Origin of the sequence: Sediminihaliea albiluteola (assembly GCF_014077625.1) — a bacterium.
GTDB lineage: Bacteria > Pseudomonadota > Gammaproteobacteria > Pseudomonadales > Halieaceae > Sediminihaliea > Sediminihaliea albiluteola.
Window position 1 is genome coordinate 1 of the sequence record NZ_JACFXU010000011.1, and the last position, 57,671, is coordinate 57,671.

Sequence of the window (57,671 nt, forward strand, 5' to 3'; positions counted from 1 at the left end):
GGCAACGTGCGCTACCAGCTCAAGACGCCGTACCGGGACGGCACCACGCACGTCATTTTCGAACCATTGGATTTCATTGCAAGGCTGGCCGCCCTGGTACCGAAGCCCAGAGTCAACCTAACCCGCTTCCACGGGGTGTTCGCACCCAACAGTCGGCACCGGGCGTTGGTCACGCCGGCAAAACGGGGCAGGGGCAACAAGGTCAGGGTGGCTGATGAACCGGCAACACCAGCACAACGGCGAGCGTCGATGACATGGGCGCAACGGCTCAAGCGTGTTTTCAATATCGACATCGAGACCTGCAGCGGCTGCGGCGGCGCCATGAAAGTCATCGCCTGCATTGAAGACCCTATAGTGAGATCCGCCGTGCTGGTTGTCGGAAAAGGAGCCGCTAGTGGGAAAGAGGAGGGTAAATTTTCAGCGTTGCTGGCTCCCCGTCAGCCGGATTGGGTTGCATCGCAGGGGTGTCGAAAGAGTCAACTGCGGTCCAAAGCTGTTGGACTTGGGTGAAAAGGGCGTTTATTCTTCCTATACGTCCACTGCCATGGTCCAGCTCCACGATTGCTGTCATCCAACCGGAGAACCGATATGAAGATTCAAGCAGCCGTAACCCGCGCCCAAGGGGAGGAGTTCGCCCTTGAGGAAGTGTCTCTGTCAGCACCAAAAGCGAATGAGGTTTTGATCAAGGTTGTGGCCACAGGTGTCTGTCATACCGACGCCGTCGCTCGGGATTTGGGCATCTCGCCCTATCCAATCGTGTTGGGGCATGAAGGCTCAGGTGTTGTCGAACAGATCGGCGAGAACGTTACCAGTCTTGCACCCGGCGATCATGTGGTGATGTCTTTTGCCCATTGCGGACAATGTGAAAACTGCCTCACCGGGCATCCAACGGTCTGCTCGCGGTTCAACGAACTCAACTTCGGTGGACGGATGGAAGATGACACTTATCGTTTACACCAGGGCGATACGGAACTGGGGACTTTCTTCGGCCAGTCTTCCTTCGGCACTTACGTGGTGGCTCATGAACGCAACGTAGTGAAAGTCGACAAAGATGTGGATCTGGCTTTGCTGGGCCCACTGGGTTGCGGTATCCAGACGGGTGCCGGCACGGTACTCAATCGCTTGAAGCCGGCGTTCGGTACGTCCATTGCCATCTACGGCTGTGGTGCCGTGGGTCTCAGCGCAATCATGGCGGCCAGGATCGCCGGATGTCAGCAGATTTTCGCCATTGATGTACACGATAGCCGTCTGCAGTTGGCCAAAGAGCTTGGCGCAACCCATGCGCTGAACGGTAAGCAGGTGGATGTAGTCAAAGAGATCCGCGACGCCTCGGGTGGCGGCACTCATTACGCGGTGGAGAGCACTGGTGTCCCGCCGGTAGTACGCCAGTGCCTTCATGCGCTGCGCCCATTGGGACAAGCCGCCATCGTTGGCGTAACGCCGGAAATGAATATCGACGTTCATAACGATCTGATGGCTGAAGGCAAGAGCATGATCGGTGTGATCGAAGGTGATTCCGTCCCGCGGGTATTCATTCCCAAGCTGGTGGAATTTTATAAGGCAGGGAAATTCCCCTTTGATAAATTGGTCAAATTCTACAACTTCGATCAGATAAACCAGGCCTTTGAAGATTCCGCCAACGGAAGTGCCGTCAAACCCATCCTCAAGCTGGCCTGAGGTTGCTGTCAGTCAGGGCAGCAATATTGAGCGGTTTGCTTCTCCGGGAGCACGAACCGCTCCGGATCCTGACCAATCTTATTTCAAAGTCACGGATTGGCTGGAGCCGGACTTGTCACCCATTCTCATAAGTTGCGTCAAATCTGGCGTGTGAAACGTTATTAGAAAGCGATGATAAAGCCCTGCGCGTTCGAGAATCGGCTGGGCTCGCGCTGGCCTCTGCTTCCGCCACTGCGAACAACATAAGTTAATAGAGAGAAGTGTCATGAGTACTAAACCCGTCTATCAAAATCTTGAATTGCAGCCCATTGCTGGTCAGTGGCGGCTGGGAAGCGCCCAACGTCATCTGGAGGTCACTGACCCCTTCACCGGCGAAAGCCTCCTTAGGCTGCCCATGGCGAGCCGTGAGGATCTGGACGAGGCCTACCGTGCGGCCGAGAAGGCTCAGGTTGATTGGGCCGCGATGGGACCGGCGGCCCGTGGCAATATCCTGCGCCGGGCCGTGGAAATCTTCGATGAACGCAAAGACGAAATCATTGACTGGCTGATTCGTGAATCCGGTAGCACGCGCATCAAGGCCAATATCGAATGGGGTTCCGCCCGCGGCATTACGCTGGAATCTGCCAGCTTGGCGGCGCGCGTCCACGGCCGCATTCTGCCCTCGGATGTGCCCGGTAAAGAAAGTCGTGTCCATCGCGGCCCGCTAGGTGTGGTCGGCGTTATCAGCCCCTGGAATTTCCCCCTGCATCTGAGTGCCCGTTCAGTGTCGCCGGCTCTCGCGCTCGGTAATGCCGTGGTGGTCAAACCGGCCAGCGACACCCCAATCACAGGCGGCTTGCTGTTGGCGCGCATCTTTGAAGAAGCCGGACTTCCAGCGGGCTTGCTGAGTGTCTTGGTTGGCGCCGGCTCCGAGATCGGCGACGCCTTTGTCGAACACCCGGTGCCCTCCTTCATTTCTTTCACCGGTTCCACGGAGGTCGGCCGCAACATTGGCCGTATTGCCAGCGGCGGTGAACACCTCAAACGCGTCGCGCTGGAACTGGGCGGCAACAGCCCGTTTGTGGTGCTCGCCGATGCGGATGTTGAAGCCGCGGTGAACGCGGCGGTGTTTGGCAAGTTCTTGCATCAGGGACAGATCTGCATGGCCATCAACCGCATTATTGTAGAAGCGCCCTTGCTGGACGAATTCACGGAGCGCTTCGTGGAGCGTGTCAAAGGTTTGGCGTATGGCGACCCGAGCAAGGCCGAAACGGTGGTCGGTCCGGTGATCAATGCCAAGCAAATTGCCGGTCTTAAAAACAAGATCAGCCAGGCACAACAGGAAGGAGCCGTTTTACTCGTCGGCGGCGATACCCAAGGCAACGTCATGCCGCCGCACGTATTCGGCAAGGTGACCGATGACATGGAAATCGCACGCGAGGAGATCTTCGGTCCGTTGGTGGGCATTCAAAGCGCCCGCGATGCGGAGCATGCCCTGGAGCTGGCCAACAGCAGCGAGTACGGATTATCCAGCGCCGTGTTCACCCGCGACGCCGCCCGCGGCGTAGAGTTTGCGCAACGGATTCGCGCGGGTATGACTCACGTTAACGACATGCCGGTGAACGACGAACCGAACGCGCCCTTTGGCGGTGAGAAAAACTCCGGCCTTGGCCGCTTCAACGGCGACTGGGCCATTGAGGAATTTACGACGGATCATTGGATCACTGTGCAGCATGCGCCACGTGGCTATCCATTCTGATGAAGCGTCCTAATGAATTTTTTATGTACCCGTGGGGATGCAGGATTCCGGCACATGCTTTTTGATGTTCGCCGATCCACTTACTTGGAGAATTAAAAATGTCTTACCCCTTGAGCGGCAACACTGCAAAGCGGATGCTGATAGCGAGCATCTTCCCCTTTGCGTTATTGGCGGCATCGGCGCAGGCCCAAAACACAGATCACGATAAAGGCCCGTGGCAAAGTCGATGGAGCAGCGGCGAAGAACTGTACGAAAAAGTCTGTAGCCAATGTCACGATCCCAAGGTTGGCGTGGGTACGGCGATCCAGGGTCGCGTGCTGCCGGTCGAGTATGTGAAGTTCATCGTCCGCAATGGCTTCAACGCCATGCCGTCTTTCCAGGCCTCTTATATCGACGATGAATCCATCGCCATGGTGGCGGAATACCTGTCGAGCCTGCCCGCTCCGGCAGCTCAGCCTTGAGGAATCTGTCATGAGTGTAAATCGTCGTTCCGTGCTTAAAGGTATGGCTCTGACCAGTATCGCGGGTGTGACCGCGACGGGCTTGGGAAGCGCGCTTGCCGCCGGGCCCGCCTCCACCGTAACGGCTCAGCCGCTACTGGCTCTGGTCAACGAAGGCCCAGCCGAATCGCTTTTCCTGTATGGCGCCATGGCTGCCAGGGATTCGCAATCCCAGCTGCAGGTACAAAGAGTCGACCGCGATCCTGGCTTCATGCTGGAGTTTGAACGGGAGCTGCGCCGTGGTGTGCCAATGAACGTCATCGGCCTGCTGGATAACGCCTCGGCAGCCCTGGTGCTGGATATGGCCCGCAGTGGCGGCGCACGTATTCAGTGGCTCGGTCAGCACAGCGCCGACGCCGGCTTCAGCCGCCATCACCTGCTCAGGACTGAGATTGCTGAAGGTTGCGCGCAACAGCTCAGCCATCAGCTGCAGGCCTGCGGAGCAGGCTTTAGCGTGACCGAGGAGCGCCAGAATAGCGCCGTGACCTCTCGTCAATTAGTGGCGTCTTCCAACCAGACCAGTCACTCCGCGCAATGGGCCAGCAGCATTGGTTATTTGCTGGCTTCTCTCGGCGCGCCGACAACGCTGAACATCCCGGCGTCACCCAACACGAGCTTGCCCGTCACCGGCAGCTTCGTTTCTTTCTCGATCAAGGCCTGAAGGAGTTTGAGCAATGGCTGAACAAAATAATGCGGTACTGCCTAAAGGCGTGGTCCAGCAAGAATTCAACAAGGCTGTCGAGAAGTTTCGAACCTTGCTGGGAGAAGACAACGTACTGGTCAACGCTGACCAATTAGTGCCTTACAACAAAATCATGATGTCCGCCGAGAATGCAGACCATGCGCCTTCGGCGGCGCTGACCGCGACCACCGTTGAGCAGATACAGGGCATCCTCAAAGTCTGTAACGAGCACAAGATCCCCATCTGGACCATCTCCACCGGCCGCAACTTCGGTTACGGTTCCGCGGCGCCGGTTCAGCGCGGCCAAGTCATTCTCGACCTGAAGAAGATGAACAAGATCCTCGAGATCGACCCGGTGATGTGCTACGCGCTGGTGGAGCCAGGCGTAACCTACGGACAGCTCTACGATTACATTGAAGAAAATAACCTGCCGCTCATGCTGTCATTCTCCGCGCCGTCCGCCATCGCTGGACCTCTGGGCAACACCATGGACCGCGGCGTGGGCTACACCCCTTACGGCGAGCATTTCATGATGCAGTGCGGCATGGAAGTGGTGATGGCCAACGGTGACGTCTACCGCACCGGCATGGGCGGAGTAGAAGGCAGCAACACCTGGCAAATCTTCAAGTGGGGTTATGGCCCTACTCTTGATGGCATGTTCACTCAGGCCAACTACGGCATTACCACCAAGATGGGTTTTTGGCTGATGCCGAAGCCACCCGTCTACAAGCCCTTCGAAGTGATCTTTGAGAACGAAGACGACATCACCGAGATCGTGGAAATGCTGCGTCCGCTGCGCATCTCAGGGACCATTCCCAACTCAGTAGTGGTTGCCAACATTCTATGGGAAGCCGGCAGCGGCAACGTGCGTCGCTCTGACTACACCACTGAGCCGGGCCATACCCCTGATTCGGTCCTGAAGAAAATACAGAAAGACACCGGCATGGGTGCGTGGAACCTCTACGCCGCTCTCTACGGCACCAAGGAACAGGTAGACGTGAACTGGAAGATCGTCACCGATGCTTTCAAGAAACTCGGCAAAGGCCGTATCGTCACGCAAGAAGAAGCCGGTGATACGCAACCGTTCAAATATCGCGCTGAGCTGATGTCCGGTGTGCCCAACCTGCAGGAATTTGGCCTGTACAACTGGCGTGGCGGCGGTGGCTCCATGTGGTTCGCGCCAGTGAGCGCGGCCCGCGGCGACGAATGCAAGAAGCAGGCACGGCTGGCCAAACGCATCCTGCACAAATACGGCCTGGACTATGTGGCTGAGTTCATTGTTGCCCCGCGCGACATGCACCACGTCATCGACGTTCTGTACGATCGCAGTAATGCGGAGGAGAAAAAACGCGCGGATGAATGTTTCGGCGAACTGCTGGACGAGTTCGAAAAGGAAGGTTACGCCGTGTACCGCGTCAACACGCGCTTTCAGGAACGCGTCGCTCGCAGCTACGGACCGGTCAAGCGCGACCTGGAGCATGCGATTAAACGCGCTCTGGATCCGAACAATATTCTGGCTCCAGGCCGTTCCGGTATTGACCTCGATACCTATAAAAAAGTCTGACTGGACGCTAAGCAACTGGACATTGAATTTACATTACAAGGGTGGTCTGCTGACCGCCCTACCCCATTTCCCCCACCCGCCAATTATTATCAAATCTCATACGCTCTCTCTATGCTTAACCTAAGCGTGTGACCTCAGGATCAAATACTCTCGCCGACATAAAAACCAGAACGTTAAATGTTTTCACACCACAACAAATCGTCATTCAAAAGCGAGTCGCTACCAATTCATAAACCTTGCTGAAGTTTTTTTGAGCATCAATGCACACGGAGATCTTCAGTGATTTTTAATGCTGTTAGGTTTTTTCAGCTCGCCGGTAAGACCAGCGCGATTACTGAAGCAACCGCAAGAAATTTTAATGATCCTTGGAAAGGATGCATCGGAATGATGTGAAACAGTGGCTCCACGGGTGACTACAGTGGGGATTCATCGGGCAACGCGGGCGAGATCGTGACTGGCAACAGCGGGTCGATTCGCTCTCCTGTCGATACCACGCATGCACCGACCGTGGTTGAGCAGCCCCCGCCCACTGTGATCGAGCAGCCCGCGCCGGTGATCGTGCAGAGCCCGCAGTAATGCTCAAGGAGATCATCAGGGCGAACGTGCCGATCCTGGTGGGGGTCGCCTTGAGCCTCCTGGCGTTCTTTGCCGCCTGGAACTGGATCAGCTCTAAGACAGAGCCTGCCTGCGGATCGAGTGGGAAAAGCGATGGAGTTTCTTATTAACTCATATGATCTCACCCATAGCACGCTAATGACTCGCGTCATATTCAAGGGGGGAGGAAAAAAGCCGGTTTTGACTGGATACCAATCAGGGACTTTATATATCTCATCGTTGCCGGTAGAAAAAAACATATTTCAGGGCATTTTGAAGCAGAAGCTACCAATAATTTTAAGCTCATTAAGAAATATCGGGGTACATCAAGTTATATTAACCGGCAGTGCAACGAAGATATGTTCTGAAGATGAGGTGGTTGATTATATTTTTATCGATCCGCCGTTCGGGGCGAATATCATGTACTCAGAACTTAATTTTCTTTCTGAGTCGTGGGCTCGTGTTTTTACAAATGAAGAGCCTGAAGCTATTGAGAACAGCGTAAAAAATAAAACTCTATCAGACTACCGATTATTAATGGGGCTTTGCTTTAAAGAGGCTTATCGCGTCCTCAAAAAGGGGCGCTGGATGACAGTCGAGTTTTCCAATACAAAGGCATCTGTATGGAACAGCATACAAGCAGCTTTGACTGAGGCAGGTTTCATTGTGGCGAATGTATCTGCTCTCGATAAGAAGCAGGGCAGCTTTAAGGCTGTAACGACCCCTACAGCGGTCAAACAAGACCTTGTCATTTCGGCATACAAACCCAATGGCGGCTTTGAAGAGCGCTTCCAAAAAGAGGCGCAAACTGAAGAAGGCGTCTGGGATTTTGTTCGCACGCACCTGAAGTATCTGCCGGTCACCAAGCGTCAGGGGCCATTGATGCTTTTCGTTCCCGAGCGCGATCCGCGCATCCTGTTCGACCAGATGATTGCGTTCTACGTCCGCAAGGGTTACCCCGTGCCGATCTCCAGCCATGAGTTCCAGATTGGGCTGTCGCAGCGTTTCATCGAGCGCGACGGCATGTACTTCCTGCCAGATCAGGTGGCCGAATACGACCGCAAGAAAATGACCTCGGGCGAACTCAAGCAGATGGCCATGTTCGTCTCCGACGAGGCGTCCGCCATCCAATGGCTCCGTCAGCTCATCAAGGAAAAGCCGCAGACTTTCTCCGACATCAACCCGCAGTTCATGCAGCAGCTCGGCGGCTGGAGCAAGAACGAGGCCCAGCTCGACCTGCGCGATCTGCTGAATCAGAACTTCCTCTGCTACGACGGCAAAGGACCGGTGCCCGAACAGATCCATGCCTACCTCTCCACCAACTGGAAAGAGCTGCGCAACCTGCCCAAGGATGATCCGACCCTGGTCGCCAAAGCCCGCGACCGCTGGTACGTGCCCGATCCCAACAAGGCGGGCGACCTGGAGAAGCTGCGCGAGAAGGCGCTGCTCAAAGAGTTCGATGAGTACAAAGCGGCGAAAAAGAAACTCAAGGTCTTCCGCATAGAGGCTGTCCGCGCCGGATTCAAGAAAGCCTGGCAGGAGCGTGATTACGCCGTCATCGTCGCCGTGGCCGTGGCCGACAAGATCCCCAACAACGTCCTGGAAGAAGATCCCAAACTGCTCATGTGGTACGACCAGGCGGTAACTCGCATGGCTGATGAATAGGGCGGCTTCAATGAAAAAGGTACTTTATACATCGAAGAGAGATGTTTTTAGCACTTGGTTGAATGATTTCTACGTGCAGAAAAGGTCCAGATACATCTGGGCACAAATTTGTTATGACTGGAACACTGCCGAACTGCTACATGTTGTTTTTGAAAAGAACTCAGAAAATCAGGCATATATCCAATGGCCGGTGCAAGTGCCGGGAGTTCCTGTGACTAACATAGATTTTACGACTGATTTTCCAACCTTGGAAAACGGAGATCCATGGGATTACCTATCATGGCACAAAAGTGCATTAGGTTGTGACCTCATGAGCGAGCCGAGAGAAAAGCCTGAATCCTTTTGGGACTGGAGACTGAAAACTCGACCGCAAGGGAATGTGCCGCGTGGTAAAGCCAAGTAACCTTGTTCGATGCGTGCACAAGAAATAAATCGCGGGATGCCGTGGGTGGAAAAGCGAAGCGCCTGTGTCTTAAAGAAAACCGGATTGGAAAAGCTGGCTAAACGCCTTAACCTTGCCAAGAGGGCACTTTGCAGTGCTTTAATCTCGAAGTAGATGTGGTTGGCGAGTGTTATCGTTATCTGTTGAGGTGAGTTTTCCAGAACCAGTGGCTTGGACTTGGCTGTGATCTCCCAAGGAGGGCGGTTGTCGGCGACCCCTTGTTCATAACGCAGACTGTTATTGGAGGAAAGCTGCGAAAGTAGCTTGCTAATCTCTTGTTTGGAAAGCTTTTTATCTGAGAAAGATGTTGCCACTGATCGTCAATGATATTTAATTCTGTATCGACAAATGAACTGTTGCCCGAGCGCCTGGCTTCATGCTGTAGCGGTAAAGCGATCAAGTTGCCGAACCCTCCTTCCGGCAGAATATCCTGATTGGGAAACAGTCTGTCGTAAGAGTCGAAGGATAGATTTGGGTAAATCTCCATGGCGGCATCGAGAAGTCCAAAACCCAGTAAGCGCGCTTCATTGGCCGGAATTCGATCTTTGAAAAATACCCATAGGTGGGCGCCATTGCCCGAACGTGAGATTTCTATAGTATGAGGTACGCTGTATCTCTCACAGGCTCGGGCCATCGCTTTTACTTCTTCTTGCCAGTTCCCTTTGTCGAAATCGGCGGCCAGCAAATAACAGGTATTGTCCTGGAGCAACAGGTAGAGGCCCACGACCTGTAGCCCTGCTAAGTGACGATAGATGACCCGATCGTTTAACACGCTAAACTGGCGATGATTGCATTCCTGGCATTTAATCCGCGGCTTGTTGCAGATTCCCTTTGCCCACTCGTTGTTACAGGCAACGGAGTAGCCGCTTCGCCCTAGTTGGTTTTGCCAGCGATTGGCAAAAATATTGGTGCGACCGCGGAACAGGCTGCTGAAAATTGCAATTTTTTGTTCCGGGGTGAGGGGGTTTGGTATAGAAACTGTGGGTCTGGGGTTTCGCAGTTCCTTCCTGAGCTCTATGAGCTGCTGCTTTTCCTGCTCGAGTTCCGCCAACCTTGCATCGATAGTGGCGATATCTCCATATTTATTCCCCATGACGTCTTGGTGTGACATAAGCCTGGTTACAGTGATTCAAGCGACGCTATAGGTATGAACAGTTTCATGGGGTTGTCCGTTAACGGAAAAAAGAAGTCGAAAGACTGGTAGAAAGCTAGCGCATCCTGGTCGAGCACGTCGAGAACCACGCCCAGAGCGGGTATGCCCTTCGGGTTGCTTGCTATTTGATAGGCGTGTCTAAGTGCGTATACCAGCGTTTTTGCGCCCAAGCCTTGCCGGTGAAACCGTCGGTCGATGCCAAGTTGAGCAAGCAGGATCACCGGAACAGGGTAGCGCGGCAGTCGGGATGGGTCAGGTAGTTCTTCACGAACCAGGGTCTGATGGGCCAAGGTGTAATAAGCCGCTACATGAGATTTTCCTGGGCTTTCTTTGCCGATATAGGCTTCGGGCGTATAGGGCAGAACAAAAGTCCGGTTGAGGTTCAGTGCCATATTCTTTGCCGCGTAGCGGCGCAGATAGGTGTTAATGGCATCCTTGCCGCAATCGAAAGATTTAACATTGATCGCCCTGGTATCCAGGGGCAAAAACTCAGGCCTTGGCATTCAGCGCGAAGCCCTTTTGGTCAAGTGCTTGTGCTGCCTTACGGAGTTTGGCCGTTGGTGCTGGCGGGTTGTCACAAGCCTCGCAAAAGGCATCAAACTGGGCATTGGTCAGTTGGATGCTGCTGTAGGCTTCCAGTACCTCTGGCGCATGTTGATTCACCAATTGCGTGACGTAGGCCTTGATGCTGGTTAAGCCCGACGCGCGTGCAGCGCGCTCTGCCAGTGCATAGGTTTCTTCATCCCACTGCATTTCATAACGTAAAATTTTGGACATGGCGACCTCCAAACTCTGAATACGGAATATCTCCGTAATTGTTAATTATTATTACGGGTTTTATCCGTAAAGGCAAATGCTTTGTTGTCGAAGGTAAGTTGCACCCGTAATTGACTGTAACAATACAGTGTGAGAGTCTGCGTTACTGTATTGTTACAGCTTTAAAGGGTGGAGATGAAGGCAGAATTCGAGAAGCTATTGCAACCTTACTCAATCGAGCCTGGTTCCTTGCTGCCAGCGATATTCAATATTTTTGCGTTGTGGCATCTTAGCGGGTACGAGCAAATGATTCTGCTGGGTCTGAGCAACGAAAAGACGCTATACAATTGGAAAAGTCGGCCAGACAAAGCGAAGTTGCCCCGGGACTTTCTGGAGCGGGCCAGTTATATCCTAGGCATTTATAGAGCGTTACAGATTCTCTTTCCCGATACGGAGTGCAGCGATCAGTGGCTTCACTCGCCGAATGACAATCCGATGTTCGGTGGCTCGGCACCAATGGAAAAAATGCTAGGTGGTTTCGTCGTCGATTTGGCAGCTGTAAGGGAGTTTCTCGACAGCTGGCTTTCGGAGTAATAGCAGGGGCTATAGTCACGTGAAGATGTTTTCTGCGTGCGGGGTTAGAGGGCTGGCGATGAAGCTGGATTTGGGAGGTTGTCTTCAGATACGCCGTAAAATGGCGCATTTATCCGCTCAAAATAAATTTTTTTACAAGAAATTTCTGTGCATGGTATTTTTTATGGCATTTGTAGTGCTTATGGTTTTATGTAATTGATTTTAAAGAATATTATCTATCTGTTTTACAATAGAGTGGGAATAACTGGAATTGATCGGTTCTGGCTGGTATCAATCTGTATTCCCAAGGATTTGAGCTCTCATTCTTATTTTTATACTGGGCGTGATGAGTTTTAAGTAGGGTATGTACGCTGGCCTGCGGAAGGTCTGGCGCTAGCTTTAGGCTTGACTATACGATGGAGTATAAGAGATAAAAAAGCCCCAATTAGGGGCTTTTTAGTTTACGCTGCGTTTCTTTTGTCTTTTAAAGACTGATAGTCTTCATAGATCTTTTCAAGCTTGCTAGAGTTCGCTAACAAGTATTCGAAGGATGCTAACGATGCTTTTGAGCCTTCGCCCATGGCAACCACAATTTGCTTGTAAGGTACTGTGGTGACATCGCCAGCGGCATAAACACCGGGTTGAGAAGTTTCACACTTTTCGTTAATGACGATTTCACCAAACTTTGTGGTTTCAACCACATCGCCTAAGAATTTACTATTGGGCACTAAGCCAATCTGGACAAAGACACCGTCAAGTTCAATGTTGTAATTAGCCTCTGTTGCTCTATCAGTGTATTCGATAGACGAGACTTTACCATTGCTTGCATGAATTTCTTTCGTTGCGACGTTCTTTAAAATAGTAATGTTGTCTCTCGCTTCGGCTTGGTCGATTAAGACTTGGTCGGCTTTTAGCTCAGGCATAAACTCAAAGACGGTGACTGACTTTACAATACCGGCTAAGTCTAGTGCGGCTTCAATGCCTGAGTTACCGCCACCGATTACGGCAACATCTTTGCCTGTAAAGAATGGCCCATCACAGTGTGGACAGTAAGCCACGCCATTGCCGACGTTTTCTTTTTCGCCAGGAACACCAAGCTCTCTCCAGTTAGCACCTGTTGCGATAATCAAGGTTTTACTGTCTATGATTTCACCTGACGATAGCGTAATTGTTTTGATATCACCTTGCTCTATATCAGTAACCCGTAAGTGCTCTTTCACTGTAATGTTGTATTCGTTTAGGTGCGCCAGTAGCGCAGCTGATAAATCTGTTCCAGTGGTTTTAGGGACAGAAATTAAGTTTTCAATAGCCATAGTGTCCTTCACTTGGCCACCGATTCGGTCGGCGATTAAGGTGATCTTCAGGCCCTTACGCGCGCTGTAAATTGCAGAACTTACGCCTGCTGGGCCGCCGCCAATAACAACAAGGTCTTGCAGCGGTAGTTTTTCATCACTGTTAGTTTGTCCTATTGATGGGTTTTGCTCTAGCAATTTATCGATTAACTCTGCTGCGGTAACTTTACCGTTGGCAAATAATTCACCGTTTAGGTAGACGCTAGGAACGCCTTGAATGTCTCGCTCTTCAATGATGTCTTGGAACAGGCCACCGTCGATCATTTCTGCGGAAATGTTTGGGTTGATAAACGCAAACTGGTTCAAGGCTTGTACTACGTCAGGGCAGTTATGACAGCTTAGGCTGACAAACACTTCGAAGTTCATCTCTTGGTCAATGTTTTTGACCATATTTTGTAATGAGCTGTCTAGTTTAATTGGAGTGCCTGCTACTTGAAGAACCGCTAATACTAGTGAGTTAAACTCGTGTCCCGATGGAATACCAGAAAACTGGATCCCTGAGTTTTCGCCATCAACTTCAAGAAGAAAGCTGATTGGACTGCGAACTTGACCATTAAGGTCACGCTCTTCAAATTGAACTTTGTCACTGACACTGGCAAAGCTTTGTAGAAAGCCTTTAAGTTCATCGCGTTTAGAATGCTCACCGGTTTGCAAGACGAAAGTCACCGTTTTTTGCAAATCTGCGGTATAGCCTTCCAAAGCTTCTAATATTTGTTTGTTTAGCATAATGTGTTTCCTGCTTTGCAAAATTGGCTGAGTGAGTTTTATCTGATGACGATGAAAATATTTGCAGTCGCTAATGTTTAAGCGCGCTAGGTGGGCGGTGAAGCTCACCTAGCGCTGACAATAATGAGCTAGGGATAGATAGGTTGCCGACTATTGTGCAGACTTAAAATTAAGCGACTTAAATCTTACCGACTAAGTCTAATGATGGTGCGAGAGTATCTTCACCTTCTTTCCAAGCTGCTGGACATACCTGGCCTGGATTGTCGCGAACATACTGAGCCGCTTTAATTTTGCGAACTAACTCTTTAGCATCGCGACCAACACCTTCAGCTGTAATTTCCATAACCTGAATCACTCCGTCTGGGTCAACAACGAATGTGCCGCGATTTGCTAGACCCTGGTCTTCTCGCATAACGTCAAAGTTGCGAGTGATTTCACCTGTTGGGTCACCAATCATGGCATAGCTAATTTTGCCAATAGTGTCCGACGTTTCGTGCCATGCTTTGTGTGTGAAGTGCGTATCCGTTGATACAGAAAACACTTCAACACCGCGGCTTTTAAGTTCTTCATAATGGTCCGCTAAGTCAGCTAATTCAGTAGGACATACGAATGTGAAATCTGCAGGGTAGAAGAAAAATACTGCCCATTTTCCTTCGATATCTTTGTTAGAAACTTCAATGAATTCACCATTCTTAAATGCGCTAGCTTTAAATGGTTTAATTTCTGTGTTGATAAGTGCCATATCTGGCCTCCTATTAGTTACGTTAATGCTGGACTCTGTATGAGTTCGTAGATGAGTATAGGAATTGCCGGTAGTTTAGTAAATTTGAATAAACTGAAGTTAAAGTTCTATAATATTGAACTACTGGTGTCGATGGAGTGATTAAATCATGGTGTCGTTTAGGCAGTTGATTTATGCTTTAACCGTTGAAGAAACCCTGCATTTCAAGAAAGCTGCAGAGCGCTGCAATATTAGTCAATCGGCCTTAAGTACGGGGTTGAAACAGTTAGAGCAGCATTTAGACCTGCAAATTTTTGAGCGTGACAATAAGAAGGTATTGGTAACGCCCTTAGGACAGGAGGTGTTGAATCGTGCCAGGGAAATTGTGCTACAGCTAAAATCCCTCGAAGAGTTGTCTGAAAGCATTAAGCAGCCACTTAGTTTTCCGTTATCGCTAGGTGTTATTCCTACCATTGCACCTTATTTGTTACCAAAGATATTCCCTTTGCTACACGAGCAGTATCCGAAAGCAGAGTTACGCATTGTTGAAGAGCAGTCTCATGTCTTGGTGGATATGGTGCGTAAAGGAGAATTGGATACGGCTATCTTGGCGCTGCCTTATGAGCATGAAGGCCTGTTATCCTTGGAGTTCTGGCAAGAAGACTTCTATTGGGTCACCCTTAGAGGCGATCGCTTTAGCGGCAAAAAAGAAATCAACAGTGACGAGTTGATGCAAAGTAATCTCATGTTACTTAATGAAGGTCATTGTCTTAAAGATCATATTCTTGATGCCTGTAAGTTATCCGATAAACAAACGGAGCATGGCTTTGCGGCAACCAGTTTAAACACCTTGGTTCAAATGGTGCTAGGGCGTCTAGGGACAACGCTCATTCCGGCCATGGCGATGGATCAACTTGTGTCACAAAATAAGGAGCTTATAGCCGTGCATTTAAGTGAGCCTGGGCCACATCGACGCATTGCATTTCTTATACGACCGAACTTTACACGAATGGCGAGCGTAAAGGCTTTGAAAGATCTGTGTCAGCAGGCCCTTTGATCTTGCCACGCCAAACAGGCCTCATCACTAAACGGCACTACTTTCTGAAGACAGCTCTGAGCTGATAAGGTGTATTAGATTGGATCTAATCTGGCTGGCACTGCAAAAATTGCTTAACTGTCAGGTTAAGTCTGAGCTACTATAAATCAAGTCTCCTTCCCCTCCTTCCACTATTAATATTTCGCTTCCTCGCGAAGTTAGGTGATAAAAGACGGTGCAGCCGGCCCTTCTGTTAATAGTAGCTTAAATATTGTTGCTCCAAGGAAAATAACAGTGCAGCGGGAGTTTGTAAGGACTCGTAGGAGGGCATGGCTGTAATGAGGGGCTAATAAGCAAGCGAGACCACGACTTAAGGCCGTTTCGTATCTTCAGAGCATCCACTCTATTGGCAGCTTAGATAGTAGCCATAGTGCGGCACGTTTCACCGCGGTACTGCCGGGCTCAGTGCTGTAGATGATTTCTTCGCCGCTGTGGCGATCTATCCATTGCAACTTGCCGGCTTCGTTTAAGCTCACTTGGTAGGCGCTGTGTAAAACTTCTGCCTTGAACTGATCTTCGAGCTCACTGGCAATCTCCGGGCTTTCAATCACAAAGCCAAGTTCAGTGTTTAAGTGCATTGAGCGTGGATCAAAGTTGAATGATCCGATAAAGATGCGCGAGCGATCTACGGCAAAGGTTTTAGCGTGAAGGCTGGATGAGGAGCTACCGAAAGGGCATGCTTTTGAGTGCCGGCCGCTGTGGCCAGCTAATTGGCGAAGTTCGTACAGGCGAATGCCGGCTTTGAGTAGGGCCTTGCGGTGCTTGGCATATCCCGCGTGGACGGGCAATACGTCGGTAGCCTCCATCGCATTAGTTAATATACTCACACTAAGCCCTTGACGAGCCAGCCTGCTAAAGGCTTTTACGCCGGCCTCTGTCGGCACAAAATAAGGGGATACCAACACTAAGCTATGTTGGGGTTGGCCGATAACTTCAGCCATAGCATGGATCAGAAGCTCTTCTTCCTCGACTCTGCTTAGACCTTTTGCGGGGTCGTCGCTGATCATTTTCGCCGGCGCCCATACCATCGGTAGTTGGCCTTGTAGAAGATCGCGGACAAAGGTGGAGTTGCTCACTGCTGTGAGGTAATTGTCGCGTTCGGCAGTGCTGGCAGTGCTGAGGGGCGTTAAGGGGGTAATATCTACCGAATCAGGCCGATGGGGCCTGACGATAAGCTCTACGGGATAGGCCGACTGACTGGTCCAGTATCGATCGAAGTCCTCGGATACATCTTGCACTACAGGGCCGACCAATAATGCATCGAGGTCTGCTTTTAGGGCGCCGCTGGTAGCGCCAAAGTAATCATCACCTATATTGCGACCGCCGATGATGGTGGCGCGGTTGTCCGCAGTGAATGATTTGTTATGCATGCGACGGTTACTGCGTTCAAAGTCAGTGATGAAACCAAGCCATTTTGCTTGGCGCAGGATAAAGGGATTAAATAAGCGAATTTCAAAATTTGGTATCGCTGCGAGTGCCGCCAGTTCTTTATCGAGGCCAGCGGTGCCATTGTCGTCCAACAGAAGTCTCACTCGAACCCCGCGAGCGGCGGCTTCCCGCAGGGCTTCCAGCAGTAGCCTGCCAGTTACATCCTTAGTCCAAATATAGTATTGAATATCCAGTGTCCGCTCGGCGGTTTTGGCCAGTAACATGCGTGCTGCAAATGCATTGAGCGGGTTGCCCAAAGGGTAGGTGCCGCTTTTGCCTTGCTGCTTTGCAAGCTGAGGGGCAATAGCAAGGCCTAAGAGGGTATTACTCGCCTCCGCTTCAGGCAGTGCAGATGAGGCACTGCGCTGATCTAGTGAGGGCAGGGCACATCCGCTGGCAAAGATGCACAGCGAGCCGACAATGAGTAGTGAGCGCAGAAAAGTTGTCATCGACATAAGGTGGGCCTGAGCTGTAGGGGTTTTGCAAATTTACCATTAACGCCATGCCTCTCGCTGCTACATCGAATGGCTTAGGGCATGACTTGGGGCAAACCATGAGCATCATGCTTTATAGAAATCACTCAGCTAGAAGGCGATATAAACTGTCTTTATTGATAGTATTTCAGAGCATGCTAATTTTCATGGTACCAGTCTAAGCAGGCAATCTTAAGCGGTTGAAATAAATCTAATAAAAGGCTGATCGACAGCAATAAAACATGCAGCGTTAAGCCCCTTAGTTTATTCTCCGAGCCTGAAGTTAAGTCCTTAAGGGGGCAAAACGATGAGGGCAGTAATTATTTTGGCCTCAATGATTAAGTCAGCAGGAGTTTGAACAGGCTGTGAGTAAGCTTAGCGATTACGTACGCTCCAAGGCAGTATTGGTTGACGACGATGAGGTGAACCGCGTTTGCCGCGATCTGCCAGAGTCAGCCTGTCACCAACAGCCGCGCAATTTTGTTTTGCAGCTTAGCTCACTGAGCCTCACTAAAGTGGGCGAGGGGCTGGCTGATACCAAACTGGTATTGGCTTGGTTGCTGGGTGCGATTGGGGCTCCCACCTGGGCAATAGGTCTACTGGTGCCGATACGTGAAGCACTGGCAATGCTACCGCAACTGCTGATTTCAGCGCGTATACGACAGATGGCTATTCGCAAGTCGGTCTATGTTGTTGGCTGTGTTGTACAAGGTTTGGCCATTGTCAGTATCGGTGTTGTTGCTCTGACGCTCTCTGGGAACCTAGCGGGCATGCTTTCAGTGCTACTGATTGCGGCATTCGCGCTAGGCCGCAGCTTGTGTTCGATCAGTCACAAGGATGTGTTGGCTAAGACAGTGGACAAGGGGCGGCGCGGTACCGTCAGCGGGCTGGCAGGAAGTATTGCTGCAGCGGCGACGCTACTGTTAGCTGTAGGATACTCGACAGGCTGGATTCCGCTTATAGTGCCGGTAGTAGCTGCTGCGGTTATCCTGGGCGGCCTGATGTGGTTGGCCGCTGCCTTAGTATTTCACTCCATACGAGAGTATTCTGGCGCGACTGAAGGGGGTATTGATGGTTTTGCGGCAGTGATCGCCCAGCTCGGTTTACTGCGCAGTGATCTATCCTTGCAACGCTTGATTATGACCCGAGTGTTACTGCTGTCCACTGCCCTAGCCCCGCCATTTTATATCGCACTGAGCGGTGAACAGGAGTCCAGTAGTTTAGGTTCGTTAGGATTATTTATGCTGGCGTCAGCGGGCGCGGGCTTGCTGAGCTCCTATGTCTGGGGTCGACTCGCCGATCGCTCTAGCCGTCGCGTACTGATGGTGGCGGCATTGTTGGCAAGCATAGCCAACGGCCTTGCTGCTTGTGCTGCACTACTCATGCCGGAGCAATTAGCCTCAGCCTTCTTCATTCTGCCGATCTTACTGTTTGTGCTGACCATTGCTCATCAGGGGGTTAGGCTCGGTCGCTCGGTCCATGTTGTTGATATGGCGGATCTCGACAGCCGCGCTACCTATACTGCACTTAGTAATTCAGTGGTGGGTCTGCTTCTTCTCGCCGGCGGTGTGTTTGGTGTGATCGCCCAATATTTTGGAGTAGGGGTGGTGCTGGCCATCTTTGCAGTGATGGCGGCGCTGGCCATACTGGCTGCTTCGCGATTGGAAGAGGTTCAGGCCCCTATTAGTAATTAGGCTCATCTAAGGCGCCAGAGAGTTAGCTTACTCTAAGTTTTTGGCTAGGTGATCGACTAAGAGTCGTATTCGTGGCGAGAGGTGCCGGTTATGTGGATAAACGGCCCACACGCCCTCATCGGTCTCGGCAAATTTGTCTAAGACACTGACTAGATTGCCCTTTTTGATGTGCTCTTCAACATAGTAGTCGGGCAGCTGAACTAGCCCTAGTCCTTTCAGTGCTGCGTCTAATAAGCCAGAGCCACTGTTGCAAGTGAGGTTGCCACTTACTCGCAGTAGTCGCTCTCGGCCTTCCTCTCTAAATCGCCAGTAGTCTAGAGTACCTAAAAGACAGTTATGCTTAGCCAGCTCAGATAATGAGTGAGGGCTGCCGTAGCGCTCTAGGTAGCTCGCTGAGGCACAAACGTAGTTTGTTCGTTTGCTTAGCTTTCTCGCCATCAAGCTCGAGTCAGCTAATTTTCCCAAGCGAATTGCTATGTCATAACCCTCTTCTACCAGATCAAGCTGTAGGTTGGTTAAGTTGACAGTAATTTGCACATCCGTGTGTTGCTGCAAAAAATTGTTCAGCAGGGGTAGCACCTTCATTTCGGCGTAGGTGACGGGTGCTGTGAGCTTTATTTTACCTTGGGGTCGACTCTGAAGATTGCTTACTGCGCGCTCGGCTGCATCTAGGCCGTCGAGTACGCTGCGGCAATGCTGGTAGAAGATCTCACCCTCTTGAGTCAGGGAAACTTTGCGGGTTGTGCGATAAAACAACTTGATATTCAAGCGTTTCTCTAGGGCACTGACTTGTCGGCTTACCTGGGGCGTTGAGATAGCTAGTTTTTTAGCGGCTTGAGTAAAACTCTGCGTTTCGGCGACCTGAACAAACTCGCTGATACCTTCCCACTGCATGATTGTTTCCACTGTGTAAAAGTGAATTGCATAATAATAGGATTATCTATTAATTGGAAATGGATATACTGGCTACATCATAATATGAATTGGCCTATAGTAAGAGCTTGTTCTATTAACAATCCCCTAAACAGTGAGGATCAACATGTCTGATAAATTCATAAAATCAAGAGCCGCTATTGCCTGGGGGCCAAAGCAACCACTATCTGTCGAGGAAGTGGATGTTATGTTGCCAAAGAAAGGCGAGGTACTGGTAAAAATAGTGGCATCGGGTGTTTGCCATACCGATGCTTTTACTCTCTCTGGCGATGACCCCGAAGGTATTTTCCCTAGTATTCTAGGGCACGAGGGTGGCGGCATTGTGGAGCAGGTTGGCGAAGGCGTCAGCAGTGTTCAGGTAGGGGATCATGTCATCCCTCTCTATACTCCGGAGTGTGGCGAATGTAAGTTCTGCCTGTCGGGAAAAACTAACCTCTGTCAGAAGATCCGAGAAACTCAAGGCAAGGGGTTGATGCCCGACGGTACTACCCGCTTTTATAAAGATGGTAAGCCCATTTACCACTATATGGGTTGCTCAACATTCTCCGAATACACAGTCATGCCGGAAATTGCTTTGGCTAAGATTAACCCCGAGGCACCCTTAGAAGAGGTTTGCTTACTCGGCTGTGGTGTGACCACGGGTATGGGCGCGGTAAGCAAAACAGCCAATGTTCAAGAAGGCGACACTGTGGCTATTTTCGGGCTCGGTGGCATCGGTCTATCTGCCATCATTGGTTCGACCATGGCAAAAGCCTCGCGCATTATCGCCATTGATATTAACGAAAGTAAGTTTGAGATGGCGCGTAAGTTGGGTGCCACAGACTGTATTAACCCAAAGGATTACGACAAAGCTATTCAGGATGTGATTGTCGAGTTAACCGACGGTGGCGTGGACTTTTCCTTTGAATGTATCGGCAACGTCAACACCATGCGTTCTGCCCTAGAGTGCTGTCATAAGGGCTGGGGTGAATCTGTCATCATTGGGGTGGCCGGAGCCGGACAGGAAATCTCTACCCGTCCCTTCCAGTTAGTAACCGGTCGAGTCTGGCGTGGTTCGGCATTTGGTGGTGTGAAAGGCCGCTCTGAATTGCCAGACTATGTCGAGCGCTATTTAAAGGGCGAGTTCCAGCTCAATGACTTTATTAGCTACACCATGGGGCTAGATGACATCAACGAAGCCTTTGATTTATTGCACCAAGGTAAAAGCATTCGCTCTGTGATCCATTTTAACAAATAGAGATGACACTGCAGCCTCCGCAGGGGGCTGCTATCAGGAGAGTAGAAGTGACAATTGAAAATGTGAGTGTAAACAAAATTTTTGGTGGTTGGCATAAACAGTATTCGCACTTTTCTAAAACCTTAAACTGTTCTATGCGCTTTGCTATCTACCTACCGCCGCAAGCTTCCAGCGGGAACAAAGTACCAGTGCTTTATTGGCTATCTGGATTGACCTGTAATGACGAAAATTTTAGCCACAAGGCCGGTGCACAGCGCGCTGCGGCGGAGCTGGGTGTTGCCATCGTTATACCGGACACCAGTCCAAGAGGTGAAGATGTAGCTGATGATGAGGCCTATGATCTCGGTCAAGGAGCGGGCTTTTATGTCAATGCTACGCAAGCACCCTGGAGCAAACACTACCAAATGTACGACTATGTGGTGGATGAGCTTCCTCAGTTGATCGAAGCGACATTCCCAGTGTCGGACAAGCGAGCCATTAGTGGCCACTCGATGGGCGGTCACGGGGCCTTGGTTATCGCACTGCGACACCCAGAGCGGTACCTTTCCGTATCGGCATTCAGTCCCATTAGTAACCCCATCGATTGCCCTTGGGGACAGAAAGCTTTTAGTACTTATCTTGGCAAGGATAGGGAAGCTTGGCGTAGCTACGATGCTAGCGAATTGATGCGTGAGGCCAAGGATTTTGTCCCGGCACTGGTTGATCAGGGCGAGGATGATAACTTCTTGCTAGAGCAGCTTAAGCCGGAGGCATTAACCGCAGCGGCTAAGGCCAGCAACTATCCCTTAGAGCTTCGTATGCAGGACGGCTACGACCACAGCTACTACTTCATCGCGAGCTTTATCGATGAGCATCTGCGCTTTCACGCTGCACACTTGTATCAGTAATCGCGGGCCAGGCAGGCCTCGTATGAATTGAATCAGTGCCCAATGACAGCTTAAAACCCAGCGAAATGCTGGGTTTTTTTGTTTATAAGCTCGCTACAAGCAGATAGTAGTAGAGATAAGCATTTGCCCCTAAGGCGGTAATTAGGCTTATAGTAAGCTTTGACTGAGTTTAGCTAGTGCTAATCGCTGGGCAACTTCAGCGAGCTTGCCTAGCTGAGCAAGTACCAGAAAAAGGAAGCTCTAGATATGAAAATTATTTTTTTAGGTGGCGCAGAAACAGTAACAGGCTCTAAGTTCTTAGTGGAAACAGACACTACGCGAGTATTGGTCGATTGTGGTTTATTTCAGGGTTACAAGTGGTTGCGTCGCCGTAATCGAGAGCCAGTCCCCTTAGACATTGCTTCATTGGATGCCGTTATCCTCAGCCATGCTCACTTGGATCATTCTGGCTACGTTCCAGTGCTTTACAAGCATGGCTATCGAGGTCCGGTGTATGCCCATCACGCGACGCTTGAGTTGTGTGCTATTTTATTTGCCGATAGTGGTCATTTGCAGGAGGAAGAGGCGCGTTATCTTGAGCGCCACAAAATAAGTCGTCATGACAAACCTGAGCCACTTTACAATCAAGATGATGCCGAAGCTTGCATGGAGTTGTTTCGTCCAATTGACTATGAACAGCAGGTAAGTGTTGGCGAGATCAGTTTTTATATACAAGCAGTAGGGCATATTCTCGGCGCAGGAAGTGTCATTGTGGAGGCTGAGGGTAAGTGCATAGGTATTTCTGGTGATGTAGGCCGTCCTAAGGATATATTTATGAATGCGCCTAAGCCTTTACCGGCTCTAGATCTACTGCTGCTTGAGTCGACATACGGTGATCGTAAGCACAGCCTTGAAGATCCTTATAGCGAACTGGCTGAGCTTATTAATAGCACCACGAATAATGGAGGTAGTGTGTTAATCCCCTCTTTTGCAGTGGGAAGAGCGCAGGTGCTGCAATACATGATATGCCGCTTAAAACAGGAGCAACGTATACCCAATTTGCCAGTGTACTTAGATAGTCCGATGGCGATTGACGTATCGGAAATTTATTGGAACTACCCTGAGCAACACAAGCTCACGAAAGAAGAATGTTTCGACATGGGTAAGTCGACTATTTACACCCGCTCTATCCAAGAATCCAAAGATTTAATGGAGCAGAAATTTCCCCACATCATTATTGCTGGAAGTGGTATGGCTACTGGCGGAAGAATCATCCACCATTTTAAACAATTATTGTCGAACCATAGAACCACGGTGATTTTTGCAGGTTTTCAGGCGGGGGGCACCCGCGGCGCTAAAATGGTCGGAGGTGCAGAAACGATAAAAATACATGGCCAATGGGTTCCAGTTAAAGCGCGCATTGAAATACTGGAAGGCTTATCTGCCCACGCAGATTACAGCGAGCTTGAGCAGTGGTTAAAACAAAGTGCTCTTGAACCAGGGACTCAAATACAACTGGTCCACGGCGAGCCGGAAGCTTCCGAAACCATGCGGGATTACTTGAACCAAAACACCAAGTTTGAGGTGAATGTCGCGGGCTACCGCAGCATATTGCACCTCTAATTTATTTGGAAACTAACTGCATAGGCTTTAGTCCTTGGCTTGTTAGTTGTTCCATTTATTAGATCTCGTTGTTAGTCATATAGCGTATGAGTTCTTCAAGCTCTTCTTCATTACAGTCGTAACATGATCCCATGGGCGGCATGGCATTCATGCCATCCATCACGTTTGCCAACATTGCTTCGAGGCCTTTTTTAGAGCGCTCTGACCAGTCAGAGGCCTTGCCCGTCATTGGGGCTCCAGTGCCTTCAATGCCATGGCATACTTTGCAGTTCGTGTTATAGATTTCTAGGCCACGTGCATCTAACACTATGTTGGCTTGTTGCGCACTAGCAACTTGGGCCTTGCTGTCGATGTTGTTATCACTGCTACAAGCGGCTAAGGCGAGCACAGCACAGAACGAGATTGATTTACCAAGTTTTAAGTATGTCATTTTTTCAAAGGTCTCGATTTATTGAATATTAATTACTTAGCTGCATACTTTTGCCTAGCTCAATATATTTGGGGCTAGCTTGAAGGCTTGGATAGAGCGCTAATCAAGCGCCACAGTGTTTAAGTTTTTACTGCGACATTAAGCCTCCCCTAAGAGCTCTCGCAGGTATGAGTTTAGCATTCTACCTTTAGGATCCAGCTCTTGGCGGATGGTTTTGAACTGCTGCCAATTCGGGTATAACGAAGCAAGCGACTGGTCAGTAAGGCTGTGCCATTTCCCCCAGTGTGGGCGTCCGCCATATTTCCAAAATACCGGTTCTATGGTAGCTAGATAGTCGCGCCACTTGGGGTACTTAGCAAATTGGTGGACCGAAATACTGCAGCCGTCTTGGTCACTAAACATCCCGATCATTGTGTCGTCGCCTTTCACGTATCGGTATTCGAGTGGGAAGGCCACCTCAGGTGCTTTGTCTCTGATGGTTTGCAGCACCTCCCGCAGGCAATCGACACCCAAATCGGCGGGTACGGTGTATTCCATTTCTATAAACAGGGTGGTGCGCGGGTGAGCGAGCACATCGTATGAAGGGCCTATGCGATGTTCTATGCCCCTAACTGCCATTTCTAAGCCCATGTTATAAACCGACTGGGAAAGTGCGGGCAATTTATTGCTGAGATTGAATAGTTTCTCCATATCTGCCAGCGCATCGGGGTTGTTCGTGATCTGATCAGCGGCGCCAGCTTGCGCTGGGTTAGTCACAACAACCAGCGTTTTATCAGAGTTGGGTAGAGGAAATAGTTCAAACTGTTCATTATCGCGATTGAGCTGTTCGATATTGTCTAGTGTCGCTTCGATATCCGCCAGCCAAGTTTGTTGATGTAGACGGTGTTTTTCTCGATTTTGGAAGCGCAATCGAGTGATAACTCCTAGTACACCTAAACCGTTGCGGGCTGCATTAAAAAGATCTGTGTTTTTTTCTGCACTGCAGCGGATCGATTCTCCATCTGGAGTAATGAGCTGCAGCTCGCTTACGAAAGATGAAATACAGCCAAGCTCATTACCTGTGCCGTGGGTCGAGGTTGATATAGCCCCTGCCATGCTCTGATAGTTGATATCCGACATGTTGATAATAGCTTGATCAATCTCTGCCATCATGGGGCCGTAGGCAAACAGTTTAGTTCCAGACCAAACCTCGGCTTGCAGTGTATTGGCATCATGGCTGATCAGGCCTTTAAGCCTGTCCAAACTTAAAAGGGTCCCATCACTAGGGACAAGCCCAGACCAAGAGTGACCAGATCCCATCGGGCGGATTTCACCGCTGGAGTCACGCAGCAGTTTGATAATGTCATCTTCGGAGCGGGGCACAGCAATGTGTTGTGGCAGGCTTTTTTGATTACCGGCCCAGTTTTGCCACCTCAGCCGGCGCTTAGTGCTGGCTTGTTGCGCTGTTGCTAGTGCTGGGCTCAGTAGCAGAGCGGCCGATAACTGGCAGCTAGCCGCAATGACTCGACGGCGGCTCCAGAGCTTGTTTTCAGTCATTTAATGCTGCCTTAGATATGATTGTTTTTTATCTGGGAGTCTTAGCTTTATGCTGAGTCCATACAATACAGACTTATTAATTACTCTGGCAAGAGCATAAAGGGCAGCAGATTCTCCGCCTCCGGCTTAGATGCACTGCCGCTGCTAGATATGCTTGCTGGGGTGCTTTCTGCGGCAGCAATTGGGCTTGGCGAGCCCATGGCAGGAGCTGCCGCAGCAAGGGTTGTAGCTTTTGACCTTAGCAAGCTACTGCCAAAGCACTAGCCAGTGGGATAGCGCGAAATCACTGCCAAGTCATGCCGCCCAGGAATGTCCTTCCTTCGAACGGCCATAACTTTGGCACCTGAGCGCAGAGCGCGGCCGGCAATCTCATCTACAATACCGTAGTTAATAGCATCACTTTTACTGCCGAAAGTTACTTCCCCCGTTTCCTCGTCAATAAAGCCATCAACTACACTATCGATATCTACCAGCAAACGGTCAATTCCGCCGTAAGTAGCCAAGCGAGCTGCATCGGAAATGTCGGTGGTTGTGCGCCTCTGGCCAGTGCGCTCTTCAAACAGGCGGTGAAAGTCTTCAATTAAATCTGCGTAGTGAGCATCTAGCACCGGTCTTGCCGCGGCCGCCAACTCTGATTCGCTCAAATGATCGGGGTTGCCTGCAATAATCTTGGCAAGAGTGGGAACAGCGCTCATTGAGCGGAACAGTGCCGCTAGGCTATTAGTCGTAGCTAATATAAGCGGGCGATCCGAGTTCAGTAGAATAGGGCGCAGTGCTTTATTAATTTTGCGTACATATCTTGTCAGATAGGGCTTATGTCCCTGTGCGCCGTGCATGTGGCCAAGGTTTGAATAGTCTTTAGTCGTAGCTTTACCAACAAGGTCTTCAAGGTCTTTTGGCAGCTCTGGCACATCAACTACCCTGGCTGGTAAGTCCGCAGATACCTCAATTAAGCGAACAGCCATTTCTGAAATCGCTAAGACATAGGCGCTGTGGGGAAAAGTAATCGCGCGTAATAAAGGCTTGAGATGAAAGCGATCGGATACCTCGACAATCTCGCTTAACTTGTTCGCTAAGCGATAGGTTCGCATTGATTCGGGTCTGAGGAATAGCGCTAAACTATTGGCCTGATGACTCCAGAAATCTTCATCTACTAATAGTTCTTCTACCTGTTCCTCTAATGAGGCAATGCCGCGCTTATCAAAGTTTGCTTCTTTTAACTGGCTTATAGCCTTTTTAAGTAAGTTGCGAAGGTTAATACGGCTCGCTTCAGTTTCACGGCTTAAGGGGGTTGTTGGCAGGTAGATGGAAACACAAGCCTTAGAACGAAGGAGGCTGAGATCACCGATTTCCCTAGCACTTGGAATGTCTACGTAATACATAAAAACTCTCCCATTAGCGAATGTTTTTTATACACGCAAGGCCAAGTCACCATAGCATATTCACAGACTAATAGTTTGCTGCACACCTTTAACACTGACTGTAGAAAGCTGCCGCGTCAGCCATTTATAGCTTACTCACTTAACGCGGCGCGCAATAATGCAGCAATCAATCAAAAAAATCAGAGCATTACTTTAGGAGTTGTTAAGTAGCTTGAGAGGAATTTCATAGCTCGGCTCCGGCCGCTTAAAGAGATATTCACCATGGCGAATCGATGCCAGTACATCAGCTCGCTGGCGCACAGCTTCAAAGGGTGACTTAGCATCCAGTACGAGGAAGTTAGCGGGCTTACCCTCTTCGATACCGTATTGATCTTCGACGTTTAAAGTCTTGGCACCATTGTAAGTGATTAAGTCCAAGCACCTGTCCAGTTCATCGAAGGACATGGTCTGCGCTAGATGGATGCCGTTATCCAAAATATTCATTAAGTTGCCATTGCCAACTGGGTACCAGGGATCGTTTATTGAATCTTGTCCAAAGCATATATTGATACCGCTCTCCCACAGCTCTTTCACCCGTGTTAAACCACGGCGCTTAGGATAGCTGTCTTGCCGGCCCTGCAAATAAGCATTCTCGGTAGGTAGAGCAATAAAGTTTAAGCCTGATTGCTGGAATAAACGCATCATACGAAATGCGTAGGCATTGTCGGCTGAGCCAAAAGAGCAGGTATGACTAGCTGCCGTTCGTGTACCAATGCTTTCGCTCATCACTAGGGCGTTGAGCAGCTCAACGAAGCGGCTCATTACATCGTCGGTCTCATCGCAGTGCACGTCGATCAGTTTGTCGTATTTGAGGGCTAGCTCAACTGTGCGATGGATGGACTTTTCGCCGATCTCCCGTGCCCACTCGAAATGCGGTATGGCTCCGACACAGTCCGCGCCCATTTTAAGCGCTTCCTCAACCATCTCGTCGCCGCCTTTGTAGGCATACATTCCTTCCTGAGGGAATGCGACGATCTGAATGGTGACCTTGTCTTTAAGTTGTTCGCGAACTTCTAGCATCGCTTTCAAGCCCGTTAGCCGAGGGTCATCTACGTCAATATGGGTGCGGATAAACTGGACGCCCTTGGACACTTCTTCTTGAATGCCTTTTAAGGCGCGCTCTTTTGCATCCTCAAGTGTTTGGGTTTTTTTGACATCGTGCCAGCGAGCAATGCCTTCGAATAAGGTGCCACTAGTGTTTGTGGCGCCTTCATTGCCTGCGGTATAGACATAGTCCAGGTGCAAGTGGGCATCCACGTAAGGGGGCAGGACCAATCTACCCTGCAGGTCTATTTCTTGGTCGGCATCGGGCAAGTTTGTGCCAATTTGTTGGATCACGCCATTGTTGTCGACCAAGATTTCGCTGGTCTCATCGTGTTGTCGATAGATCAGTGCATTGGTAAATTTTTTCATGATTTTCCCTTTCATTGATGAATGGCCGACGCTGAGGAAGCTCCCAGCGTGCGTTTAGCAAAAAATGCAAGGATTATGGCCAGGATAAAACAGGCCAGAGAGCTATAGACGATCAGTTTGACGCCCTTGTCTGGAAAATAAACCAGTAGCATCCCGCCAATCCATGTGGCGATCATAATGGAGAAATTAAAAACACTTGATTGCACTGAGGTGGCGATGTCTCTGGCTTCGTCAACATGTTTAGTGACAGCAGTTTGGTACATAGTTACCAGTGGCCCGAAGGCAAGCCCCCAGAGAAAAAATGCCGTGTGGGAGACGAATATAGTTCCTTTAAAAGCCAGTAGCATCGTCATTGAAAGGCCGCCAACGCTGAGCATCACAACGACCATGGGGCGCAAATAGGCATCGATATATTTGGCAGAAGCCACTACCGAAATGACTGAGCCGATGCCGAATATCAATAGTGCCAAACCGATACCGCCGACAAAGTCGATTAACTCGACCAGCAAGGTAATGTAAGTGTAAACACCATAGTGGGCCACAACAGACAAAAATGTCAGTAGCAGAACAATTAGAATAGAAGGCATCTGCAGCACTGCCAGCGGCGAATTGCTCTTATTTAGCTTCTCGCCCTTCAAACTAGGTAGATAAAAATACGCCAGTACTGTGATAAGGGCGACTATGGCGCCTAATACCAAGAACACACTACGCCAGCCAAATGTCAGGCCAATCGTGGTCATTAGTGGTAAGCCAATGCTTATGCCTAGGGTGTTGCCAGACATAATGACCGTAATAGCCTTGCCGTGCATGTTGGCGGGGACTAGGCGCGTGCCATAGGCGGCGATCATTGGCCACATGATCCCTGCGCAAATACCGCCCACGACCCGGGCAGCCATAATAAGATCATAGGATGATGAGATGCCGACAATAATATTTGAGGCAGCGAAGCCAATTAGCAGAGCCATTAGCAATACTTTACGGTTGAGCCCTAAGGTGGCGCTGACCATTGGAATGGCGGCAATAGCAGAAGCTAAGGCGTAAATACCGACGAGAAAACCGACATCATTTTCTTCAACGCCCAGCCCCTCGGTCATCTGCGGCAATATACCTGAGGGTACAAGCTCGGACAGAATGCCAACAAAGGTGACGCTGGCCATCAGGCCTAGAACAAACCATGAAAAGCCTTGCTTTTCATGCATTGAAGTCGCTGTGGACACCTGGCTCTCCAACACTGCTTATTGTGATTATAACCCTAGTATAACTAGGGTTATTTATCATTACATATTAGCCAAAGAGAGCCAATATATGTTTGTTTGGAGGTCGGGCGATGCTAAGGGTGGCTCAAGGACAGCCCTTAGCAGAGCTTGCTATGTAGATAAATAGCAAGCTTATTGAGAGCAGCATTGCTAAGTTGGGCTTAGACTGCTGTGGGCTTAGGGCAGCTCCCAGCCATCGTGTTCGATGTGGAAGATGCGTATTGCGGCATCCTCTCGCATAGTGTCGCTGCGCAGATAGAATACCGCGCGCTGCGCTTGGCCAAAATTACTGAAGTCGACGTTAATGGTGATCATGCCTCTAAACATCGGCCGCTCAGGGTCAGCTTCAATTTGGTGAATCTCAACCTCAAAATCTTGCGCATTGTAGAGAGGGTGTGCAGTGAGTTGCCCTGAGTGGATCAGGTCGACAATATCTGCGGTAAAAAAATCACTGGCCCACTCAGGCATCAAAGGACTTTGTCCTCGGCCTCGAGAGGCTTCGTCTGACATTTTATAGAGGCGGCGTACTAACATGGTCGCTTGGGTAACAGGGTCCTCGTCGGTGATTTCGTTATGGCTGCTGTAATCTGGCGTGATAAAGCGCTGCTCCACCCAGCCTGCCTTAGTCAAATCTGCACTGCGCATCAAGCACCAGCGGGGCGGCAGGGCTTCGAGTTCGGATTCGCTCAGCTTTGAATGGATGTCGCCTAGCAACAGGGGCACGCAGGTGACCTGTTGTAAGCCATGTTCGTTGGCTGCGAAGTGGTCGATAATAGGGTAATCCCTTCCCGGTCCCATATGTGCGCTTAGCGCATTGCCCCTGTCAATGTCGGTCACCTGCCAAGCATCAGGTCCATGGCCATCGATTTCAGATCTGACAACAGAGCTTAGGGACATGATGGCAAGCGCCGCCGTGAGTATCACAGGCTTAAAGGTCATGGCATTTCCTCAATTTGAGCTTCGCATTATTATGCAGTTTGTTTGGACTTGTACTTAGATTGAGACGCTAAGACATTTAAGTGGGCTGTTCAAGCTTGTACTTTAATCGCGAGCATAAGGATTAAATTATGATCAGCTTTGTCATGTCTGTTGAAGTCAATTTGAAATACCTTGATGACAGTTTTGCGCGAAGGCTGAGCTAATGGATTAGTGGGGCACTAGATTGATTGCAGCAGCGTGTCCGCAATGACCCCGATTAGAAATAGCGTAGTAAAGCGGCGTGTGTGATTAAAGCTATGAGCGGAAAACCACAGGGGCCAAACTCCAGCTGGATAATAGGGAGGGGCGAAATCCGGCTTCGGCTTTAGGAATGTCCTTATGAGCCTTGGCAAGTGACCCAGGTTGGCAAAAACCAGCAGTAGAGGCCAGCCAAAGTCTGTGCTCAGTACAAGATATCCGCACAATAGATACTGGGCGCAGATCATAGCCAACACAGTGATTCGAGATGCCGACTCACCGATGATTACCGGCAGTGTGTTAACACCTTTGTCGGCGTCTGCTGCTAGTTTGTCGGTATGCTTGCCGAATAGTACGGTGGTGGGGCCGAGAGCAAACACAATACTGACCCAAGTAAGCTCCCAGCTCCAGCTGCCCGCCAATACATAGTAGCTGCCGCCGACCATCAGTGGGCCCCAGACTAACAATACTGCTGGCTCACCTAAGCCAAAATACTTTAGTGGCCAAGTGTAGAATAGGGCAAAAAACATTCCTGCTAGCATCAGTTCTAGGGTCAGTCCGCCCTGTTGAGAAACCAGCCAAGCACCCAGTAATACAGCGCTGCCGCCGGTGATACCGGTGTATAGCCAGAATTGGCGCAGAGTCATCAGCCCGTCTTCTAACACTTGCACCGCATATTGGTTGCGGTAGTAATTGTTCTTATCGATGCCTCGGCGAGAGTCAGTGTAATCATTCAAAAGATTGTTGGTGGCGTGAGCGAGCATCAGGCCGGCAGCCGTTGCCAGCCAGGGGCCCCAGTGGAATACAGCATCGCGCCAGGCCAGCAAGCCGCCCAAGGCCGCGGCAGTGAAGGTCATAAAAAGCACTGGTGCCCTACAGGCGATCAGCCACTTGGAGATGGGGTCTAAGGCTTGCCACTCATCGGGCGATAATTTCTGCATCTGTTGCAGTGCGCGCCCCCAAGCTTTGAGATTTATCATTGATTAATGCTCATTTATAAATAGCATACATGCTCTAATATTTGCCTATTAATATATTGCTCATAACTAAGCTTTAAAAGTGCTACAGATGGAATTTCACGGTAGCGCTATCTCTAATACTGGTAAAACTCTGTACATGATTCTCACAAATAGGGCCTTAATATGGCTCAAAAACAAGCTGCTATGGGCCAATTGTGAAGAGTACCTAGGGCTCGTGGTCAAGTCTTAAGCCTTGGCTTAATCAATCTTAATCAATTCTTTATAAAGGCGTGATAGTCTGGCGCTTTACTATGCTTAGGAAGCCTCCATACCATGCGCAACACGCATATAGTGGTCGTTGAAGACGAGCCAGATATCCTGCAGATCTTGAGCTACAACTTAAAGCGAGAAGGCTTTGAGGTCAGCAGCTCCCTCAATGGCACTGAGGGTCTTGGCTTAATTCAACAGGAAAAGCCAGACTTGGTGCTCCTCGACCTCATGCTACCGGGCATGGATGGCCTGGATATCTGCCGTCATCTAAAAAACGATGAAACGACCCAACATATCCCCATTATTATGGTTACCGCTAAGGGCGAGGAAAGTGATCTTGTGCTGGGCTTGGGTATTGGCGCCGATGACTACGTGACCAAGCCCTTTAGCCCCAAAGAGTTGATCGCTCGAGTTAAGGCGGTATTGCGGCGGAGCGCGAGCACTGCGCCTACCTCAAATGGCGATAGCGTAGAGCTCGATGGCTTGCGGATTGACGCGCTCAAGCACAGCGTCAGTGTAAGCGGAGAGCAGGTAAAGCTTACCGCCAGCGAGTTTCGTCTTTTGTACTACTTGGCCAGCAACCCTGGCAGAGTGTTTACTCGAGAGCAGCTATTAAACCAAGCTTTTGGCGGTGATGTGGTCGTTGTGGACCGTAATATTGACGTACACATCCGGGCCATTCGAAAGAAAATATGTATTGATCAGCAGTATATCGAGACAATACGCGGTGTTGGCTACCGCTTTATAGAAGCGAATTAGATAGTCTAAGTGGCAATAAAGATAATCACAGAGGTCATCTGACACCATCATGTTTCGTTCTCAGTTACTCTGGAGGCTGTACGCGGGTTATGTCGTTATTATTGTTATTTTCACTCTGATTGTCGGTACTTTAGTCAGTCGCCAAGTCACTGAAAATGGCTTAGCCGAGATTCATCAGTCCCTTGCGGTACGCTCTGAGTTTTTAGCAGAGATTGCGAAGCAAGCACTGCGAGATGACTTAGCAGCAACAAAAGATGAGTTAAGGTCGGAGGATAATTATAAACAGTCTACAGTTAAGGCTTCCGGCGAGTCCCTCCAAGAAACCCTCCTGAGGCTAGGCAAAGATACAGGCAGCCGTCTCACTGTTATTGCAGATGATGGCCGTGTTGTTGCTGACTCAAAAGAGTTTCCTGAGAACATGAATAATCATGCTCAGCGGCCAGAAATAATAGAGTCCAGCTCTGTGGGCTCCTCCACAATCTCTCGCTATAGCCAGACTCTGCAGCAGCAAATGGTCTATCGGGCACAAGTGGTAGTGGATGATGATAAAGCTATTGGCTTCGTGCGTAGTTCTCTGCCGCTGACTACAATCGATCAAAAGCTCGCTCAACTGCGCCTGGTAGTGTTGTTCGCTGCCATTATTGCTGCATTGGCTGCCTTGCTGTTGGGTCTATATTTTGCCAAGCGATTCTCAGACCCGCTGAGCAAAATGACAGAAATAGCTGAAGCTATTTCACAAGGTGACTACGACAAGCGTATTTCAGTGTCACGGCGTGATGAGATAGGTCAGCTGGCGGATGCATTTAATCGAATGGCAAAAAGCTCCTTACTGCGAATGGAAGAAATCACTAATGAGCGCAATCGCCTCGCTATGATTTTTGCCGGAATGGTCGAGGGGGTGATTGCTGTTGATCAACAGCAAAAAATTGTCCATATCAATCAAGCAGCGGGCAAATTACTTGGCCTGTCAATGCCGCATTGCATGAATCAGTTGATTTGGGAGCAAGTTCGGATTCAGGAAATAAATACGGTGCTTGAGCAAGCAATGCAGACGCAAGAAGTGGTTAAAAGTCAGTTCCGGCGGCCTACTGAAGGTGAAGATCTGCTGGTCGATATCTATGTCGCGGTGCTTAGAAATGTGGCAGATGAAACCATAGGGGCGGTGGTAGTACTGCACGATATTTCAGAGCTAGACCGCTTGGAGCGAGTTAGGCGAGACTTTGTTGCCAATGCATCCCATGAGCTAAAAACGCCTATTACAGTTATTAGGGGCCTAGCAGAGACTATTTTAGATGACGAGGATATGGATGCAGGCATCAGGCATAGCTTCACTGAAAAAATCCATGCCCAGAGTATCCGTTTATCTAAGTTAGTGACAGATCTTATGACGCTATCACGTCTTGAGTCTGTACAGGGTGAGCAAGATAGCCAGTTGATAGATCTAGGGGAAGTCGTGCGCCGATCTATCAATAGCTTTAGGCAGGTCTGCCAAGACAAACAGCTCACAATGAAGCTCGAATTAGCTTCAGATAAGCAGGTGCTTATTCCAGGTGATATACAAGGGATAAGTCAGTTAGTCGATAACCTTATCGACAATGCAGTGAAGTACACGCCAGAAGGTGGACTAGTGAGTATTTCCCTAGTCAGCAGCAAGGATAGTGCAGAGTTAGTGGTGGAGGATTCCGGCATTGGGATCGGCTATCAGTATCAACAGCGTGTATTTGAGCGTTTTTATCGGGTTGATAAAGCGCGATCACGCGAGTTAGGTGGCACCGGCCTAGGCTTGTCTATCGTGAAGAATATCGCTGAACAGCATGCTGGCTCTGTTTCCTTAAAAAGTGAGCCAGGAGTCGGTTCTACTTTTACAGTCATCATTCCTCTTTAAACAAAGCATCACAAGGTAAGTATGTGGCAAGTTACAGAGTGGACTTTAGTCTGCTCTGAAGTAGCCCCTGCCTGAAGATAAGACAGCGCTAACACTGTCTATCAATAAAATTAATTAGCAATTAATCCCCTCTTAATCCTCTCTTTACAGTGCTGGCACAAAATGCGCCCCAGCTAAGCACGAGGCCGGCAATGAGTCCAAGGCTGATGCCAAGCGTAACACTCATGAATAGGGGATTAAATTATGAAGAGATTTTGTCTAACACTGACAGCTGCGGCTTTGTGTACAGCAGGTGCAAGCAGCTACGCCGAAAATGATTTTACTATCTACGGCAAAGCCAACTTATCACTTAACGATGTCGAAGAGCAGAGCAAGTCTCCGAAGGTGGATGAATGGCAGCTAAATAGTAATGCCTCACGCCTGGGCGTTAAGGGCAGCTATAAAATCAATGATGCGCTCAAGGCGATCTATCAAATGGAATTTGAAGTGCATATCGATGATGGCGAAAGCAGCTCTAGTAAAGGTAAAGACACTTTTGAGCAGCGCAACATTTATGCCGGCTTTAGCAGTGATTACGGAACACTGATAGCCGGTAAGCACGATACTCCGCTGAAACTAGCCCAGGGCAAAGTTGACCGCTTCAATGATCAGCTGTTGGGGGACATTAAGCACTATATGGAAGGTGAAGATCGAGTAAAAAATATCGTTATGTATAGCACGCCGACCATGTCTGGATTCACTGCCAGTGCAGCAATGATAGCCGGTGAAGATTCAAGCGGCTCATCCGAAAAAAACGGTTTATCCGACGGTGTTTCTCTGTCCTTAAATTATAAAAATGATTGGTTGAGTGCAGCTGTCGCAAGAAATGACGATGTCGACTCACAAGATACCACTCGCGTAATGACAGACTTCACATTAGGCAACACCAAGCTAGGTCTGCTGTGGCAGGAGGCCGAAAAGGTTGACGGTAGTGCTGATGAAGATTCTTGGCTAGTTAGCGCAACTCAGGACTTAGGTTCTGGCTGGCTGATAAAAGGGCAGTACGGAAAAACTGATTACAGCAACTCCAGCGAAGATGAGCAGATGGTATTTGGTGTCGATAAGAAGCTGAATAAGCAGAGCAAAGTGTTTGCCTATTACGCCAATATTGAGCGCTTTGATGGATCCAAGTCGGTCGATGACTCAAGTTTTGCAGTGGGCTATGAAATTAAGTTTTAAGCATAGGGGAAGCAAGAATTAACTGCATATTTATATGTTCTTAATATTTAGCGACGACAATTAAGTCACTAAACAGACAGTTACATTACGTAAGTCACTAAGGAAAAGAGAATTATGTCATTTAAAAAGTTAGTTGGTTTGAGCGTATTAATGTCCTCAATCTCTGCAGCCACACTCAGCGCGACAGCCTATGCTAGTGAGCGGCTGACAGGCACTGTTTCATTGGATGGATCCAGTACTGTTTTCCCGGTGAGTGAAGCGGTTGCTGAGGAGTTTCTCGCAGTTCAGCCCAAAGTCAGGGTCACTGTTGGGGTGTCTGGAACGGGTGGTGGCTTTAAGAAGTTTCTTGCCGCTGAAACAGACATTAATAATGCCTCACGTCCAATTAAGGACAAAGAAATCAGCATCGCTAATGAGAAGGGGATTGAGTTTATCGAGCTGCCCGTGGCCTACGATGGCTTATCAGTCATTATTAATAAAGAAAATAGCTGGGTAGATAGCCTAAGTGTTGCCGAGCTCAAGCGCATATGGGAGCCCAATAGCACAGTAAAAACCTGGAGTGATATTCGCTCGAACTGGCCCGATCAAGAGATCCGTCTCTATGGCCCTGGCACCGACTCTGGAACCTTTGATTACTTCACCGAAACCATTAACGGCAAGTCCGGCATGTCGCGCCCCGACTATACGGCGAGCGAGGATGACAATGCCTTAGTGCAAGGCGTCAGTGGAGATATCAATGCTCTAGGCTACTTTGGCTTTGCTTATTACGCCGCTAATCAAGATAAGTTGAAAGTAGTGCCCATCGACGGCGGTAATGGCCCCGTTGCGCCCACCGCAATAACCATCAATAACGGGACCTATGAGCCTCTTTCACGCCCCGTATTCATCTACCTGCGCAAGCAAGCCCTTGGGCGTCCTGAAGTCAAAGCCTTTGTCGAATTTTATATCAATAAAGCTGGGGAGTTATCTACTGAGGTCGGCTATATCCCGCTGCCTGAGCAGACCTACGTTCGCGCAATGGAACGTATCACCCGGGGTGAGGCAGGTACTGCATATACTGCAGGGGCTGAGCCTAGCGTAGCTAACTTGCTGAGCGCTGAGTAAGGTTTGCTCAGTACTTAAGGCCACAAAGGATATCTTTCGAGTTATGGAAAAGATCGACATTAATGGCAAGGGTATCCGCTGGGGTGAGTTCCTGATTAAATCAGGACTCGCCCTCTGCACCTTGATATCCCTTATTACAACGCTGGTGATCATTGCGGTTCTAGCCAAGGAGTCTTTGGCATTTTTTGGCCATGTCTCACCAAGTGAATTTTTCTTCGGTACCCGCTGGGTGCCACTGCTAGAGCCTAGTTCTTACGGAGTTTTACCGCTTGTTTGGGGAACCTTGTTGGTCACCTTTGGCGCGGCAATTGTTGCCATCCCTGTTGGCTTAGCGAGTGCGGTGTATTTAAGTGAGTATGCCTCTGCCCGGGTTCGCTCGATAGTAAAGCCTGTATTGGAGTTATTAGCAGGTATTCCTACGGTGGTTTATGGCTTTTTTGCTCTGACCTTTATTACGCCGCTATTAAAAGTCCTAATCCCTAATTTACAAGTATTTAATGCTCTAAGTGCTGCCATTGTGGTTGGCATCATGATTTTACCGATGATTGCCACACTGAGTGATAATGCTTTGCGTGCAGTTCCCGACTCACTTCGCCAGGGCGCCTACGCTCTGGGTGCGACGTCTTATGAGGTCACCGCTAAGGTGGTGGTTCCGGCGGGTTTATCTGGCGTCATGGCTTCGTTTCTGTTGGCTATATCACGTGCGATTGGTGAAACCATGGCAGTGACTTTGGCTGCGGGTGCAACGCCCAACCTCTCGCTTAGCTTTTTGGAAAGCATTCAAACGATGACTGCTTATATTGTGCAGGTCAGCTTGGGCGATACTCCGGCCGGTGGCGTTGCCTATCAGACTCTGTTTGCAGTCGCTGCCTTACTGTTTTTGATTACCCTGCTATTGAATGCGCTATCGCAATATTTCTTGAATCGCTTTCGCGAGGTCTATGACTAGTGAATAAAAACTCAACACTTTACTGCCCCAAAAAAAGTGCTGCACAGCTTAGAAATCGGCAGCGTAAAGCTAAGTTATTTGCGCATTTTTGCGCTGCAGTTACCTGGGCTGGGGCCGCTTTGCTCTGTGTGCTCTTGTATCAGGTCTCTATGGACGGCTTCAAATGGCTGGACCTGCAGTTTTTTACTAGTTTCCCGTCACGCTTCCCTCATAAAGCAGGGATTAAGTCAGCTTTAGTTGGGACCTTGTGGCTAATTACTATGGTGGCCTTCATCGCGATTCCCATTGGCGTGGCAACGGCGCTTTATTTAGAGGAGTTTAGTCATAATGGCCGGGTCAATCGCTTGATTGAGCTCAATATTGCTAACTTGGCCGGTGTGCCATCTATTGTGTACGGCATTATTGGTTTGGCGATATTTGTGCGTGGCCTAGCATTAGAGCGGAGCCTGATCTCAGGCGCACTAACTATGAGTCTACTGATTTTGCCAGTCATTATTATTGCCAGCCGAGAGGCCATTAAAACGGTGCCAATGAGTATTCGACATGCAGCTTACTCACTCGGTGCTACACGCTGGCAAACAGCTTGGTCGCATGTTCTACCTGCATCATTTCCGGGCATTCTGACCGGTGTCATCCTGGCCCTTTCACGTGCAATTGGAGAGACAGCCCCATTAATCATGATTGGTGCACTGACCTATGTCGCCTTTTTGCCTGAGGGGCCTATGGACTCCTTCACTGTGATGCCGATACAAATCTATAACTGGGTTTCAAGGCCACAACAGGAGTTCCATGAACTGGCATCTGGCGCAATTATCGTACTGTTAGCTGTCCTGTTGATCATGAACGCTACAGCCATATTTATTAGACACAAAACGGAGCAAAAGCTTAAGTGATGTCCCGAACTATGAATGACAGAGAAATTTCAGGCTCTTCTGAGCAAGCTGTACTTAATCTGGATAAGGTCAGTATCAGCTACTCCGGTGTGGCAGCGGTGAAGAATGTGTCATTTCCCATCGCAAAGAACAAAGTGACTTCTATTATTGGTCCCTCCGGCTGTGGCAAAAGTACTTTACTGCGCTCGCTGAATCGTATGAATGACTTTATTCCAGAAGTTAGCATTGATGGGCAGATCAGCTTTGCCGGACAAAACCTTTACGCCGAGAAGGTGGATGCGGTTTCTGTGAGACGTCGTATAGGTATGGTCTTCCAAAAGCCCAACCCCTTCCCCAAATCCATATATAACAACATCGCTTGGGGGCCAAGGATTAACGGCTACGCTGGTTCAAGTGATGAATTGGTTGAGCAATCTTTAAAGCAAGCTGCACTGTGGGACGAAGTTAAAGACCGTTTAGATAGCTCGGCACTCAACTTATCAGGCGGGCAGCAGCAGCGACTCTGTATTGCACGAGCCCTTGCCATGGAGCCGGATATTCTACTTATGGACGAGCCTTGTTCAGCGCTTGATCCTATTTCTAGTGCCAGGATTGAAGATCTGATTTTTGAGCTTAAGTCCCAGTACACCATTGTGATTGTTACACACAATATGCAGCAAGCTGCACGGATATCGGATTACACCGCTTTTATGGAAATGGGTGATTTAATTGAGTTTGGCATTACTGATCAGTTGTTCACACGGCCCAAAAAACAGCGCACAGAAGATTATGTCACTGGCCGCTTTGGCTAAGCCTTAAACTATTATTTTCGAGGACATTATGTCACGTCACTTACAGAGAGATCTTGATCAGCTGAAGAAGGATATTCTTCTTTTAGGGAGCATGGTTGAGAAGTCGATTAATAATGCCGTGTTAGCGTTCCATGACCGAAGGCCCGAGTTATGTGAAGTCGTGTTCAGCGATGAGCTGCTGATTAATGATAAAGAGGTTGAGATAGAGCAAGAGTGCTTAAAAATCCTGGCACTGCATCAACCCGTAGCTGTGGATCTGCGATTTATCGTAGTCGTTTTGAAAGTGAATAATGACCTAGAACGTATCGGCGATTTCGCTGTCAATATCGCCAAGCGAGCTATATACCTATCAAGTAAAAGTCCCATTGCTTGTCCTAAAGACTTTAGTCATGGCATGTTCCAGCGTATCCAAACTATGGTGCGCGGCAGCTTGGATGCATTGGTTAAGCTGGATGTGGAGTTTGCTCGTAACGTTATCGCTATGGATAACGAAGTAGACCGTGTGAATCGTCAGATGTACGTGGAATTGCAGGCCTTAATGATGGAGGACCCATCTACCGTAGATAGAGCCATAGGGCTGCTATCGACCTCACGATACCTTGAAAGAATCGCTGACCTGGCAACAAATATTGCCGAGGAAGTTATCTTCATGGTTGAAGGTGAGGTCGTTCGACATAAAGAAGAAGTCTAACAGCTTTATTTATCTGGCAGGCTTATCGATGCGATCATCGCGTCGATGGCCTCTTGTACTTTGCTCTGCCTTTCAAGGGCATAGCCGCTCACTTCAATAGAGCAGTCTGCATTGCCTAACCAAACTTGGCGCAGCATTGCCGGACCTGAAAGTGACTCGATGTTTTTGATCTCTGATCCGGCTGGCAGCTTGCGCACTACAGCGAAGCCCTTGAAAGGACCGATGCTTAACTGATCTTTGCTGTGAAGAATCTTAGCGCCAGTGGTCTGGGTAAAGGGGTCCTTTAGTACTGAGTCTAAGGTTGTCGCAAGCGGCCTGTCGTAAATGAGCATGTCTAGGGCAGCTTCAGGTGCAGCGTGTGCCGACAGAGCGTTCCATGGCTCCGAGTCGCCATAGGGTCGCTCTGGGCCCTGGCGAATAAAGCGCGGAAGTAGCTTAATACCAAATAGTATCAGTGGTCCGTCATACTGTGATCTGACGGCTACCCGCCAGTCGGCTGGGATATCAAAATAGAGCCCGCTCCGCAGATGGCGAATCCGCTGAACACTGGCGGCAGGGTCAATGTGCTGGTCCTCATTCCCAGCCGTGCTTCTGTTACTCATGGTTTTGACGAAAGTACTTGCTACAGATAGTGATTCCTGACTTATGTTCCGTCGCCAGCTTTCGATCATTGATTTTGTAGCTTGGGGGTCAGTTTGACCATGGAAGCCAACATAGCGCCCATCTTCTGCTCTGTATTGTCCGGAAATCGTGTCGCGCCCTCCAGAGTGCACAAACTTCATCCAATAGACCGTATCACCCTGTATTTTTAGTGAGTACTTATCCAGTTGCTCGGGGGCCAGAGAGCGGATTAATTTATCGCCAAAGACGGATAGTAAACGTCGGTCTGTGATTGCATAACACCAGAGGCTAGCGCGGCGTCGCCAGCCTTGAAATAGCAAAAATGAGCCAAGCAGCATGGCGACAGTGGCTGGGGTATAGCGCGCCACCGGAGAGAGGTTTGGCGCCACTATAGAGCTTGCGAGTAGGCCACCTCCTAGGAGCAGCATCAGTGCCCCAATAGTGTGACTGAGCTTTGGCAGGCTGCCGGCACGGGGCTGATTTTGCCATAACACTAACTCGCCAGCCTCTAAGTGAGGGCCCAAGCGTGAGTCAATTTTATTAGGCTCTAAAGCGGCTAAACCTTTGTTCATCAGGAGTTCCTTTTCTACACAGTCGTGTTGAAGCTAAGGTTGAGCTTCAAGCCTTAGTTTGCACTCGTTAGTTTAGTGAATAATTAGGCCCTGCTATGCTATAGCTTGTCTTTTACTAGCGCGTCAATGTTTAGGCTTGTTTTTAGTTTATTAGTGCAGGGCTTTCTATGAGGCTCAGGTGCTTGAACTAGATTGAAATGCAAGTTTGTGAAAAGCGTCTAGTATGCTGTAGTAGGATAGAGAAAGGCTTAAAGATGACAGTTTCTCAATTGACAGCCCTATTGGGCTGGGCTTCCATAATTAATATTGCTTATCTATTGTTTGCGACCCTAGTGCTAATATTTATGAGGGATACGATATCGTCGATTCATGCGAAGTTGTTTAATTTTGATGATAAGGCCCTGAGCGAAAAGTATTTTGATTTTTTGAGTCTCTATAAGGTGATCACTCTGGTCTTGGTTGTTGCACCCTATTTGGCATTAAAAATAATGGCTTATTAGCTTAGTTAAGCAAGCCTTAATGAGTAGTGGTTAAGCAGTTCGTGCTTGCTGCCCGGCTTGCTAATTGACGCTTGATCTTTAGCTCATGGCTTCAGTGATGCTAGCGCGCTGCCCAAATCCCAGCTGGGTTGTTTAATTGCGCTTCACTGCTTAATGCCAATTGCTGCATATAGACAGTTAGCGCTTTTTAAGCCCAATTCTTATAAAATCACCAAGTGATATTAGTCGATTGCTATCGACTTGGATTTTGCTACTACAAGGAGTAACAAATATGAAGAAAAAAATTATGGCGCTTGTAGGGACGTCTGTGTTGTCAGTCTCCCTGCTGTCTGGCTGTGCATCATCTATTGAAAAGCCCACTCGTGAGCTGAGCAGGGCAGAGTCCTATATCGAAGTTGCACAGAGCAAAGGCGGCCAGCAGTACAGCACGGCGACATTGCAGCGTGCACGCGAGAAGTTGGCTGAAGCAAACAAAGCTGTAGCTAGCGGTGACAACAAGCGTGCTTTGATGCTGGCATCAGAAGCCGAGCTCGATGCTCAGTTGGCTGTGGCAGAAACGGATCGGGCGCAGGCAGAAGAAGCCTTGCGAGAAGTACAGGGCAGCCTCGAAACCCTGCGCCGTGAAACGAATCGCTCAGTGACTAACTGAAATAGGAGATCAATGTGAAAAACATCGTATCAACAGGTTTAACAGCGGGCTTAGTGCTTTTCTTAGGCGCATGTGCGAGTCAGCCAGAAAGTATTAATGAGCTGGATCAGGCTAAAGCGGCTGTAGCTAGTGCTAGTCAGCTTCCTTTGGCTTCCCAGGTTGCAGGCGCGCAACTCGAGAATGCCCGCAAGCAACTTCAGTTGTCCGAGTCAGTGCTGGCTAAGGGCGGTGATATTGAACAAGTGCGCAACCACGCCTATCTGGCTAGCCGCTACGCTGAAATCGTTCAGCAGCGCGCTGCAGAAAAAACGGCTCGTGATGCTATTGCTCGCACAGAGGCAGAGACCAACCGAGTATTGCTGACTGCTCGTACTGCTGAAGCTGAGCGCGCCAGACAGACTGCAACAGCACAAACACGTGAAGCAGAAGCAGCTCGCGCTGCCGCAGAAGCTGCTCGAGCAGAGGCTGCAGCTGCACTGGCAGAGGCCCGTGCTATGGAAGAGGAGCTAGCCGCCCTGCAAGCCGAGCGCACTGTGCGTGGCATTGTGCTGACCTTGGGCGATGTGCTGTTTGAGACCAACAAAGCTGAATTGCTGTCAGGTGCTTATAAGGCCATCGATCAGCTGACTGAGTTCATGAATGACAATCCTGAGCGTCGTCTGCTAATTGAGGGCCATACGGACTCTACCGGTGCTGCCTCTTATAACCAAGAGCTTTCTAAGCGTCGTGCTGATGCAGTACGCACATCGCTGATCGACCGTGGTATTTCTAGCACGCGCATGGAAACTCGTGGCCTAGGCCAGGATTATCCAGTAGCGAGTAACGATAACGCCGCAGGCCGTCAGCAAAACCGCCGAGTGGAAATTGTTATCTCAGACAAAAAAGGGGAATTCCCCGCCGCTGCAACGCGTTAATAGCGCTTGATCTCTTAGTCTTACTACCGGTGCACAGCAAGAACTTGTGCACCGGCTTAGTATAAGCTCTTTATACTTTCCTCTCTCCTGAAGACCTCTTCCCCTACCGCCTTAAGCCCCTGATGAAGTTCTCTGCTTATAGCAGTACTATGGATCTGAGTAGGCTAATACACTCTTAACCAGCCATAGCCAAGATATAAAGCGAGAATTAAGCCATGAGCGAAATCTATCAGGACTTTCATCTGCAACTATTGGCGGGGGAGTGGCGGGAAGGCTCCGGTGAAGAGTCCCGCCCTGTTCTAAACCCTTATTCTGGCGAAACTTTGCTTTCAATCCGCTCCTGCAGCATGGCCGATGTGGATCTGAGTTATCGTGCGGCTGCCAAGGCTCAGCTAGCTTGGGCTGAGACCTCCCCAGCCGAGCGATCAGCGCTCTTACATCGGGTGGTAGCTATTTTTGATCAGCGTAAAGAAGAAATTATTGATTGGCTGATTCGCGAGTCAGGCAGTACCCGCCTAAAGGCCACCATTGAATGGGGCAGTGCCCGTGGCATTACATTAGAAGCCGCTAGCATGCCTAGCAGAATGCATGGTGCCACCATGAGCAGTGATGTGCCGGGCAAAGACAACTATGTGTTTCGCAAGCCCTTGGGAGTGGTGGGCGTGATTAGCCCTTGGAACTTCCCGTTACACCTGTCACAGCGCTCGGTGGCTCCAGCACTGGCCTTGGGCAACGCAGTGGTGATTAAGCCGGCAAGCGATACGCCGATTACTGGCGGCTTGTTGCTGGGTCGAATCTTTGAGGAAGCGGGTTTGCCCGCGGGCTTGCTAAGTGTGGTGGTTGGGCCGGGATCGACCATTGGCGATGGTTTTGTCGCACACGCAGTTCCTTCGCTAATTTCTTTCACCGGTTCAACACCGGTGGGCAAGAGCATTGGCAAGATTGCTAGCAGCGGGCCTTACCTGAAGCGAGTTGCTTTAGAGTTAGGAGGCAATAGCCCCTTTGTGGTACTCGATGATGCAGATGTGGAGCAGGCCGTGAAAGCCGCGGTGTTCGGCAAGTTTTTACACCAAGGGCAAATCTGCATGGCGATTAACCGCATTATTGTCGATCAAACTATCTACGATCGCTTTGTTGAAAGCTTTGTTAGCCAGGTCAAGACCTTGCCGGTCGGAGACCCTGCCTTGATGGAAACCGCTATTGGCCCGATCATCAACAAGGCTCAGCTGGAGAGTTTGCAGAAGAAAATAAGCCAAGCTAAAGCACAGGCTGCAAGCGTCTTGCTGGAGGGCGAAATACAAGGACAGTTGCTATCCCCTTATATCTTTGGTGATGTGAGCGCCGATATGCAGATCAGTAGCGATGAAATTTTTGGCCCCTTAGTGGGTATTCATAAAGCACGAGATGAGCAACATGCACTGGAGTTAGCCAACGCCACGGAGTATGGCTTGTCCAGTGCGGTTTTCTCTGGTGATTTAGCACGAGGGCAGCGATTTGCCTCTAAGATCAAGGCCGGCATGGTCCATGTCAACGATATGCCAGTGAATGATGAGGCGCACATGCCCTTTGGCGGTGAGAAAAACTCCGGCCTAGGGCGCTTTAATGGCGATTGGGCGATCGAAGAGTTTTCCACTGTACAGTGGATGAGCGTGCAGCGAATTCCGAGGCACTACCCCTTCTAAAGTGCCCAAGCGGCTAGACCATCAATCTTGATCTTTGGTCGCTACGGGCATCTTAGAAAAGTGATGCCATAGGCAAATGGCTTATTCTAGATTTCATAAAAACAGTGCTCGTGATCTTTGCGAGACCAGCAAGCCAAGAGGTATAGACGAAAAGTATGCTACAGACTGAATATGATTTTATCGTGATAGGGGCGGGCTCTGCTGGCTGTGTATTAGCCAACCGCTTGTCCGCTGATCCGCAGAGCAAAGTCTTGCTACTCGAGGCAGGTGGGCCTGATAAAAGTCCCTTGATTCACATGCCGGCCGGCTTTTTTTTGATGCTGCAAGGCGGTATGTTCAGCTGGCACTATGAAACTGCGCCACAGAAGCATATGAATAATCGCGTGTTAAATGATGCGCGCGGTAAAGTACTGGGTGGTAGCAGCTCGATTAATGGCATGTGCTACAGCCGCGGCGCGCCAGAAATATTCGATCTCTGGGCTAGTGAAGGTAATTCTGGTTGGTCGTATTCGGAGGTCTTGCCTTATTTCAAGCGCGCTGAGAGCTATGAGCACGGTGAGTCAGAGTTTCACGGCGGCGACGGCCCCCTGCCGGTGACCCAGGCGAAGATCACTAACCCAGCACAGCAGGCCTGGTTAGAGGCGGCGCTGCAAGCAGGTTTTCCCTACAGCGACGACCACAATGGCGCTAAGCCAGAAGGCTTTGGACCCTCTGATCGTACTATTAAAAGAGGGCGCCGGGTCAGTACGGCAGCCGCTTATTTGAAGCCTATCCGCAAGCGTAAAAACCTCCACATAGAAACCAATGCACATGTCACTCAATTGCTCTTTGAGGGGCCGCGTGTTGTTGGGGCCCAATATCGTCAGGGCTCTGAAACAAAACAGGTTTATGCCTCGCGGGAAGTTATTTCCTGTGGTGGTACTTTCCAGTCGCCGCAGCTGCTAATGCTCTCAGGTATCGGAGGTGCGGATCACCTGCGTTCAGTTGGTATCAAGCCGCGGGTGGATCTAAAAGGCGTGGGACACAACCTGCACGACCATATCGGCACATCAGTGCAGATGACTTGTCCCTTGCCTGTCACCGACTACAAGCTAGTCAGCAGCCATTTCGCTAAAGTAAAAGCAGGCCTGCGCTATTTACTGACCCGCGGCGGGCCTTTAGCCAGTAATAGTACTGATGCTGTGGCGTATCTGCGTTCCGGTGCCACTGGCCACAATGAGTTGGACCTTAAATATTATTTAATACCCATGCTGACTGGGAATGGCGAAGCGATACAGGAACATGGTGTCAGCAATTTGGTCATTTTAACCCGGCCAGAAAGCCGTGGACAGATACAGTTGCGCTCTGCCGACCCCATGGATACACCAATCATTGATGCTAACTATCTGTCTGATCAACGCGATTTGGAAGCGCTGCGCCGGGGAGTGAGGGTGTCCCGCGACATTTTTTCTCAGTCGGCTTACGAGCCATACCGAGGTCGTGAATATTTGCCGGGAGAGCAGTGCAACAGCGATGGCGAGCTCGATGAGTTTTTTCGCAACACTTCTAGCGTCAACTATGAAGCTGTGGGGAGCTGTAAGATGGGGCATGATGAGCTTGCGGTAGTGAATGACAAGCTTCAGGTCTATGGTGTCGAGGGGCTGAGGGTGGTTGATGGCTCGGTCATGCCCAGAATTACCACCGGGGACCCTAGCGCGGCGATTATTATGATTGCCGAGAAGGCAGCCGATCTGATACTCGAGTCGGCTAGGGCTTAATGAGCCCTAGCCGAGTGAGTTGCCAGTTTTAGCAAGTTGAAATCTTAGCGTAAAACCACCAGGGGCAAGTGGCTGTTCTCAAGCATTTTTAGGGTGTTGCTGCCCAAGAATGCCTGTGCCAATTTAGAGCGTGAAAAGGCGCCCATGACCAGTAGCTCCACATTGTGCTTGGATTGGTAGTCGGTTAGCGAGTTGAAAATATTCCCCTCTAAGAAACTGGATTGAACCTCAAAGCCACTGTCGATCAGTAGTTTCTCGGTGTGCTTGAACTTGTCTAACAAGGCACTCTCACGGTTCTTTACCGTCACTAGGTGACAGCTCAAGTTGCGCAGTAAACCACCGTCGATGATACGCTTTACCGCCTTGTCAGCGGTTTCCCGGCCATCATAAGCCAGCATAAAGCTGTTCGGCTCTGAGAAGTTCTTGTTAGCGATCAGTACCGGTGTGTGCACCTGCCGAATGATCTGTTCTATATGGGAGCCTATGGCTTTGAAGTTCTTGCCGTGAGTCTCACCAGAGCGGCCAATGACGATCAGACGGGCATCGTCCTCAAGGTCGAATATCGCTTCTACAATATCGCTGTGGCGCTGGGTTTTTTCGATCGCTTTGCAGCCTTGCGCTTTGGCCAAGTGCGCGGCGTGTTCGAGCATGTTTTTGCCCGCCTCTAATGCCAGCTTGCTGCGACGCTCATCCAGAGAGGCCATTTCCTGTAGGAGTGATGAGTGGGCGCCAAGGCCGATGGCGCCGCTCAAGTCATCTATGTTGCCGGTGTACTGCTTTTCAATGGCGTGCAAAAACAGGAGGGTTTTATCCAGTTTTTTAGCGGCCCAAATACCCGCCTTACACACTGCGTCGGCATACACCGAACCATCCACACATGTAATTATCTTTTTCATTGTCCTCTCCTTAGTGGCCGCCAATCAGCTTTTCAACTTCTTGGGGGTTATTGTGGACGCCAAATTTATCGACAATGGTCTCGGTAGCCTTACTCATGCCGATCACCTCCACATCTGCACCTTCGCGCCGGAACTTAATTACCACTTTATCAAGAGAAGACACCGCAGTGATATCCCAAAAATAGGCTTGAGACAGATCAATCACGACCTTATCAACCGCTTCCTTCAAGTCAAATGACTCAATAAATTGCTCCGAGGAGGCAAAGAATACTTGGCCTATGACCTTGTAAACCCGAACTCCTTCCTCAGCTTGCTCGGATTTGACCACCATGAAGCGAGCAATCTTGTTGGCGAAGAACAAGGTTGCCAGTAACACACCTACTAATACGCCAAGGGCTAAGTTATGGGTGGCAACAACGACGATTACCGTTGATATCATGACGATATTGGTTGAGAGGGGGTGTTTCTTGAGGTCTCTCACCGAAGCCCACGAGAAGGTACCGATTGAAACCATAATCATCACTGCGACCAGTGCCGCCATTGGGATTTGCTGCAGCCATTCATCGAGGAACACCACCATAATGATCAGGAAGCTACCTGCAGTAAAGGTGGATAGTCGCCCGCGACCACCGGATTTGACGTTGATAATAGACTGGCCAATCATTGCACAGCCAGCCATGCCACCCATCAAACCGGCACCGATGTTGGCAATACCCTGACCTTTACACTCTTGGTCGCGATCACTTTTGGTATCGGTTAAATCATCCACGATGGTGGCTGTCATCATGGTCTCAAGCAAGCCAACCACCGCCAGACCTATCGAGTAGGGCAGAATGATCATCAGGGTTTCGAGGTTGAGCGGTACATCAGGCCACAGGAAAATAGGCAGGGTATCAGGTAGCTCACCCATATCACTTACAGTGCGAATATCGAGTCCTAAGATGATGGCAACGATAGTTAAAGTGACAATACAGACTAAGGGAGAGGGGATTGTTTTGCCCACCACCGGTACATAGGGGAAGAGGTAGATAATTCCCAGGCCAGCCGCTGTCATGGCGTAGACATGCCAAGTGACGTTAGTTAATTCGGGCAGCTGCGCCATAAAGATCAAAATAGCGAGTGCGTTAACAAAGCCGGTTACCACCGAGCGAGATACAAAGCGCATTAAAGCGCCGAGCCGCAAATAGCCCGCTAAGATTTGAAATACACCCGTTAGCAGAGTGGCTGCTAGCAGATACTCTAAGCCGTGCTCTCTGACGAGGGTGACCATTAAAAGTGCCATGGCACCCGTTGCCGCTGAGATCATTCCCGGCCGACCGCCAACGAACGCAATGATGACAGCGATACAAAACGAGGCGTATAAGCCAACCTTAGGATCTACACCCGCAATGATCGAGAAGGCGATGGCCTCAGGGATCAAGGCTAGGGCAACCACAATACCTGCGAGCAGGTCCCCACGTATGTTGGAGAACCACTCATGTTTCATTTTTTCAAGCATAGAAAATCCTGTATATAGTTAGCAATAACGACATATGCAGCTTTGGACTGGTCCAGTCTTTGGGGGGATAGCTACAGAATTTGCGTTTGTATGAGTGTAAAAACACTTATCGCTACACGCGTACCAAGTCTGTTGACAGTGTCGCTAGAAGGTAGGCACTTCGTTTGCCGAGAGAGGGTTTATGGCGGCGCAGTAAACAAAGTGATTGGCCTTCAAGCAGAGTGAAATTGACGCCGTTTATACAGGAAATTGCCTTACAATAAAACCGCAATGCGACCTATTTGGCCCTTATTCAGAGCCTAGTTGTGCCTAATTGACGGCGAAATGCTGCGATAAGTTAGCAAGTTGCTGCATGCTCGATTGCCCACTCATTTGCGCTGCCAGCGATGATAACGCTCTACAATCTTTAACAGTCCTTGCGGTGCATGAGCTTTCTTCCACTCCCCAGCGGCAAATTTATTGGCTTCTGCAAGGGTGGGGTAGATATGGATAGTGCCGAGAATTTTATTCAGGCCAAGTCCGTGTTTCATTGCCAAGATGTATTCGGCAATTAGGTCACCGGCGTGATTAGCCACAATAGTCACGCCCAAGATGCGGTCTGAGCCCGGAACTGTCAGCACTTTGACGAAGCCTTCCGCGTTGCCATCGACAATAGCGCGGTCTAAATCATCGATGTCATAGCGGGTCACTTCAAACTTTATGCCCTGTGCAGTGGCGTCTTTTTCGTTGAGTCCTACTCGTGCCACTTCTGGGCTGGTAAAGGTGCACCAGGGGATCACTGAATAGTCCACCCGAAACTTTTTGAAACGCCCGAACAAGGCATTAACTGCGGCATACCAAGCTTGGTGCGCTGCGGTATGGGTAAACTGGTAGGGACCGGCGACATCGCCGACAGCGTAAATGTTCGGTAAGCGGGTCTGCAGGAAATCGTTGAGGGCAATAGTGCCGTTGTCTTTGATCCCTATATCTAAGGTATCAAGACCTAGCTTGTCGGTATTGGCTTGGCGCCCGACTGCGATCATTAGCTGATCAAATACTAGGCGCAGGCTTTGGCCTTGATGATCGGCATATAGTACTTTCTCGCCGTCCTCGACGGCCACGCGCTGTCCCAGGTGCTTCACCAGCACTTCGACGCCGTCTCGGCGCAGAGCATTGGCTACTAGCTCGGCGGCATCATCATCTTCCCGTGGCAAAACCTGAGCTGAGCGCTGTAGCAGAGTAACTTGACTGCCCAAACGTGCGAAGGACTGGGCCAGCTCGCAGCCGATCGGGCCTCCGCCGAGAATCAACAGACGGTCTGGCTGGTGGCGGATTTCCCACAAGCTTTCGGTAGTGAGGTAGTCGATTTGCTCCAGCCCAGGCAAGGCAGGTATACGTGGGCTGGCGCCAGTGGCAATGATGATGTTGCGGGCGCTCAAGGTCTGTTGGCCTTCGCTATTGCTGATTTCAACTTCCCAGGGTGAAATCAGCCGTGCAGTCCCTTGGCGGCAATCAACGCCCAGCGCGCTGTAGCGCTCCACTGAATCGTGGGGCTCGATGGTTTTGATTACCTGCTGAATTCTATTCATAACAGCATCGAAATCAGCCTCAGGGTTCAAGGGCTTTAGGCCGTAGTCCGGAGCATGCTTAGCTAAGGAGGCCACTTGGGCACTTTTAATTAAAGCTTTTGATGGCACGCAGCCAGTGTTGAGACAGTCGCCGCCCATGCGCTCTTGCTCTACCAAAGTAACGCCAGCTTTGACGGTGGCCGCGATATAGGCACTGACTAAGCCGCCAGAGCCGGCCCCGATCACAATGAGGTTGCGGTCAAAGTGTTTGGGTTTTGTCCAGCCCCGATAAACCTTAGCTCGCTGCAAAGGTGCCAGAATGGCGCGGGCGAGCCAGGGGAATACACCGAGCAGCACAAAGCCTCCAATTAAGCTGGGAGAGAGGATATCTCCGGGGCTACTGAGCTGCGCCACTTGGGTGCCAGCATTAACATATACAGCGGTACCCGCGAGCATACCCAGCTGGCTGACCCAGTAAAAGGTCCAGGTCTTAAGTGGCGTCAAGGCCATCACTAGATTGATTAGAAAAAATGGGAATACGGGCACTAAACGCAGCGTAAATAAATAGAAGGCCCCGTCTTTTTCAATGCCTTGATTAAAGGTTTTTAGCCGATCACCAAAGCGCTGTTGCACAGTGTCGCGTAATAGGTATCGGGCTACTAAAAAGGCTAGGGTGGCGCCAAGGCTTGATGCAAAAGAGACCAGCAGCAAGCCGGTGCTAAAACCGAACACAGCACCGCCGGCAAGGGTCATGATCACCGCGCCGGGTATCGATAGGGCGGTGACGGCGATATAAATCAATAGAAATAGCAGCCAACTCAGCACTGGCTTATCGCTGTAGTAGCTTTGTAGGTTGTCGATCTGCTGTTGCAGAAAAGCCAGGCTTAAATAACGCCCGAGGTCGAGTAAGAAAAAGAGAGCAACTGCGCTAAGCCCCGCGACGACAATAAGTAGCTTTTTATAGACTGGTTGCACCTGATATTCCTTTTTAAGCTAAGGGCGAGATAGTTACCGCCCTAGCTATGGCCTATGGCGGCTAATTTAAGCGGTTTTTATTCTTCGCTGCAGGACGCGCCGTATTTGAAACAGCTGTAACAGCGGTGGTGGCTGAGCATGACCTGCGCTGCGAGGCTTTCACGCAGGCTGCCACCGAGGTCGTAGTCACTGTCGTCGTCCACCAAAGTGCAGGCGTAGACTCTGCTTTGGCCGTCCTTCTTCACCACCATACGGCTGAAAGCGCACATAAAATCGGCGCGGCTTTGCACCGAATGGTAGGTGGTCATACAGTGCTCGGTAATCTCTGGGGTCTGTACTTGACTATTGGGTGGAGCAAAGTCTGGGAAGGAGACCAGCGCTAAGTCCTCCGGTAGGCCATATTCACGCAGGTGCTTGCGGAAGCTTGCCTCTACCGCGGGCGTGTCCTCCTCGGGCTCCCACTGCCGTGCCAGAGACACTTTAAAGCCTAAGTCGTATAAGGCTTTCATGCTAGCCAAGGCTTCATTAAATGTACCTGGCCCGCGACCGGCTTCGTGCCGTTCGGGCTCTGGATAGTCGATGCTGATACGGAAACGGATGGGCTGCGCTGCCTCTATCAAAGGGGCAATTTGATCCAGTCGCTGGCGCAAGGGTGCAGTACCGTTAGTCAGTACGAGGCAAGGCCTGTGCTGGGCAGCGTAGGCTAAAATGTTGTGCATATCACGGGCAACAAAAGGCTCACCGCCAGTAAAGGAAAAGTTTTCTACGCCCAGCTGAAGGGCTTCATCAATAAAGGGTTTAACGTCTGCCAGAGTCATTAATTGAAGTCGGTCATCGCCAGGCTTTGAGCCTTCAAGACAAAATGGGCAGGCCAAGTTGCAAGCAGTGCCAGTATTGAACCATAGCTCCCGCAAGCGCTGTGTTTCAATATAGCCGCGGGGCTCTCCCCTAGGAGTATAGCGCCGGTTTTGTTGGCGGCTGATATCGGTGATTTCAATGAGTTCCATCAGTAGTGATTCTCTATGTTGGCATTGGCTAGAGCAATGTCTTGGCCTTGGTCCCTAGCTTGCAGCTGAGTGCTATAGATACTTTTCACCCAGTTCTGCCACTAGCTTTATTGTAGAGCAGTGTATGGGATTGGCGGTGGGGGCACTAACTTTTACTAATGGCTTAGGTGCTGCAATCCTAATTTGCCATAATTGATACAGCAAATTTCTTAGCTTGAACTTGAGTAGATTAGAATTGCAGCCAGAGCTGGCTGCTTAATCTGTTACTGCTCTGTGTTTGGGTGTTTAGTTTGAAATGGAAAGTGGCCGCCTTAGATGATGACAGCCACTGTAGACAGCTGCGCAGTTTAGAGTTTCCAGCCGATGCTAATCGATGCGCCGATTTGCTTCATCTCTAACTCAATGGTCTGGCCAGGAGCCAAGGGGTTGGCTCCTGAAACACTCTTAGCAGGGGAGTAAAAGAGCATGCCAGACAGTTCTAGCTTGTCGGATAGATGGCGGGTGAAACCACCGCTGAAGTGCCACTCTTGAACGCCCGGCGCTAAAATATTGAATAGCACGTCTTCATCAGAAATCGGGTTTTCTCCGTAGCTCAAGCCTGCTCGCCAGACCTGTTTGGAGCTCTGTTGCCATTGCCAGCCGAGCTTAACGATGGTCATGTCATCCCAGCCAAAGCCGGCACCCTTGTCATCACCAAGAGCAGCGCTCATCAGATTGGGCAGCAGTGGGTTGCCGACACTGTTGATTTCGCTATAACGAATATGCTGAACATCAAGCAGGAGCCAGTGGTCACTGATGCCTGACCAAGCAAGTCCCAGATTGAACATCTGCGGAATATCGAAGTCGCCCTGTTCGGCAAACAGACCTCGATATTTATCAAACTCATCCATTTCTAGAATGTAGCGCCAGCTGGCACCAGCCCTTAGGGTCTCGCTAATTTCGCCCTGCCAGCCGAGCTGGAAGCCATAGCCCCAGGCTTCATCACTGCCATTGTTGCTCAGTGAATCTGGTGCTGAAGAGAAGGCTGCGAAATTTTGCAGCCCCTTTGCCTCAAAGCGCTGGTAAGCAATGATCGGTGCAATGCCGACAGCGTGTTTGTCAGAAACTTTCCAAGTCCAAGTCGGCGCAATGAAAAGTTGTTCTAAGTTCACGCCAGTGCGGCCACCGTAAAAGGGGCCGCCATTGCTAGCAGGATAATCAGTATTCATACCGCCATTGGCATAAACTGAGACGCCAAAGGTAGTGTTCTCTGAAATTTGATTGTTATAACCAAAATGGGGAATAACAAAGCCTTCTCGGCTGCTTTCATAGGTTCCTGGCTGCAGAGAGAAAGCAGGGGGCGGGGGCATTGCGCCGTTCACGGAATACTCTCGGCGAGGAGAAAACACTTCGAAGCCAGCGTCAACACGGTCACCAATAAAAGCCATACCAGCAGGGTTAGTTGCGGCTGCTATGCTGTCTTGCGCCAAGGCGGTTCCGGTACCGGCCATTCCTTTGTTGATAGTGCTGTAGCCGTGGCTGAGATAGCCATTGGTGGCATGGGCGGCGATTGGCATTAGTTGTGTCAAGGCGGCGAGCCCCAAGGTGCTGATAATTCTCATAAAAGTATCCAGTTCAAGAGATGTCGTGCTGTTGTTGCTGCACCTTGTACAGGAATAGCGTTGATATAAAAAGTAACGAATATTGATATGGTTATAACGAAACTTGATATGGATACTGCCTGGCTCTTACAAAGCTGTTTCCTTGCCCTCATCAAGACGATGAGATCAGTTAGCGATCCTTTCTGGCTTGCTAAGGGCAGGTGGCCGTGTACAGCTACTCAAAATCAATTTTAGTTTCTGTTGCTGGAAGATCCTGCTGCTCGATCTCCTCATAGCGCATCTTGAGTAAGGGCATGAACGCGGTATCGGGGATCAGCCAGAATTGGCCAGCTTCGATACCTTTAAAAACTAATACGGCAAATTCGTCGGGCGATAGTCCCGCTGCTATATGGTTGGCAAGGGCTTCGTGGAATTGCTGCTCGGACTCGCCTAGTTTTACCTGTTGCTCCGCCGGTCGCAGGCGCTCAGAGCGCCAGATGCCTGTATCCACTTCTGACGGGCATAGCACCGAAGCTTTCACCTCGCCAGGCTCTTGCGCCAATTCTCTATAGAGGCTTTCAGTGAGTGCCACTACGGCGTGCTTGACGCTCTGGTATGGGCCCATAAAAGTCCCTCCACCCAGTAAGCCACCGATGGAGGCCGTGTTGATTACCCGTGCTGGCTCGCCTTGTTGCAACATGCGCGGCACAAAGTGATGCAGACCGTGCACTACCCCCATTAAATTGACATCGATAATCCAGCGCCAGTCCTGCAGCGGTCGCTCCCAGCATTTACCATCCACCAATACTCCAGCGTTGTTGAATAGTAAGTGAACTTTGCCATGCTCCGCGTACACCCACTCGGCAAAATCCGCTACCGCATCGGCATCACTGACATCTAAAACACGGGTGCTGAGTTGGCCTTTAGTCTTTGCTGCATGCTTAGCTAAATCTTGTAAACCAGCCTCGTCGATGTCGCCGCAAACGACTTTCATGCCGCGCTGTAGTGCGTGGCGGGCAAGTCCAGCGCCGATACCGCTGCCAGCCCCAGTAATGACGCAGACGCGTCCTGTCCAATCTGTCATATAAACCCCTTGTTATGTGTCGGTTGCCAGCGAAGTTGAAAACCTAGTCAGTAGAGCTGTGCTACCACAAGCTGAAGCTCAAATAGCACAGCTATCCTACTGCAGCATAAAAGCTCTCTAGGTATTATGCTGCGAGTCTCTTAGAGTTGCACAGCTTTGTTGCTGTGGATGACTACCCTATCTGCACTAGCAGTACAAGCGCTTTTAAACTACGACGAGTCGAGGGTGCTGCTTCATTTGTTGCCTGCACACTAAGTCTTAGCGACGCAGCAATAGCGGCCCAGGTAAACCCATAGTTGTGCTTACATCATCACTGGAAAAAACAGTGCAGCTACAATCTAATATGCCGGCATGTCACTTGATAAAATGACGTTCTTAAGCTTATGCTTGCTAGCTTATATTTATTGGTGGGAGCATGAAGGCTGGACTGTCATAACAGTGCACTCGCGAGTTGCTGCTTGCCAAACATTCACAATAAGAGACTTTAGTCTATGAATATTGATGTCCTATTAAATGCCCCAAAACACCCTGCCAGAGACGCATCGATCAGTTCAATGCGCAATGTTTTAGCAGGCGACCGCGAAGCTTGGATCGACTTGTTTGCTGACGATGCAGTGATTGAAGATCCGGTTGGCCCTTCCCCCTACGACCCCGAAGGTCGTGGCCACCATGGCAAAGAGACGGTTGCGGCGTTTTGGGACAACATCGTCTCTCAAGTGACTATTCAGCCAAATATTCGCCAATCCATTGCATGTGGAAACGAGTGCCTTAACGGAGGCATCTTTATTTTGAAAGCGGCCGATGGCTCGGTGACTTGGATTGACATGGTCATCAATTATGCCGTTGATGAGCATGGCAAGATTAAAAACCTGCGCGCATTTTGGGAGTTCGATCAGCTTGAGGCCAACAAGGTCTAAAACGGGCTGCTAGGCAATCGATCAAAAGCGGCAGCTTGGTGAAAGAGGCCGCTGTGAAGAGACTATATAATGAAATTCTGGCTTTCCTTAACCACTATTCCTGAGACCGATCAGTATCTAGCATTGGCTCGTGAAGCCGAGGCCTTAGGCTTTCATGGCCTAACACTGGCCGATCACCTCGTGTTTCCAGCGCAGTACGACAGTAAGTACCCCTATACCGATGACGGCGAGTTTTGGATTCCCTCCGATACGCCTTGGCCTGACCCTTGGATTGTGATGAGCTCGATGGCCGCGGTCACCAACAAGTTGCAGTTCGCGACTAATATCTATTTGGCCGCCTTGCGAGATCCCTTTACGGTGGCCCGATCTGTGGGTACTGCGGCTGTCATGAGTGGCAACCGGATGACTTGTGGGGTCTCTGTTGGCTGGCTGAAGGAAGAGTACGATATCGTCGGTGTAGATTTTAGAACCCGTGGCAAGCGGATGGATGAGCTGCTGCAGGTGGTGCGCCTTTTGCTGACAGGAGAAGAAGTCAACTATGACGGGGATTTCTTTAATATCCACAACGCCATGATGCACCCTGCACCGACAGCGCCAGTAAAGTTTTGGAGTGGCGGCGCTGCTAAGCTTGCCTTGCGTCGAGCTGCCTCCCAAGACGGCTGGCTGGGTCTACCTTTAACACGTGAATTGGCTAAGCCGATATGTGATCAATTGCTGGCTTTCAGGCAGGAAATGAAAAAGCCCGCTGAAGGTTTTGCTATTGCGATAGCTCCTTTAGAGCCCTATAGCGATGAGATTTTGCGCGACTTTAGCGCGATGGGGGTCACTGAGATGATGGTGATGTCACCTTGGATGCCAAGCCCCTGGGGGGAGTCTGTATACCTCGACAAAGGTGATGATGTCAGAGATTTGGAGGTCAAAATCAAGACGATGCGTCGTTTTGCCGAGGATGTACTGGCTAAGTTTGCATGAGTGCATGGTCTGAGGGCATCTACGGCCATTACCTTACAAGCTTTGATTCGCAAAGGGGCTGCGAGTCAATTCAGGCATAATGTTTGTGGCACTTTAGATGCCAGTGCTCTGCCCCTTAAGCCGTGAAGCTAAGGGGCAGAGGCTAGGCGGCTACATGCATTTTTTAATTGATCTTAGAACGCCTAACTATTAGTGCTCAAACAGCAGGCAGCGGCGTGGCCCTAAGCGATAAGCGCTTAGGGCAGCACCAGAAGGT

Annotated in this window: 50 protein-coding genes and 1 pseudogene (1 of these 51 running past the window's edge); 29 read left to right on the forward strand and 22 right to left on the reverse strand. The window is 50.0% G+C overall.

Going from position 1 to position 57,671, the window contains the following annotated elements; genetic code table 11:
* The 8 genes and pseudogenes from H2508_RS00905 to H2508_RS00945 all read left to right on the forward strand — a co-directional run.
* Nucleotides 1–372: pseudogene (locus tag H2508_RS00905) on the forward strand (transposase); the annotation flags it as partial.
* Nucleotides 373–588: 216 nt separating this feature from the next.
* On the forward strand, nucleotides 589–1,677 hold the full coding sequence (locus H2508_RS00915) for an NAD(P)-dependent alcohol dehydrogenase (RefSeq protein WP_182168539.1): 1,089 nt from the start codon (nucleotides 589–591) through the stop codon (nucleotides 1,675–1,677).
* A gap of 265 nt (nucleotides 1,678–1,942) precedes the next feature.
* Nucleotides 1,943–3,415, forward strand: coding sequence for an aldehyde dehydrogenase family protein (locus tag H2508_RS00920; protein WP_182168540.1), 1,473 nt, complete (start codon nucleotides 1,943–1,945; stop codon nucleotides 3,413–3,415).
* A 98-nt stretch (nucleotides 3,416–3,513) separates the two neighbouring features.
* Nucleotides 3,514–3,876, forward strand: a complete 363-nt coding sequence (locus H2508_RS00925) for a c-type cytochrome (RefSeq protein ID WP_182168541.1) — start codon at nucleotides 3,514–3,516, stop codon at nucleotides 3,874–3,876.
* Nucleotides 3,877–3,886: 10 nt separating this feature from the next.
* A complete protein-coding gene (locus H2508_RS00930; protein ID WP_182168542.1) occupies nucleotides 3,887–4,576 on the forward strand; it encodes a hypothetical protein in 690 nt (229 codons plus the stop codon).
* Nucleotides 4,577–4,589: 13 nt separating this feature from the next.
* Nucleotides 4,590–6,161 (forward strand): FAD-binding oxidoreductase, encoded by a 1,572-nt coding sequence (locus H2508_RS00935; RefSeq protein WP_182168543.1) that lies wholly within the window; start codon nucleotides 4,590–4,592, stop codon nucleotides 6,159–6,161.
* A 708-nt stretch (nucleotides 6,162–6,869) separates the two neighbouring features.
* A complete protein-coding gene (locus H2508_RS00940; RefSeq protein ID WP_220463538.1) occupies nucleotides 6,870–8,420 on the forward strand; it encodes a hypothetical protein in 1,551 nt (516 codons plus the stop codon).
* 10 nt (nucleotides 8,421–8,430) lie between these two features.
* Entirely contained in the window at nucleotides 8,431–8,823 is a 393-nt protein-coding gene (locus tag H2508_RS00945) for a hypothetical protein (RefSeq protein WP_182168594.1), read from the forward strand.
* Between the two features lie 175 nt (nucleotides 8,824–8,998).
* On the opposite strand, the gene H2508_RS00950 is transcribed toward H2508_RS00945, so the two are convergent.
* Genes H2508_RS00950 through H2508_RS00960 form a run of 3 tightly spaced genes read right to left on the reverse strand, consistent with a single transcriptional unit; the run spans nucleotide 8,999 to nucleotide 10,792 of the window.
* Entirely contained in the window at nucleotides 8,999–9,973 is a 975-nt protein-coding gene (locus H2508_RS00950; RefSeq protein WP_220463539.1) for a TOTE conflict system archaeo-eukaryotic primase domain-containing protein, read from the reverse strand.
* Between the two features lie 8 nt (nucleotides 9,974–9,981).
* On the reverse strand, nucleotides 9,982–10,500 hold the full coding sequence (locus tag H2508_RS00955; RefSeq protein WP_235964654.1) for a GNAT family N-acetyltransferase: 519 nt from the start codon (nucleotides 10,498–10,500) through the stop codon (nucleotides 9,982–9,984).
* 4 nt (nucleotides 10,501–10,504) lie between these two features.
* Nucleotides 10,505–10,792, reverse strand: a complete 288-nt coding sequence (locus H2508_RS00960) for a type II toxin-antitoxin system TacA family antitoxin (protein ID WP_182168545.1) — start codon at nucleotides 10,790–10,792, stop codon at nucleotides 10,505–10,507.
* Between the two features lie 174 nt (nucleotides 10,793–10,966).
* On the opposite strand from H2508_RS00960, the gene H2508_RS00965 reads away from it, so the two are divergent.
* Nucleotides 10,967–11,365 carry an MbcA/ParS/Xre antitoxin family protein gene (locus H2508_RS00965; protein ID WP_182168546.1) on the forward strand — a complete coding sequence of 133 codons (399 nt, stop codon included), beginning with the start codon at nucleotides 10,967–10,969 and terminating at the stop codon, nucleotides 11,363–11,365.
* A 440-nt stretch (nucleotides 11,366–11,805) separates the two neighbouring features.
* Here the strand turns inward: H2508_RS00965 and ahpF are convergent, their stop codons facing one another.
* Together ahpF and ahpC are read right to left on the reverse strand one after the other, a co-directional pair.
* Complete coding sequence (gene ahpF, locus H2508_RS00970; RefSeq protein ID WP_182168547.1) at nucleotides 11,806–13,422, reverse strand: alkyl hydroperoxide reductase subunit F; 1,617 nt, start codon at nucleotides 13,420–13,422, stop codon at nucleotides 11,806–11,808.
* Between the two features lie 178 nt (nucleotides 13,423–13,600).
* The gene (gene ahpC, locus H2508_RS00975; RefSeq protein ID WP_182168548.1) at nucleotides 13,601–14,164 is read right to left on the reverse strand and encodes an alkyl hydroperoxide reductase subunit C; all 564 of its coding nucleotides are present in this window, start codon (nucleotides 14,162–14,164) and stop codon (nucleotides 13,601–13,603) included.
* 148 nt (nucleotides 14,165–14,312) lie between these two features.
* Here ahpC and H2508_RS00980 point away from each other — a divergent pair, with 148 nt between their 5' ends.
* The gene (locus tag H2508_RS00980; protein ID WP_182168549.1) at nucleotides 14,313–15,200 is read left to right on the forward strand and encodes a hydrogen peroxide-inducible genes activator; all 888 of its coding nucleotides are present in this window, start codon (nucleotides 14,313–14,315) and stop codon (nucleotides 15,198–15,200) included.
* Nucleotides 15,201–15,568: 368 nt separating this feature from the next.
* On the opposite strand, the gene H2508_RS00985 is transcribed toward H2508_RS00980, so the two are convergent.
* On the reverse strand, nucleotides 15,569–17,122 hold the full coding sequence (locus tag H2508_RS00985; RefSeq protein WP_220463540.1) for a phospholipase D family protein: 1,554 nt from the start codon (nucleotides 17,120–17,122) through the stop codon (nucleotides 15,569–15,571).
* A 383-nt stretch (nucleotides 17,123–17,505) separates the two neighbouring features.
* Between H2508_RS00985 and H2508_RS00990 the strand changes: the two genes are divergently transcribed.
* Nucleotides 17,506–18,834: an MFS transporter gene (locus H2508_RS00990; protein ID WP_182168550.1), complete on the forward strand. Its 1,329-nt coding sequence runs from the start codon at nucleotides 17,506–17,508 to the stop codon at nucleotides 18,832–18,834.
* A 27-nt stretch (nucleotides 18,835–18,861) separates the two neighbouring features.
* Here the strand turns inward: H2508_RS00990 and H2508_RS00995 are convergent, their stop codons facing one another.
* Nucleotides 18,862–19,728: a LysR substrate-binding domain-containing protein gene (locus H2508_RS00995; protein WP_182168551.1), complete on the reverse strand. Its 867-nt coding sequence runs from the start codon at nucleotides 19,726–19,728 to the stop codon at nucleotides 18,862–18,864.
* 145 nt (nucleotides 19,729–19,873) lie between these two features.
* Here H2508_RS00995 and H2508_RS01000 point away from each other — a divergent pair, with 145 nt between their 5' ends.
* The 3 genes from H2508_RS01000 (at nucleotide 19,874) to H2508_RS01010 (ending at nucleotide 23,493) form a co-directional block, all read left to right on the forward strand.
* The gene (locus tag H2508_RS01000; protein WP_220463541.1) at nucleotides 19,874–21,004 is read left to right on the forward strand and encodes an S-(hydroxymethyl)glutathione dehydrogenase/class III alcohol dehydrogenase; all 1,131 of its coding nucleotides are present in this window, start codon (nucleotides 19,874–19,876) and stop codon (nucleotides 21,002–21,004) included.
* Between the two features lie 47 nt (nucleotides 21,005–21,051).
* A complete protein-coding gene (gene fghA / locus H2508_RS01005) occupies nucleotides 21,052–21,891 on the forward strand; it encodes an S-formylglutathione hydrolase (RefSeq protein WP_328799276.1) in 840 nt (279 codons plus the stop codon).
* A gap of 246 nt (nucleotides 21,892–22,137) precedes the next feature.
* Nucleotides 22,138–23,493: an MBL fold metallo-hydrolase RNA specificity domain-containing protein gene (locus tag H2508_RS01010; protein WP_182168552.1), complete on the forward strand. Its 1,356-nt coding sequence runs from the start codon at nucleotides 22,138–22,140 to the stop codon at nucleotides 23,491–23,493.
* 58 nt (nucleotides 23,494–23,551) lie between these two features.
* On the opposite strand, the gene H2508_RS01015 is transcribed toward H2508_RS01010, so the two are convergent.
* The 7 genes from H2508_RS01015 to H2508_RS01045 form a co-directional block, all read right to left on the reverse strand.
* Nucleotides 23,552–23,923: a c-type cytochrome gene (locus tag H2508_RS01015; RefSeq protein ID WP_182168553.1), complete on the reverse strand. Its 372-nt coding sequence runs from the start codon at nucleotides 23,921–23,923 to the stop codon at nucleotides 23,552–23,554.
* Between the two features lie 138 nt (nucleotides 23,924–24,061).
* Nucleotides 24,062–25,459, reverse strand: a complete 1,398-nt coding sequence (locus H2508_RS01020) for a D-arabinono-1,4-lactone oxidase (RefSeq protein ID WP_182168554.1) — start codon at nucleotides 25,457–25,459, stop codon at nucleotides 24,062–24,064.
* A gap of 260 nt (nucleotides 25,460–25,719) precedes the next feature.
* Nucleotides 25,720–26,841 (reverse strand): baeRF11 domain-containing protein, encoded by a 1,122-nt coding sequence (locus H2508_RS01025; protein WP_182168555.1) that lies wholly within the window; start codon nucleotides 26,839–26,841, stop codon nucleotides 25,720–25,722.
* Nucleotides 26,842–27,033: 192 nt separating this feature from the next.
* On the reverse strand, nucleotides 27,034–28,293 hold the full coding sequence (codA, locus tag H2508_RS01030) for a cytosine deaminase (protein WP_182168556.1): 1,260 nt from the start codon (nucleotides 28,291–28,293) through the stop codon (nucleotides 27,034–27,036).
* 11 nt (nucleotides 28,294–28,304) lie between these two features.
* The gene (locus H2508_RS01035) at nucleotides 28,305–29,510 is read right to left on the reverse strand and encodes an MFS transporter (protein WP_220463544.1); all 1,206 of its coding nucleotides are present in this window, start codon (nucleotides 29,508–29,510) and stop codon (nucleotides 28,305–28,307) included.
* 216 nt (nucleotides 29,511–29,726) lie between these two features.
* A complete protein-coding gene (locus tag H2508_RS01040) occupies nucleotides 29,727–30,488 on the reverse strand; it encodes a hypothetical protein (protein ID WP_182168557.1) in 762 nt (253 codons plus the stop codon).
* 218 nt (nucleotides 30,489–30,706) lie between these two features.
* On the reverse strand, nucleotides 30,707–31,705 hold the full coding sequence (locus H2508_RS01045; RefSeq protein ID WP_182168558.1) for a prenyltransferase: 999 nt from the start codon (nucleotides 31,703–31,705) through the stop codon (nucleotides 30,707–30,709).
* Nucleotides 31,706–32,017: 312 nt separating this feature from the next.
* On the opposite strand from H2508_RS01045, the gene H2508_RS01050 reads away from it, so the two are divergent.
* The 8 genes from H2508_RS01050 to phoU all read left to right on the forward strand — a co-directional run bounded on the left by H2508_RS01050 (nucleotide 32,018) and on the right by phoU (nucleotide 40,244).
* Nucleotides 32,018–32,713 (forward strand): response regulator, encoded by a 696-nt coding sequence (locus H2508_RS01050; protein ID WP_182168559.1) that lies wholly within the window; start codon nucleotides 32,018–32,020, stop codon nucleotides 32,711–32,713.
* Nucleotides 32,714–32,762: 49 nt separating this feature from the next.
* Nucleotides 32,763–34,598, forward strand: a complete 1,836-nt coding sequence (locus tag H2508_RS01055; RefSeq protein WP_182168560.1) for an ATP-binding protein — start codon at nucleotides 32,763–32,765, stop codon at nucleotides 34,596–34,598.
* A gap of 243 nt (nucleotides 34,599–34,841) precedes the next feature.
* Complete coding sequence (locus tag H2508_RS01060; protein ID WP_182168561.1) at nucleotides 34,842–35,816, forward strand: porin; 975 nt, start codon at nucleotides 34,842–34,844, stop codon at nucleotides 35,814–35,816.
* A 114-nt stretch (nucleotides 35,817–35,930) separates the two neighbouring features.
* Entirely contained in the window at nucleotides 35,931–36,920 is a 990-nt protein-coding gene (locus H2508_RS01065) for a PstS family phosphate ABC transporter substrate-binding protein (RefSeq protein WP_182168562.1), read from the forward strand.
* 43 nt (nucleotides 36,921–36,963) lie between these two features.
* Nucleotides 36,964–37,869, forward strand: coding sequence for a phosphate ABC transporter permease subunit PstC (pstC, locus tag H2508_RS01070; protein WP_182168563.1), 906 nt, complete (start codon nucleotides 36,964–36,966; stop codon nucleotides 37,867–37,869).
* The gene (gene pstA, locus H2508_RS01075; RefSeq protein WP_182168564.1) at nucleotides 37,869–38,762 is read left to right on the forward strand and encodes a phosphate ABC transporter permease PstA; all 894 of its coding nucleotides are present in this window, start codon (nucleotides 37,869–37,871) and stop codon (nucleotides 38,760–38,762) included. Before pstC ends, pstA begins: the two co-directional genes overlap by 1 nt.
* 11 nt (nucleotides 38,763–38,773) lie before the next feature.
* Nucleotides 38,774–39,553, forward strand: coding sequence for a phosphate ABC transporter ATP-binding protein PstB (gene pstB, locus H2508_RS01080; protein ID WP_182168565.1), 780 nt, complete (start codon nucleotides 38,774–38,776; stop codon nucleotides 39,551–39,553).
* A 28-nt stretch (nucleotides 39,554–39,581) separates the two neighbouring features.
* Nucleotides 39,582–40,244 (forward strand): phosphate signaling complex protein PhoU, encoded by a 663-nt coding sequence (gene phoU / locus H2508_RS01085; protein WP_182168566.1) that lies wholly within the window; start codon nucleotides 39,582–39,584, stop codon nucleotides 40,242–40,244.
* Between the two features lie 5 nt (nucleotides 40,245–40,249).
* On the opposite strand, the gene H2508_RS01090 is transcribed toward phoU, so the two are convergent.
* The gene (locus H2508_RS01090) at nucleotides 40,250–41,437 is read right to left on the reverse strand and encodes a hypothetical protein (RefSeq protein ID WP_182168567.1); all 1,188 of its coding nucleotides are present in this window, start codon (nucleotides 41,435–41,437) and stop codon (nucleotides 40,250–40,252) included.
* Between the two features lie 254 nt (nucleotides 41,438–41,691).
* Between H2508_RS01090 and H2508_RS15205 the strand changes: the two genes are divergently transcribed.
* From H2508_RS15205 to H2508_RS01110, 5 genes are all read left to right on the forward strand, one after another.
* Nucleotides 41,692–41,937, forward strand: a complete 246-nt coding sequence (locus tag H2508_RS15205) for a DUF6868 family protein (RefSeq protein WP_328799277.1) — start codon at nucleotides 41,692–41,694, stop codon at nucleotides 41,935–41,937.
* A 271-nt stretch (nucleotides 41,938–42,208) separates the two neighbouring features.
* Nucleotides 42,209–42,586, forward strand: a complete 378-nt coding sequence (locus tag H2508_RS01095; protein ID WP_182168568.1) for a DUF4398 domain-containing protein — start codon at nucleotides 42,209–42,211, stop codon at nucleotides 42,584–42,586.
* A 14-nt stretch (nucleotides 42,587–42,600) separates the two neighbouring features.
* Nucleotides 42,601–43,500, forward strand: a complete 900-nt coding sequence (locus H2508_RS01100) for an OmpA family protein (RefSeq protein ID WP_182168569.1) — start codon at nucleotides 42,601–42,603, stop codon at nucleotides 43,498–43,500.
* Nucleotides 43,501–43,715: 215 nt separating this feature from the next.
* Nucleotides 43,716–45,182: an aldehyde dehydrogenase family protein gene (locus tag H2508_RS01105; protein WP_182168570.1), complete on the forward strand. Its 1,467-nt coding sequence runs from the start codon at nucleotides 43,716–43,718 to the stop codon at nucleotides 45,180–45,182.
* A gap of 155 nt (nucleotides 45,183–45,337) precedes the next feature.
* On the forward strand, nucleotides 45,338–46,939 hold the full coding sequence (locus tag H2508_RS01110; protein ID WP_182168571.1) for a GMC family oxidoreductase: 1,602 nt from the start codon (nucleotides 45,338–45,340) through the stop codon (nucleotides 46,937–46,939).
* A gap of 44 nt (nucleotides 46,940–46,983) precedes the next feature.
* Here the strand turns inward: H2508_RS01110 and H2508_RS01115 are convergent, their stop codons facing one another.
* From H2508_RS01115 to H2508_RS01140, 6 genes are all read right to left on the reverse strand, one after another.
* Nucleotides 46,984–47,835 (reverse strand): universal stress protein, encoded by an 852-nt coding sequence (locus H2508_RS01115; RefSeq protein WP_182168572.1) that lies wholly within the window; start codon nucleotides 47,833–47,835, stop codon nucleotides 46,984–46,986.
* 10 nt (nucleotides 47,836–47,845) lie between these two features.
* Entirely contained in the window at nucleotides 47,846–49,333 is a 1,488-nt protein-coding gene (locus H2508_RS01120) for a SulP family inorganic anion transporter (RefSeq protein WP_182168573.1), read from the reverse strand.
* Between the two features lie 368 nt (nucleotides 49,334–49,701).
* On the reverse strand, nucleotides 49,702–51,855 hold the full coding sequence (locus tag H2508_RS01125) for an FAD-dependent oxidoreductase (protein WP_182168574.1): 2,154 nt from the start codon (nucleotides 51,853–51,855) through the stop codon (nucleotides 49,702–49,704).
* 77 nt (nucleotides 51,856–51,932) lie between these two features.
* Nucleotides 51,933–52,862, reverse strand: a complete 930-nt coding sequence (locus H2508_RS01130) for a radical SAM protein (RefSeq protein ID WP_182168575.1) — start codon at nucleotides 52,860–52,862, stop codon at nucleotides 51,933–51,935.
* Nucleotides 52,863–53,209: 347 nt separating this feature from the next.
* A complete protein-coding gene (locus H2508_RS01135) occupies nucleotides 53,210–54,463 on the reverse strand; it encodes an OmpP1/FadL family transporter (protein WP_182168576.1) in 1,254 nt (417 codons plus the stop codon).
* 214 nt (nucleotides 54,464–54,677) lie between these two features.
* Nucleotides 54,678–55,526: an SDR family NAD(P)-dependent oxidoreductase gene (locus H2508_RS01140; RefSeq protein ID WP_182168577.1), complete on the reverse strand. Its 849-nt coding sequence runs from the start codon at nucleotides 55,524–55,526 to the stop codon at nucleotides 54,678–54,680.
* Between the two features lie 491 nt (nucleotides 55,527–56,017).
* On the opposite strand from H2508_RS01140, the gene H2508_RS01145 reads away from it, so the two are divergent.
* Entirely contained in the window at nucleotides 56,018–56,443 is a 426-nt protein-coding gene (locus H2508_RS01145; protein ID WP_182168578.1) for a nuclear transport factor 2 family protein, read from the forward strand.
* A 69-nt stretch (nucleotides 56,444–56,512) separates the two neighbouring features.
* Nucleotides 56,513–57,415 (forward strand): TIGR03619 family F420-dependent LLM class oxidoreductase, encoded by a 903-nt coding sequence (locus tag H2508_RS01150; RefSeq protein WP_182168579.1) that lies wholly within the window; start codon nucleotides 56,513–56,515, stop codon nucleotides 57,413–57,415.
* A 236-nt stretch (nucleotides 57,416–57,651) separates the two neighbouring features.
* On the opposite strand, the gene H2508_RS01155 is transcribed toward H2508_RS01150, so the two are convergent.
* On the reverse strand, nucleotides 57,652–57,671 hold the 3' end of the coding sequence (locus H2508_RS01155; RefSeq protein ID WP_182168580.1) for a universal stress protein. 793 nt of this gene lie beyond the right edge of the window; the window shows 20 of its 813 coding nt (coding positions 794–813); the start codon falls outside the window, past its right edge; the stop codon is at nucleotides 57,652–57,654.

What these genes read in the sequence shown, in the direction of transcription:
- H2508_RS00915 (WP_182168539.1), top strand. Translation starts at nt 589, where the DNA reads ATGAAGATTCAAGCAGCCGTAACCCGCGCCCAAGGGGAGGAGTTCGCC.
- H2508_RS00920 (WP_182168540.1), top strand. Translation starts at nt 1,943, where the DNA reads ATGAGTACTAAACCCGTCTATCAAAATCTTGAATTGCAGCCCATTGCT.
- H2508_RS00925 (WP_182168541.1), top strand. Translation starts at nt 3,514, where the DNA reads ATGTCTTACCCCTTGAGCGGCAACACTGCAAAGCGGATGCTGATAGCG.
- H2508_RS00930 (WP_182168542.1), top strand. Translation starts at nt 3,887, where the DNA reads ATGAGTGTAAATCGTCGTTCCGTGCTTAAAGGTATGGCTCTGACCAGT.
- H2508_RS00935 (WP_182168543.1), top strand. Translation starts at nt 4,590, where the DNA reads ATGGCTGAACAAAATAATGCGGTACTGCCTAAAGGCGTGGTCCAGCAA.
- H2508_RS00940 (WP_220463538.1), top strand. Translation starts at nt 6,870, where the DNA reads ATGGAGTTTCTTATTAACTCATATGATCTCACCCATAGCACGCTAATG.
- H2508_RS00945 (WP_182168594.1), top strand. Translation starts at nt 8,431, where the DNA reads ATGAAAAAGGTACTTTATACATCGAAGAGAGATGTTTTTAGCACTTGG.
- H2508_RS00950 (WP_220463539.1), bottom strand. Translation starts at nt 9,973, where the DNA reads ATGTCACACCAAGACGTCATGGGGAATAAATATGGAGATATCGCCACT.
- H2508_RS00960 (WP_182168545.1), bottom strand. Translation starts at nt 10,792, where the DNA reads ATGTCCAAAATTTTACGTTATGAAATGCAGTGGGATGAAGAAACCTAT.
- H2508_RS00965 (WP_182168546.1), top strand. Translation starts at nt 10,967, where the DNA reads ATGAAGGCAGAATTCGAGAAGCTATTGCAACCTTACTCAATCGAGCCT.
- ahpF (WP_182168547.1), bottom strand. Translation starts at nt 13,422, where the DNA reads ATGCTAAACAAACAAATATTAGAAGCTTTGGAAGGCTATACCGCAGAT.
- ahpC (WP_182168548.1), bottom strand. Translation starts at nt 14,164, where the DNA reads ATGGCACTTATCAACACAGAAATTAAACCATTTAAAGCTAGCGCATTT.
- H2508_RS00980 (WP_182168549.1), top strand. Translation starts at nt 14,313, where the DNA reads ATGGTGTCGTTTAGGCAGTTGATTTATGCTTTAACCGTTGAAGAAACC.
- H2508_RS00985 (WP_220463540.1), bottom strand. Translation starts at nt 17,122, where the DNA reads ATGTCGATGACAACTTTTCTGCGCTCACTACTCATTGTCGGCTCGCTG.
- H2508_RS00995 (WP_182168551.1), bottom strand. Translation starts at nt 19,728, where the DNA reads ATGCAGTGGGAAGGTATCAGCGAGTTTGTTCAGGTCGCCGAAACGCAG.
- H2508_RS01000 (WP_220463541.1), top strand. Translation starts at nt 19,874, where the DNA reads ATGTCTGATAAATTCATAAAATCAAGAGCCGCTATTGCCTGGGGGCCA.
- H2508_RS01010 (WP_182168552.1), top strand. Translation starts at nt 22,138, where the DNA reads ATGAAAATTATTTTTTTAGGTGGCGCAGAAACAGTAACAGGCTCTAAG.
- H2508_RS01015 (WP_182168553.1), bottom strand. Translation starts at nt 23,923, where the DNA reads ATGACATACTTAAAACTTGGTAAATCAATCTCGTTCTGTGCTGTGCTC.
- H2508_RS01020 (WP_182168554.1), bottom strand. Translation starts at nt 25,459, where the DNA reads ATGACTGAAAACAAGCTCTGGAGCCGCCGTCGAGTCATTGCGGCTAGC.
- H2508_RS01025 (WP_182168555.1), bottom strand. Translation starts at nt 26,841, where the DNA reads ATGTATTACGTAGACATTCCAAGTGCTAGGGAAATCGGTGATCTCAGC.
- codA (WP_182168556.1), bottom strand. Translation starts at nt 28,293, where the DNA reads ATGAAAAAATTTACCAATGCACTGATCTATCGACAACACGATGAGACC.
- H2508_RS01040 (WP_182168557.1), bottom strand. Translation starts at nt 30,488, where the DNA reads ATGACCTTTAAGCCTGTGATACTCACGGCGGCGCTTGCCATCATGTCC.
- H2508_RS01045 (WP_182168558.1), bottom strand. Translation starts at nt 31,705, where the DNA reads ATGATAAATCTCAAAGCTTGGGGGCGCGCACTGCAACAGATGCAGAAA.
- H2508_RS01050 (WP_182168559.1), top strand. Translation starts at nt 32,018, where the DNA reads ATGCGCAACACGCATATAGTGGTCGTTGAAGACGAGCCAGATATCCTG.
- H2508_RS01055 (WP_182168560.1), top strand. Translation starts at nt 32,763, where the DNA reads ATGTTTCGTTCTCAGTTACTCTGGAGGCTGTACGCGGGTTATGTCGTT.
- H2508_RS01060 (WP_182168561.1), top strand. Translation starts at nt 34,842, where the DNA reads ATGAAGAGATTTTGTCTAACACTGACAGCTGCGGCTTTGTGTACAGCA.
- H2508_RS01065 (WP_182168562.1), top strand. Translation starts at nt 35,931, where the DNA reads ATGTCATTTAAAAAGTTAGTTGGTTTGAGCGTATTAATGTCCTCAATC.
- pstC (WP_182168563.1), top strand. Translation starts at nt 36,964, where the DNA reads ATGGAAAAGATCGACATTAATGGCAAGGGTATCCGCTGGGGTGAGTTC.
- pstB (WP_182168565.1), top strand. Translation starts at nt 38,774, where the DNA reads ATGAATGACAGAGAAATTTCAGGCTCTTCTGAGCAAGCTGTACTTAAT.
- phoU (WP_182168566.1), top strand. Translation starts at nt 39,582, where the DNA reads ATGTCACGTCACTTACAGAGAGATCTTGATCAGCTGAAGAAGGATATT.
- H2508_RS01090 (WP_182168567.1), bottom strand. Translation starts at nt 41,437, where the DNA reads ATGAACAAAGGTTTAGCCGCTTTAGAGCCTAATAAAATTGACTCACGC.
- H2508_RS15205 (WP_328799277.1), top strand. Translation starts at nt 41,692, where the DNA reads ATGACAGTTTCTCAATTGACAGCCCTATTGGGCTGGGCTTCCATAATT.
- H2508_RS01095 (WP_182168568.1), top strand. Translation starts at nt 42,209, where the DNA reads ATGAAGAAAAAAATTATGGCGCTTGTAGGGACGTCTGTGTTGTCAGTC.
- H2508_RS01105 (WP_182168570.1), top strand. Translation starts at nt 43,716, where the DNA reads ATGAGCGAAATCTATCAGGACTTTCATCTGCAACTATTGGCGGGGGAG.
- H2508_RS01110 (WP_182168571.1), top strand. Translation starts at nt 45,338, where the DNA reads ATGCTACAGACTGAATATGATTTTATCGTGATAGGGGCGGGCTCTGCT.
- H2508_RS01115 (WP_182168572.1), bottom strand. Translation starts at nt 47,835, where the DNA reads ATGAAAAAGATAATTACATGTGTGGATGGTTCGGTGTATGCCGACGCA.
- H2508_RS01120 (WP_182168573.1), bottom strand. Translation starts at nt 49,333, where the DNA reads ATGCTTGAAAAAATGAAACATGAGTGGTTCTCCAACATACGTGGGGAC.
- H2508_RS01130 (WP_182168575.1), bottom strand. Translation starts at nt 52,862, where the DNA reads ATGGAACTCATTGAAATCACCGATATCAGCCGCCAACAAAACCGGCGC.
- H2508_RS01135 (WP_182168576.1), bottom strand. Translation starts at nt 54,463, where the DNA reads ATGAGAATTATCAGCACCTTGGGGCTCGCCGCCTTGACACAACTAATG.
- H2508_RS01140 (WP_182168577.1), bottom strand. Translation starts at nt 55,526, where the DNA reads ATGACAGATTGGACAGGACGCGTCTGCGTCATTACTGGGGCTGGCAGC.
- H2508_RS01145 (WP_182168578.1), top strand. Translation starts at nt 56,018, where the DNA reads ATGAATATTGATGTCCTATTAAATGCCCCAAAACACCCTGCCAGAGAC.
- H2508_RS01150 (WP_182168579.1), top strand. Translation starts at nt 56,513, where the DNA reads ATGAAATTCTGGCTTTCCTTAACCACTATTCCTGAGACCGATCAGTAT.